45 protein-coding genes, 2 tRNA genes and 4 pseudogenes (1 of these 51 only partly in view) are annotated in these 50,939 nt (G+C 59.8%); 33 read left to right on the top strand and 18 right to left on the bottom strand.

Features of this window, described 5'->3' with window-relative positions:
- The 3 genes in view from K5E40_RS14785 to K5E40_RS14795 are tightly spaced (each overlapping or abutting the next) and all read left to right on the top strand, a layout consistent with a single transcriptional unit that may run on beyond the window.
- Positions 1 to 452, top strand: the 3' portion of a protein-coding gene (locus K5E40_RS14785; RefSeq protein WP_221731431.1) for a DUF692 domain-containing protein. It extends 436 nt beyond the left edge of the window; the window shows 452 of its 888 coding nt (coding positions 437-888); its start codon lies beyond the left edge, outside the window; it ends in the stop codon at positions 450 to 452.
- The gene (locus tag K5E40_RS14790) at positions 449 to 1,210 is read left to right on the top strand and encodes a DUF2063 domain-containing protein (protein ID WP_221731432.1); all 762 of its coding nucleotides are present in this window, start codon (positions 449 to 451) and stop codon (positions 1,208 to 1,210) included. The genes K5E40_RS14785 and K5E40_RS14790 overlap by 4 nt, the downstream gene beginning before the upstream one ends.
- A complete protein-coding gene (locus K5E40_RS14795) occupies positions 1,207 to 1,680 on the top strand; it encodes a DoxX family protein (RefSeq protein WP_221731433.1) in 474 nt (157 codons plus the stop codon). Before K5E40_RS14790 ends, K5E40_RS14795 begins: the two co-directional genes overlap by 4 nt.
- On the opposite strand, the pseudogene K5E40_RS14800 reads toward K5E40_RS14795, so the two are convergent.
- Positions 1,671 to 2,584, bottom strand: a pseudogene (locus K5E40_RS14800) (LysR family transcriptional regulator). The gene K5E40_RS14795 and the pseudogene K5E40_RS14800 overlap by 10 nt on opposite strands.
- A gap of 104 nt (positions 2,585 to 2,688) precedes the next feature.
- Here K5E40_RS14800 and K5E40_RS14805 point away from each other — a divergent pair.
- From K5E40_RS14805 to K5E40_RS14815, 3 genes are all read left to right on the top strand, one after another.
- Positions 2,689 to 3,288, top strand: coding sequence for a short chain dehydrogenase (locus tag K5E40_RS14805; RefSeq protein WP_221731434.1), 600 nt, complete (start codon positions 2,689 to 2,691; stop codon positions 3,286 to 3,288).
- 59 nt (positions 3,289 to 3,347) lie between these two features.
- Complete coding sequence (locus tag K5E40_RS14810) at positions 3,348 to 4,001, top strand: COG3650 family protein (RefSeq protein WP_221731435.1); 654 nt, start codon at positions 3,348 to 3,350, stop codon at positions 3,999 to 4,001.
- 97 nt (positions 4,002 to 4,098) lie between these two features.
- Entirely contained in the window at positions 4,099 to 5,712 is a 1,614-nt protein-coding gene (locus K5E40_RS14815; RefSeq protein WP_221731436.1) for an NAD(P)/FAD-dependent oxidoreductase, read from the top strand.
- 119 nt (positions 5,713 to 5,831) lie between these two features.
- On the opposite strand, the gene K5E40_RS14820 is transcribed toward K5E40_RS14815, so the two are convergent.
- Positions 5,832 to 6,926 (bottom strand): PLP-dependent cysteine synthase family protein, encoded by a 1,095-nt coding sequence (locus tag K5E40_RS14820; RefSeq protein WP_221731437.1) that lies wholly within the window; start codon positions 6,924 to 6,926, stop codon positions 5,832 to 5,834.
- Between the two features lie 251 nt (positions 6,927 to 7,177).
- Between K5E40_RS14820 and nhaA the strand changes: the two genes are divergently transcribed.
- The 3 genes and pseudogenes from nhaA to K5E40_RS35020 form a co-directional block, all read left to right on the top strand.
- Positions 7,178 to 8,368: a Na+/H+ antiporter NhaA gene (gene nhaA, locus K5E40_RS14825; protein WP_221731438.1), complete on the top strand. Its 1,191-nt coding sequence runs from the start codon at positions 7,178 to 7,180 to the stop codon at positions 8,366 to 8,368.
- Positions 8,369 to 8,547: 179 nt separating this feature from the next.
- A pseudogene (locus tag K5E40_RS14830) lies at positions 8,548 to 8,874 on the top strand (toxin); the annotation flags it as partial.
- Positions 8,875 to 8,929: 55 nt separating this feature from the next.
- A pseudogene (locus K5E40_RS35020) lies at positions 8,930 to 9,160 on the top strand (pyocin S6 family toxin immunity protein); the annotation flags it as partial.
- A gap of 86 nt (positions 9,161 to 9,246) precedes the next feature.
- Here the strand turns inward: K5E40_RS35020 and K5E40_RS14835 are convergent.
- From K5E40_RS14835 to dinG, 6 genes are all read right to left on the bottom strand, one after another.
- Positions 9,247 to 9,711 (bottom strand): glycine zipper 2TM domain-containing protein, encoded by a 465-nt coding sequence (locus K5E40_RS14835; protein ID WP_024776354.1) that lies wholly within the window; start codon positions 9,709 to 9,711, stop codon positions 9,247 to 9,249.
- Between the two features lie 227 nt (positions 9,712 to 9,938).
- Complete coding sequence (gene pdxH, locus K5E40_RS14840; RefSeq protein ID WP_221731439.1) at positions 9,939 to 10,586, bottom strand: pyridoxamine 5'-phosphate oxidase; 648 nt, start codon at positions 10,584 to 10,586, stop codon at positions 9,939 to 9,941.
- Between the two features lie 24 nt (positions 10,587 to 10,610).
- Positions 10,611 to 11,696, bottom strand: coding sequence for an OmpA family protein (locus tag K5E40_RS14845; protein WP_221731440.1), 1,086 nt, complete (start codon positions 11,694 to 11,696; stop codon positions 10,611 to 10,613).
- 113 nt (positions 11,697 to 11,809) lie between these two features.
- A complete protein-coding gene (locus K5E40_RS14850; protein WP_221731441.1) occupies positions 11,810 to 12,955 on the bottom strand; it encodes a serine hydrolase domain-containing protein in 1,146 nt (381 codons plus the stop codon).
- 202 nt (positions 12,956 to 13,157) lie between these two features.
- Entirely contained in the window at positions 13,158 to 15,635 is a 2,478-nt protein-coding gene (locus K5E40_RS14855) for a beta-galactosidase (protein ID WP_221731442.1), read from the bottom strand.
- A gap of 95 nt (positions 15,636 to 15,730) precedes the next feature.
- Positions 15,731 to 17,875 (bottom strand): ATP-dependent DNA helicase DinG, encoded by a 2,145-nt coding sequence (gene dinG / locus K5E40_RS14860; protein WP_221731443.1) that lies wholly within the window; start codon positions 17,873 to 17,875, stop codon positions 15,731 to 15,733.
- Positions 17,876 to 17,974: 99 nt separating this feature from the next.
- On the opposite strand from dinG, the gene K5E40_RS14865 reads away from it, so the two are divergent.
- Complete coding sequence (locus tag K5E40_RS14865) at positions 17,975 to 18,439, top strand: CopD family protein (protein ID WP_221731444.1); 465 nt, start codon at positions 17,975 to 17,977, stop codon at positions 18,437 to 18,439.
- 79 nt (positions 18,440 to 18,518) lie between these two features.
- Here K5E40_RS14865 and K5E40_RS14870 read toward each other — a convergent pair whose 3' ends face one another.
- From K5E40_RS14870 to K5E40_RS14885, 4 genes are all read right to left on the bottom strand, one after another.
- A complete protein-coding gene (locus tag K5E40_RS14870) occupies positions 18,519 to 19,277 on the bottom strand; it encodes a collagen-like protein (protein WP_221731445.1) in 759 nt (252 codons plus the stop codon).
- Entirely contained in the window at positions 19,270 to 19,551 is a 282-nt protein-coding gene (locus K5E40_RS14875) for a DUF1145 domain-containing protein (protein ID WP_221731446.1), read from the bottom strand. Before K5E40_RS14875 ends, K5E40_RS14870 begins: the two co-directional genes overlap by 8 nt.
- Positions 19,552 to 19,714: 163 nt before the next feature.
- Positions 19,715 to 20,437 (bottom strand): OmpA family protein, encoded by a 723-nt coding sequence (locus tag K5E40_RS14880; protein WP_221731447.1) that lies wholly within the window; start codon positions 20,435 to 20,437, stop codon positions 19,715 to 19,717.
- A gap of 89 nt (positions 20,438 to 20,526) precedes the next feature.
- Positions 20,527 to 21,222, bottom strand: coding sequence for an OmpA family protein (locus tag K5E40_RS14885; protein ID WP_221731448.1), 696 nt, complete (start codon positions 21,220 to 21,222; stop codon positions 20,527 to 20,529).
- Positions 21,223 to 21,421: 199 nt separating this feature from the next.
- Between K5E40_RS14885 and K5E40_RS14890 the strand changes: the two genes are divergently transcribed.
- From K5E40_RS14890 to K5E40_RS14905, 4 genes are read left to right on the top strand one after another with little or no spacing between them, the layout of a single operon-like run.
- Complete coding sequence (locus tag K5E40_RS14890) at positions 21,422 to 21,919, top strand: DUF6231 family protein (RefSeq protein ID WP_221731449.1); 498 nt, start codon at positions 21,422 to 21,424, stop codon at positions 21,917 to 21,919.
- Between the two features lie 2 nt (positions 21,920 to 21,921).
- Entirely contained in the window at positions 21,922 to 22,398 is a 477-nt protein-coding gene (locus K5E40_RS14895) for a YchJ family protein (RefSeq protein WP_221731450.1), read from the top strand.
- Between the two features lie 42 nt (positions 22,399 to 22,440).
- Positions 22,441 to 22,935 (top strand): LEA type 2 family protein, encoded by a 495-nt coding sequence (locus K5E40_RS14900; protein WP_221731451.1) that lies wholly within the window; start codon positions 22,441 to 22,443, stop codon positions 22,933 to 22,935.
- Positions 22,932 to 23,135 carry an SEC-C metal-binding domain-containing protein gene (locus tag K5E40_RS14905; RefSeq protein WP_003198420.1) on the top strand — a complete coding sequence of 68 codons (204 nt, stop codon included), beginning with the start codon at positions 22,932 to 22,934 and terminating at the stop codon, positions 23,133 to 23,135. The genes K5E40_RS14900 and K5E40_RS14905 overlap by 4 nt, the downstream gene beginning before the upstream one ends.
- A 139-nt stretch (positions 23,136 to 23,274) precedes the next feature.
- On the opposite strand, the gene K5E40_RS14910 is transcribed toward K5E40_RS14905, so the two are convergent.
- Positions 23,275 to 23,832: a cysteine hydrolase family protein gene (locus tag K5E40_RS14910; RefSeq protein WP_221731452.1), complete on the bottom strand. Its 558-nt coding sequence runs from the start codon at positions 23,830 to 23,832 to the stop codon at positions 23,275 to 23,277.
- Between the two features lie 212 nt (positions 23,833 to 24,044).
- On the opposite strand from K5E40_RS14910, the gene K5E40_RS14915 reads away from it, so the two are divergent.
- From K5E40_RS14915 to pdeM, 10 genes are all read left to right on the top strand, one after another.
- Positions 24,045 to 26,495 carry a penicillin acylase family protein gene (locus tag K5E40_RS14915; protein WP_221731453.1) on the top strand — a complete coding sequence of 817 codons (2,451 nt, stop codon included), beginning with the start codon at positions 24,045 to 24,047 and terminating at the stop codon, positions 26,493 to 26,495.
- Between the two features lie 186 nt (positions 26,496 to 26,681).
- Positions 26,682 to 27,716 carry a ligase-associated DNA damage response exonuclease gene (locus K5E40_RS14920; protein ID WP_221731454.1) on the top strand — a complete coding sequence of 345 codons (1,035 nt, stop codon included), beginning with the start codon at positions 26,682 to 26,684 and terminating at the stop codon, positions 27,714 to 27,716.
- Entirely contained in the window at positions 27,713 to 29,401 is a 1,689-nt protein-coding gene (locus K5E40_RS14925) for an ATP-dependent DNA ligase (protein WP_221731455.1), read from the top strand. Before K5E40_RS14920 ends, K5E40_RS14925 begins: the two co-directional genes overlap by 4 nt.
- A gap of 229 nt (positions 29,402 to 29,630) precedes the next feature.
- Positions 29,631 to 30,413 carry a transporter substrate-binding domain-containing protein gene (locus tag K5E40_RS14930; protein ID WP_221731456.1) on the top strand — a complete coding sequence of 261 codons (783 nt, stop codon included), beginning with the start codon at positions 29,631 to 29,633 and terminating at the stop codon, positions 30,411 to 30,413.
- A 57-nt stretch (positions 30,414 to 30,470) separates the two neighbouring features.
- Entirely contained in the window at positions 30,471 to 31,199 is a 729-nt protein-coding gene (locus tag K5E40_RS14935) for an ABC transporter permease (protein WP_221731457.1), read from the top strand.
- Positions 31,196 to 31,906, top strand: coding sequence for an ABC transporter permease (locus K5E40_RS14940; RefSeq protein WP_221731458.1), 711 nt, complete (start codon positions 31,196 to 31,198; stop codon positions 31,904 to 31,906). The genes K5E40_RS14935 and K5E40_RS14940 overlap by 4 nt, the downstream gene beginning before the upstream one ends.
- 12 nt (positions 31,907 to 31,918) lie before the next feature.
- On the top strand, positions 31,919 to 33,037 hold the full coding sequence (locus K5E40_RS14945) for a succinylglutamate desuccinylase/aspartoacylase family protein (RefSeq protein ID WP_221731459.1): 1,119 nt from the start codon (positions 31,919 to 31,921) through the stop codon (positions 33,035 to 33,037).
- 13 nt (positions 33,038 to 33,050) lie between these two features.
- Positions 33,051 to 33,815, top strand: coding sequence for an ABC transporter ATP-binding protein (locus K5E40_RS14950; RefSeq protein ID WP_221731460.1), 765 nt, complete (start codon positions 33,051 to 33,053; stop codon positions 33,813 to 33,815).
- Positions 33,816 to 34,007: 192 nt separating this feature from the next.
- Complete coding sequence (locus K5E40_RS14955; protein ID WP_221731461.1) at positions 34,008 to 36,494, top strand: ligase-associated DNA damage response DEXH box helicase; 2,487 nt, start codon at positions 34,008 to 34,010, stop codon at positions 36,492 to 36,494.
- A complete protein-coding gene (gene pdeM / locus K5E40_RS14960) occupies positions 36,494 to 37,150 on the top strand; it encodes a ligase-associated DNA damage response endonuclease PdeM (protein WP_221731462.1) in 657 nt (218 codons plus the stop codon). The genes K5E40_RS14955 and pdeM overlap by 1 nt, the downstream gene beginning before the upstream one ends.
- A gap of 40 nt (positions 37,151 to 37,190) precedes the next feature.
- On the opposite strand, the gene K5E40_RS14965 is transcribed toward pdeM, so the two are convergent.
- Both K5E40_RS14965 and dcd read right to left on the bottom strand, forming a co-directional pair.
- Positions 37,191 to 37,400, bottom strand: coding sequence for a hypothetical protein (locus K5E40_RS14965; protein WP_221731463.1), 210 nt, complete (start codon positions 37,398 to 37,400; stop codon positions 37,191 to 37,193).
- Positions 37,401 to 37,506: 106 nt separating this feature from the next.
- Positions 37,507 to 38,073 (bottom strand): dCTP deaminase, encoded by a 567-nt coding sequence (dcd, locus tag K5E40_RS14970; protein WP_085724551.1) that lies wholly within the window; start codon positions 38,071 to 38,073, stop codon positions 37,507 to 37,509.
- A gap of 353 nt (positions 38,074 to 38,426) precedes the next feature.
- On the opposite strand from dcd, the gene K5E40_RS14975 reads away from it, so the two are divergent.
- On the top strand, positions 38,427 to 38,636 hold the full coding sequence (locus tag K5E40_RS14975; protein ID WP_002554837.1) for a cold-shock protein: 210 nt from the start codon (positions 38,427 to 38,429) through the stop codon (positions 38,634 to 38,636).
- A 154-nt stretch (positions 38,637 to 38,790) separates the two neighbouring features.
- Here K5E40_RS14975 and K5E40_RS14980 read toward each other — a convergent pair whose 3' ends face one another.
- Positions 38,791 to 39,798: a DUF481 domain-containing protein gene (locus tag K5E40_RS14980; RefSeq protein ID WP_221731464.1), complete on the bottom strand. Its 1,008-nt coding sequence runs from the start codon at positions 39,796 to 39,798 to the stop codon at positions 38,791 to 38,793.
- Between the two features lie 163 nt (positions 39,799 to 39,961).
- Here K5E40_RS14980 and K5E40_RS14985 point away from each other — a divergent pair, with 163 nt between their 5' ends.
- From K5E40_RS14985 to K5E40_RS15000, 4 genes are all read left to right on the top strand, one after another.
- Complete coding sequence (locus K5E40_RS14985; protein ID WP_221731465.1) at positions 39,962 to 40,315, top strand: MGMT family protein; 354 nt, start codon at positions 39,962 to 39,964, stop codon at positions 40,313 to 40,315.
- 43 nt (positions 40,316 to 40,358) lie between these two features.
- The gene (locus K5E40_RS14990) at positions 40,359 to 41,918 is read left to right on the top strand and encodes an AmpG family muropeptide MFS transporter (protein WP_221731466.1); all 1,560 of its coding nucleotides are present in this window, start codon (positions 40,359 to 40,361) and stop codon (positions 41,916 to 41,918) included.
- A gap of 129 nt (positions 41,919 to 42,047) precedes the next feature.
- On the top strand, positions 42,048 to 43,763 hold the full coding sequence (locus K5E40_RS14995) for a proline--tRNA ligase (RefSeq protein ID WP_221731467.1): 1,716 nt from the start codon (positions 42,048 to 42,050) through the stop codon (positions 43,761 to 43,763).
- Positions 43,764 to 43,780: 17 nt separating this feature from the next.
- A complete protein-coding gene (locus tag K5E40_RS15000) occupies positions 43,781 to 44,734 on the top strand; it encodes a hypothetical protein (RefSeq protein WP_221731468.1) in 954 nt (317 codons plus the stop codon).
- 109 nt (positions 44,735 to 44,843) lie between these two features.
- Here the strand turns inward: K5E40_RS15000 and dinB are convergent, their stop codons facing one another.
- Positions 44,844 to 45,905 (bottom strand): DNA polymerase IV, encoded by a 1,062-nt coding sequence (gene dinB / locus K5E40_RS15005; protein WP_221731469.1) that lies wholly within the window; start codon positions 45,903 to 45,905, stop codon positions 44,844 to 44,846.
- Between the two features lie 280 nt (positions 45,906 to 46,185).
- On the opposite strand from dinB, the gene K5E40_RS15010 reads away from it, so the two are divergent.
- The 4 genes from K5E40_RS15010 (at position 46,186) to K5E40_RS15025 (ending at position 50,773) form a co-directional block, all read left to right on the top strand.
- Positions 46,186 to 46,262, top strand: a tRNA-Met gene (locus K5E40_RS15010).
- A 221-nt stretch (positions 46,263 to 46,483) separates the two neighbouring features.
- Positions 46,484 to 46,560, top strand: a tRNA-Met gene (locus K5E40_RS15015).
- 278 nt (positions 46,561 to 46,838) lie between these two features.
- The gene (mprF, locus tag K5E40_RS15020) at positions 46,839 to 49,478 is read left to right on the top strand and encodes a bifunctional lysylphosphatidylglycerol flippase/synthetase MprF (protein ID WP_221731470.1); all 2,640 of its coding nucleotides are present in this window, start codon (positions 46,839 to 46,841) and stop codon (positions 49,476 to 49,478) included.
- Positions 49,478 to 50,773, top strand: coding sequence for a virulence factor family protein (locus K5E40_RS15025; RefSeq protein WP_221731471.1), 1,296 nt, complete (start codon positions 49,478 to 49,480; stop codon positions 50,771 to 50,773). Before mprF ends, K5E40_RS15025 begins: the two co-directional genes overlap by 1 nt.
- Positions 50,774 to 50,857: 84 nt before the next feature.
- On the opposite strand, the pseudogene K5E40_RS35025 reads toward K5E40_RS15025, so the two are convergent.
- Positions 50,858 to 50,939: pseudogene (locus K5E40_RS35025) on the bottom strand (maturase); the annotation flags it as partial.

The following is a 50,939-nucleotide window of genomic DNA, read 5'->3' on the forward strand; positions in this document are numbered from 1 at the left end:
ACACCCTCAAACGCCCCATGTTGCTGGAGAACCCGGCGACCTATCTGGCGTTTCAGCGCTCAACCATCGACGAACCCGACTTCATCGCTGAAGTCATCCGCCGCAGCGGCTGCGGTCTGTTGCTGGACGTCAACAACATCTATGTGTCGTGTGTGAACCATCAGCGTGATCCGCTGACCTATCTCGATGCCCTGCCGCTGCACGTGGTTGGCGAGATTCATCTGGCCGGTTTCGCCGAAGATTGCGACAGCCTCGGCGACCGTTTGCTGATCGATGATCACGGCGCACCGATTGATCAAGCCGTCTGGGGTTTGTACCGGCAAGTGCTGGAGCGTATCGGCCCAGTGGCTACGTTGATCGAACGTGACAATCAGGTGCCGGCGTTCGATGTTTTGCTGGCCGAGGCGCAGCAGGCCGAGAACCTTTTGACGCACGCCGGGAGTCAGCCATGAGCACTCAAGCGGCGTTCAGCGCTGCGCTACTTGACCTACAGTTACCTTGCCCTGAGGGCCTGTGCAGCGCCAACGGCGCCGATCCGGCGAGTCGTTTTTCGGTATATCGCAACAATGTGCAAAGTTCATTGATCAACGCACTGGCTGACAGCTACCCGGTGGTTGCGCAATTGGTCGGTGAGGCGTTTTTCCGTGCCATGGCGGCCATTTTCATACAGCGCCAGCCGCCTGACAGTCCGCTGATGAGCCGCTATGGCGCAGGTCTGGCGGACTTCATCGCCACGTTTGGCCCGGCCACGAGCGTGCCCTATCTGGCCGATGTCGCACGGCTTGAACGCTTGCGCACCCTCGCCTATCACGCCGCCGACGCAGCCCCGTTGCAACATGATCAGATCAGCACCGCTCTCGCCAACCCGCAAGGTCTGGGCGAGCTGTGTTTCCAACTACATCCGTCACTGCACCTGTTCGATTCAGCCTATGCCGTGGTCGCGATCTGGGCCGCGCATCAACACGACGGGACGCTCGAAGGCATCAACATCAGCCAGGGACAACACGCCTTGGTGCTGCGCAACGGTCTCGACGTTGAAGTCTTTGCCCTTGAACACGGCGCCAGGGTGTTTATCGGCAATCTGATCGACGGCCATCCCCTACTGGCAGCCGTGGAAAACAGCCCCGCGTTCGACCTCAGCCAAATTCTGGCGCTGCTGATCGCCCACAACGCCATCAGCCATTTGCACAACAACAAGGAGTGCCCATGAACAACCTCATCGCTGCCGCCATCAGGCTGCTGGAAAAAATCCCCCACAGCCTGATTGCCTTCATTGCTCGCTTTTCGATTGCCGCGGTGTTCTGGAAATCAGGGCAGACCAAGGTCGAGGGGCTGGCCATCGACTTGATCGATGGCACCTTTGAACTTGGCTGGCCACGGCTGGCCGACTCGACGATCCCGTTGTTCAAGAGCGAATACCACGTACCGCTGCTGTCGCCGGAAATCGCCGCGCACATGGCCGCGTTCGCCGAGCACTTCTTTCCGATTCTGATTCTGATCGGCTTCGCCACACGGTTTTCGGCGCTGGCGCTGCTGGGCATGACCCTGACCATTCAGCTCTTTGTGTACCCGGATGCCTACCCGACTCACGGTACCTGGGCGGCAGTGTTGCTGTATCTGATGGCGACCGGGCCGGGGAAAATCTCGATTGATCATCTGATTGCCAAACGCTATCGCTGAAGCCGATCCAGCGCCTCACCGCTGCGTTTGAACCAGTCGATCAGATAATCGGCGAGCACTTGTGTGCGTTTGGGCAGCCCCCCTGATAGGGATGCACCAGGTACATCGGCATACGGCGGGTCTGATAGTCGCGCAGGAGCCAGCGCAATCGCCCGTCAGCCAATTCCGTTTGCAGCAGGTACGAAGGCAAACGGGCGATCCCGGCACCAGTGAGCGCGGCCTTCTTGAGCAAGTTGTAATGGTTGCTGGCGAACGGCCCCGACACCCGTACCCGCAGCAACTCGTGATGCTGATGATAGAGCCACTCCTCGCGCCCGCTGTAGTGGCTGTTGAGCAAACACCGATGCTCAGCGAGTGCCTGCGGCGTCGTAGGCTCGCCGAAACGTTCGAGGTAGGCGGGGCTGGCACAGGTCATTTCCTGCCAGGCCAGCAACGGTTTGGCCACCAGTCGTTCGTCATTGGCCACGTCGCTACGGACCGCCAGATCGAAACCGTCCCGGGACAAATCGCGATAGCTGTTGTTTAGCTCAAGCTCAATCTGCACTTCGGGATATTTGTGCGAGAACTCCAACAGAAGCCCCTCAAAGAAGGTTTCTCCCAGCGACACCGGAACGGTCATGCGCACCGGGCCGGCCATGTCATCCTTCAAGCGCGCCAATGCCTGACGCGCTCTTTCGACCTGGACGACTAACGCTTGGGCTTGCGGCAACAACGCCGCACCCGCCGCCGTCAGGCTCAAACGCCGAGTCGTGCGTTGCAGCAGCACTACGCAAAACTGCGCTTCCAACTGACTGATGCGCTTGGACAACTGCCCCTTGCTGCAGCCCAGTTGCTGCGCTGCGAGAGTGAAACTACCGGCCTCGATCAACACGGCAAACGCGGCCAGATCATCCATTTCGCTCATGGATTGTTTCCATTTGAAAACCAAAGGTTGCCCATTAGCACGCTTATCCGCAGAAAAAACCACTCTAGACTGAAACCTCGTTCAATTACTTGAGGCACAGTTCGATGAAAATTCTGTTGATAGGCGCTGGCGGCACCATCGGCTCAGCCGTAGACAAAGAACTCTCTCAGCGCCACGAAGTCATTCGTATCGGTCGAAACAGCGGTGATTTGCAAGTGGATATCAGCGACAGCGCGTCGATCCGCAACCTGTTCGAACAGACCGGAAAGTTCGATGCACTGGTCTGTGCTGCGGGCAATGTGACCTTTGCCCCGTTGGGTGAGATGACTGAAGACAGCTTCGCACTCGGCCTCAAGGACAAACTGATGGGCCAGGTCAACCTGCTACTGATCGGCCGTGAATTTGCCAATGACGGCGCTTCGTTCACCTTCACCACCGGCGTACTCAGCCACGATCCGATCCGCAGTGGCGCCTCGGCCGCACTGGTCAACGGCGCGCTGGACAGCTTCGTGCGTGCGGCGGCTATCGAATTGCCACGCGGTCTGCGCGTGAACTCGATCAGCCCGACCGTGTTGCTCGAAGCCATGGGCAGTTACGCCCCGTATTTCCGTGGTTACAAGCCGGTTCCCGCGGCGGATGTGGCGTTGGCCTACGCAAAAAGTGTCGAAGGCCTGCAAACCGGTCAGACGTTTCGCGTGGGCTAAACCCTTGTGATGAACGGTAAGCCTGCGTAACGTGGCGGCACTTGTCTGGAGAGCCGAAGATGCGTGTTGCCCGTTCGTTAGTCCTTGTTACCCTGCTGCCGTTGTTTGCCGCCTGCCAGTTGCTTGATGGCCCGCGACAAAGTGCCTCCCATGTCGGGCAGACGCGGATGCAGGGGCAACTGACTGCTGCCGACGGCAAACTGGTGTTCCAGTCGTGCCAGGATCAGCGCCAGTTCGTGGTCAACGACATTGGCGGCACCAGCATCCTGCAAGAGGCCGCAACCCTCGCCGACGAGCAAGGCAAGCTGTTCGCCGACGTACGCGGGAAAATTGCCGGCGACCGCCTCGACCTGGCCCAGCTCTATCGCGTCGAGCGTTCCGGCACAGCTTGTGATGATCCGAATTTCAAACTGCTGATCCTGCGCGCCGCCGGCCACGGCCCGGAATGGAACGTCAAGGTCAGCGGTCGAGGCATGGTCATCGACCGCGAAGGTCAACCGCCACTCGCCGTGCCTTATGTTGAGGAGCAATTGGGCGACGGCCGCTTCAATCTCAGCAGCGAAGCCAACAATCAACGCATCGAATTGTGGGTCGCGCCACAACGCTGCGTCGACAGCCATACAGGCAGCGTGCAACACATGAGTGCCGAGTTGCGTATCGATGGCAAAGTGCAGCGAGGCTGCGGGTATTTCGGCGGATCGCGCAACGACTGAGCGTTTTTGCCTCACCGGATCCGGCCTTTGCGGCTTATAATCGCGGCCTTCAAACGCCCTGGCGCAGTTGTGCGCCCCGCGAACCCGGATCCTCGCCATGTTACGAATCACTGAACTCAAGCTGCCAATCGATCATCCCGAAGAAGACCTGCGCGTCGCCATCGTGCAACGTCTGGGCATCGCCAGCGATGACTTGCTCGATTTCACCTTGTTCAAGCGCAGCTACGACGCGCGCAAAAAGTCCTCCGAACTGTGCTTCATCTACACCATCGACCTCAACGTACGCGACGAGGCCAAGGTGCTGGGCAGGTTCGCCGATGACCGTAACGTCAACGTGGCGCCGGATGTCAGCTACAAGTTCGTCGGCCAGGCGCCGAGCGATCTGAGTCAACGCCCAATCGTGGTCGGCTTCGGCCCGTGCGGCATATTCGCCGGCCTGCTGCTGGCGCAAATGGGCTTCAAGCCGATCATCCTCGAGCGCGGCACCGAAGTCCGCCAGCGCACCAAGGACACCTGGGGCCTGTGGCGTAAAAGCGTGCTCAACCCCGAGTCCAACGTGCAGTTCGGCGAAGGCGGCGCGGGCACGTTCTCCGACGGCAAGCTGTACAGCCAGATCAAGGACCCGAAGTTCCTTGGCCGTAAAGTGCTGCACGAGTTCGTCAAGGCCGGCGCACCGGAAGAAATCCTCTACGTCAGCAAACCGCACATCGGCACATTCCGTCTGACCGGTATGGTCGAGACCATGCGTGAAGAGATACGCGCCCTGGGGGGTGAGGTGCGCTTCCAGGAGCGCGTCAACGATGTCCTGATCGAAGACGGCCAAGTGGTCGGCGTCGAACTGGGCAGCGGCGAAACCTTGCATTCCAGGCACGTGGTTCTGGCTCTGGGCCACAGCGCCCGAGACACCTTCCGCATGCTCCACGGCCGCGGCGTGTTCATGGAAGCCAAGCCGTTTTCGGTGGGTTTCCGTATCGAACACCCGCAATCGCTGATCGACCGTGCGCGACTGGGCAAATACGCCGGCCACCCAAAACTCGGCGCCGCCGATTACAAACTGGTGCACCACGCCAAGAACGGTCGTTCGGTCTACAGCTTCTGCATGTGCCCGGGCGGCACCGTGGTAGCGGCGACTTCCGAGCCGAACCGTGTGGTCACCAACGGCATGAGCCAATACTCGCGTAACGAGCGCAACGCCAACTCCGGCATCGTCGTCGGCATCACCCCGGAAGTCGATTATCCGGGCGGACCGCTAGCCGGGATCGAACTGCAGGAACGCCTGGAATCTCACGCGTTCATTCTCGGCGGCAGCGACTACAAGGCCCCGGCGCAATTGGTGGGTGACTTCATCAATGGCACACCTTCGACCGAACTGGGTGAAGTTGAACCGTCCTATAAACCGGGCGTAGCGCTCGGCGATCTGGCGCTGGCTTTGCCGGAATTCGCCATTGAAGCGATTCGTGAAGCGTTGCCGGCGTTCGAGAAACAGATTCGCGGTTATTCGCTGCACGATGCGGTGCTGACCGGGATTGAAACCCGTACATCGTCGCCGTTGCGCATTACCCGCAACGAGTCGTTGCAGAGCATGAACGTCAAAGGCCTGTTCCCGGCCGGTGAAGGCGCGGGTTACGCGGGCGGGATTCTGTCGGCGGGTGTGGATGGCATTCGCATCGCCGAAGCTGTGGCTCGCGACATTCTCGGCCTGCAAGCTTGATCACTTAAACCTGTGGGAGCGGGCTGGCTCGCGAAGGCGGTGTGTCAGTCGACGACAATGGTGACTGACCCGACGCTTTCGCGAGCAAGCCCGCTCCCACATTGGTTGCTGCGTTTTATTCAGATATTGGCGCGCAACACTGAAGCTGGCAGCGCCTCACCGCGCTCGGCTGTCGCCGCCACCGCTGCAATCAACCCCTCCAACTCATAACCCTGCGCCTTGAGCCAGTCCTGATCGTAATAAGTGTCGGCATAGCGCTCGCCGCCGTCGCACAGAATCGCAACGATCGACCCCGACTCACCCGCTGCTTTCATCTGCTGCGCCGCCATCAGCGCACCGATCAGGTTGGTGCCGCTTGACCCTCCGACATGCCGGCCCAGACGCTGCGCCATATAATGCATGGCCGCCAGCGACAAGGCGTCCGGCACTTTGACCATCGCATCGATCACCTTGGGCAAGAACGAGGCTTCCACCCGAGGCCGGCCAATGCCTTCAATCCGCGAACCACAATCCAGACGCAGACTCGCATCACCGCTCTTGTAGTAATCGAAGAAAACCGAACGTTCGGCGTCGGCGCACAACACGCGGGTGCAGTGCTGGCGATAGCGCACGTAGCGGCCAAGGGTTGCTGTCGTGCCGCCAGTGCCGGGGCTGGAAATCAGCCAACTCGGTTCGGGGTGCTTCTCGTAGCGCATTTGCTGAAAAATCGACTCGGCGATGTTGTTGTTCGCTCGCCAGTCGGTGGCGCGCTCGGCATAGGTGAACTGGTCGATGAAGTGGCCACCGTGCTCACGGGCCAAACGTTCGGATTCAGCGTAAATCTGCGTCGGATCTTTCACCAGGTGGCTCTGGCCGCCATAGAAAGCGATCTGGGCAATCTTCTCCTTGGAGGTGGTCGCAGGCATCACCGCGATAAACGGCAAGCCCAGCATCCGTGCGAAATACGCCTCGGAAATCGCCGTCGACCCACTGGATGCCTCGATCACCGGGGCGCCGGGCTTGAGCCAGCCATTGCACAACGCGTAGAGAAACAGCGAACGCGCCAGCCGATGCTTGAGGCTGCCGGTGGGATGGCTGGACTCATCCTTGAAGTACAACTCAATGTCCGCAAAACCCGGCAGCGGCAAGGGGATCAGGTGGGTGTCGGCGCTGCGCTGGAAGTCCGCTTCAATGATTCGGATGGCTTCGCGGGCCCACTGTCGGTTGTCGCTCATGGTGAGGGTTCTCGTTGAATCTGGCAGGAAATCAGCCTCGTCAAAAGGCTCAACCGTTAGCTTAGGAAAAAACCTGCATCAGGCACAGGTACAGCTGAGTTTCAATATGTCTGGCAACTGCTAGGCTCAGCAGGGCCAGCGGTAAACCACTCTGTAACGACATATAACAAAAAAGAATATAACTTTTGTTTTAACAACCAACACTACGGGTTAGGGTGTTCCACCTTTTGACTATTCGATGGAGAGCGACCTTGCCTCTGCGTAGCACTTTCACGCGTTTCTTTCAGTTGGAAGCTGCCAGCGGTCTGTTATTGATCGCCGCGGCCATTCTGGCTCTGATTATCAACAACTCGCCACTGTCGTGGCTGTATACCGGGCTGCTCGATACGCCGGTGGTGGCGCAGATCGGTGCGTTGAAAATCGCCAAACCCATGTTGCTGTGGATCAACGACGGTCTGATGGCAATGTTTTTCCTGCTGATCGGTCTGGAAGTGAAGCGCGAAGTGCTTGACGGCCAATTGTCGAAACCCTCGCAGATTGTCCTGCCCGGTGCCGCGGCGATCGGCGGCATGGTCGTGCCAGCGCTGATCTACTGGTTCCTTAACCGTGACAACCCGCCGGCCCTCGACGGTTGGGCGATTCCAACCGCCACCGATATCGCCTTCGCCCTCGGCGTGCTGGCCCTGCTCGGCAAGCGCGTGCCGGTGTCGCTGAAACTGTTCCTGATGACCCTGGCAATCATCGATGACCTCGGTGCCATCGTGATTATTGCGATCTTCTACTCCGGCGAACTCTCGACCCTGTCACTGGGTCTGGCGGCAGCGTGCATTGCCGCGCTGGTGGCGATGAACCGCCTTGGGGTGGTCAAGCTCGGGCCGTACATGATCATCGGCCTGATCCTCTGGGTTTGCGTACTCAAGAGCGGCGTCCACGCAACGCTGGCCGGCGTGACGTTGGCCTTCTGCATTCCGCTACGGACAAAAAACGCCGAGCCTTCGCCGCTGTTGACCCTAGAACACGCACTGCACCCGTGGGTGGCCTACGGCATCCTGCCGCTGTTCGCCTTCGCCAACGCCGGCTTGTCGCTGAGCGGCGTCACCGTCGAAAGCTTCACCCACCACGTACCGATGGGTATCGCTGTGGGCCTGCTGCTGGGCAAGACCGTTGGCGTGTTCGGCCTGACCTGGCTGGCAGTCAAGATCGGCATCGCCACCCTGCCCCAAGGCGCGAATTGGGGTCAGGTGCTGGGCGTGGCGATTCTCTGCGGCATCGGCTTCACCATGAGCCTGTTCGTCGGCTCGCTGGCCTTTGAGCCAGGTGTCAGCGATTACGCCGGGATGGACCGGATGGGCATTCTGACCGGCTCGATTCTGGCGGCATTGATCGGGTATGCGGTGACGGCGGCGGCGAGCCGTCGAAACAACACTTTGCCTGCTACATAGAACACTTGTGGTGAGGGGATATCCCCTCACCACAAATCAACTTTCTAGCCATTCTCCCGCGACATAGCAAAAAAAACCCTCGTCTTTAAAGACGCGTCCTACAGCCACAAATTTCCTGCTTCGTTAACGTCGCGCCCCCCTTCCGTGGGACTGTCGATGGATGAACGAAAGGACGATCAGTGGCTCGCAACAAGGACATTCCCCGGGTTCCCAACCCACCACAAGGCGACGGGCATTACGTCACCTACCGCTATATGACGGCCAGTGAACTGGCTGCGCACGATGCCAGACAAAACGCTTACGACGCCATGCTGGCGCGGCAGGAAGCTTTCGAGCGCAACGGTGAAGTGGCTGCGACAAAACCCGAAATTCCGCGTGCGGGCAGCGTTTTTGCCAAATCCTGCAAGTTGCCGGACGCGATCATCGACTACGCCAACCCTTCGGGAATGGTGCCGACCGATAGTCTGAAGGATTACGGCGACCTGATCCTGCTCGGTGCCCGCGAAAGACGCACCACGACCAAGTGACAATTGAGTATTCGAGAATGATTTTTTAGCTCTTTCCGGGTTTTTCCCTGAACCGAATCCAGACAACTCACTGCAATATGACAAAAATGTGCCGCACACTTCAGAGCAGGCGGTTCTTAACGTCATGGGGTGGGAGTCTCTGAAAGATGTACCGATGGGTGAACATGATCTAACGGAAACTCAAGCCAGAGAAATCATGCAACTCGTCAACACGCCCTTCAGGGACGATTTGACTTACTGCATCGGGCTCTGTCGCGAGGACTAACAAACCTGACTCAGAGAAGCTGAAAAGCACCAAAAAAACCCCGACCAGTCACCTGATCGAGGTTTTCTTTTACCGCTCGCTCGCGCTTAGTGCGAAACGCGGCTGGTCCCGCCAACGGTGGAGATGCGCACGCGCTCGCCAACGCGGAACACTTCATTCTCCTGAACCTGCTGCACATAGGCACGCATGCTGCCGTCGTCTTCGCGTACGGTGATTTCCACACCTTGGGTACGGGTCAGGCCTTCTTCAGTCGCCGAACCGATCAGACCACCCGCCACCGCGCCGATGACCGCTGCGACGATGCTGCCGCGACCGCCACCGATGGCGCTGCCGCCAACGCCGCCGACCACTGCGCCAGCAGCGCCGCCGATCGGGGTTTTGGTGCCTTCGATTTTCACCGGGCGCAGGGATTCGATGGTGCCCATGCGAATCGTCTGCACGCGACGCGCTTCGTCACGGGAGTAGGAGTCACCGGTCAGGCTCGATTGGCAGCCGGTAAGCAACATCGCCATCGTGGAAAAGGAAGCAACCAGCAGAACAGACTTACGCATAGCATCAACTCCAAAGGACAGGTATTCATTAAACTCCGCAGCTTGACGCCTGTCACGGCGCCGCCCGGATAAAGTTGTTTTCATTCAGGCGCGGTACAGGCGCCCTGCGAACTCACCCAACAGTAGCGCCAATTTCCATTTCCTGCGCCGCTGACCCAAGGATTTTCTGGATTATTGCCCAAGTGGCTTGAGGCCGCTAAGGCAGGCTATCCGGCTCGATAGACTGCTTAAGGTGCCAGACGTTCAAGAATCCAGTCGGCGCCCTGCCAACGGTAGTTGAGGCGATCGTGCAGACGGCTCGGACGACCCTGCCAGAATTCGATGCGCTCGGGCAACAAACGGTAGCCACCCCAGTGTTCCGGGCAGTCTGGCTGGGTGTCGCTGAAGCGCTGCTCGGTAGACTTGAGCAGATCTTCCAGCTCGCCACGCCCGTTGATCACCCGGCTCTGCGGCGACGCCCAGGCACCGAGGCGGCTGCCCAGCGGACGCACCTGATAATACGCATCGGACTCCTCAGGCGTGACCTTCACCACCCGCCCTTCGATACGCACCTGGCGCTCAAGGGACGGCCAGAAGAAGGTCATGGCGGCAAACGGATTGGCCGCCAGATGCTGGCCCTTGGCACTGTCGTAGTTGGTGAAGAAGGTGAAACCCTGCTCATCCAAGCCCTTGAGCAGCAGAATGCGGCAATGCGGACGCCCGTGCGCATCAACCGTGGCCAGGGTCATGGCGTTGGCTTCCACCGGCGCCTGCTCGGTTTTCACCGCGTCAGCGAACCACTGGTGAAACAGCGCAAACGGCTCGCCCGGGGCTTGAGCCTCGGTCAAACCATCCCGAGTGTAATCACGACGCATATCAGCCAGAGCCTGGGTCATGGCGCATTCCTTTTCGTTAGCGGATCACTTCTTGGTGGCATCGGTCGCGGCGACTTTCTTGTCGGTCGCGGCGGCTTTGGCTGGAGCAGTTTTCTTCGCTGGAGCCTTGGCAGGGGCTTTTTTCGCCGGTGCCTTGGCAGCAGCTTTCTTGACCGGCGCCTTTTTAGTGGCCGGTGCCGCTGCTTTCTTCGCGGCTGGCGCCGGGGTCACCGGTTTGGCCGCTGGCTTGACGTCTTGCTTAGCGACCAGGGTCACTGGCCTCGGCGCCGGCATGTTGTATTTGCTCAGCAGTGCAACCATGGTGTTCTGCGGAGTAACCAGCAGTTCCACGCGACGGTTCAGGGCACGGCCTTCAACACTGTCATTGGCCGCACGCGGCGCTTCGGAGCCCATGCCGCGCAGCATCAGGCGATCACGTTGCAAGCCGCTGAGACGGAAAATCGCCGCAATGGCCTGGGCACGTTCCTGACTCAGTTTAACGTTGGCGGGCGCGGCGCCACTGGAGTCGCTGTGCCCCAGAACCAGCACGGCGGTTTTCGGATCAGCTTCGAGGATTTTCGCCACGCGGGTGAACGGGCCGAGGGTGACCGGCAGCAGCATGGCCGGACGATCCGGGTTGAACGAGCCTTCGACCGGCGCCGTTACGACCAGCACGTTGTCGCGACGTTCGAGTTGCAGATTGCTGTCCTTGACCGCTTCGCGCAGGCGTGGCTCGTAATCGTCGAGCCAAGCCTGGGTGACTTTCGGATCAGGCATCGGCACGATTTTGGCCGTGTTCTGATCCTTGCCACCGAACGGCCACCACCATTTGCCGCCCGCCTCGGCGTCAGCCTTGGCCACGGCGGCGGGTTTGGTTTCGGTTTTTACTTCAGTCTTGGTCGCCGAATCATCGGAACCGAACGGCCAGTACCAAGGGTTGCTACTCTCAGCTTTGGCAACCGGGGCAGTGGCGGCAGGCTTCAACGGGGCCGGGGCCGGCTCTTTGGCCGCCACCTTATCCGAAGATCCGAACGGCCACCAATGGCTGCCGTCCGCATCGTTTTTCGGGGTCTGTGCGCAACCGGTGATCGCAACACACAGGGCCAGGGCGAGCGTCTTTTTAGATGACATTGAAAATCCACAAAATGAAGTAATGAAAAATCAGAGCACTATCGCCCGGATAAACAGTCGCTTTGAATCGAAAATCGTGTCGAGGTTCCAGTCCAGGAACCTCTATTGACGCTTTACAGACAAGTGGCGAGCACCCGCGCGAGCTTTTGCGCGCGTGGATCCATCAAGACGTATGGCCCAAGGGTATTTGTCACAAAACCAAACGCGACATCATGCTCAGGGTCAGCAAAACCGATGGAGCCGCCCGCCCCCGGATGACCGAACGCCCGTGGGCCGAGGCCGTAGGTGGCATTGGGCACGTCCGGTTGATCGAGCATGCAGCCAAGGCCGAAACGGGTCCGGGTCAGCAGAGTCTTGTCTTCGCCGAGACTGTGTTCACGGGTCAGCTCTTCAAGCATGTCGCTTTCGAGCAGGCTGCCGTCGAGCAGTCCGGCGTAGAAACCGGCGAGACTGCGCGCATTGCCGTGGCCGTTGGCCGCCGGTTGCTGCATGCGTCGCCATTGCGGCTTATTGGTGCTGGTGAGCACCGACGGCGGATTGGTGAAGGCGCGGGTGGTCATGGCGGTGGGTTCGCGCAGGGTCACTTGCAGCAGACGTTGCGCGGCCGCATCGCCGGCATTGCCCTTGCCCCGAGCGATGTGCGCCACGCGGTGGAATTCTTCATCGGCCAGGCCAACGTGGAAATCCAGGCCCAGTGGCTTGGCGACACGGGCGACAATAGATTCACCGGGGCCGCGACCATCAGCACGACGCAGCAATTCGCCGATCAGCCAGCCGTAAGTGATCGCGGCGTACCCGTGACCGGTGCCCGGCGTCCACCACGGTGCTTCGGCCGCCAGGGCGTCGACCATGGTTTGCCAGTCGTAAAGGGCTTCGGGCGCCAACAACTCGCGCAGGGCCGGCAGACCGGCCTGATGGCAGAGCAAGTGGCGCAGGGTGACGGATTCTTTGCCGGCGGCGGCGAACTGCGGCCAATAGCGGGCCACCGGAACATCGAGCTGCAACTTGCCTTCAGCGACCAGTTGCAGTGCCGTGACAGCGGTGAAGGTTTTGGTGCAGGAGAACAGGTTGGCGATGGTATCGCTGTGCCAGGCCTCAGCGCCGTCCTTATCGGCGGTACCGGACCAAAGATCGAGAACAGTTTCTCCGCCGACCTGAATGCACAACGCTGCGCCGCGTTCCTGGGGATCGTCGAACAGTGCGGCGAAAGCTTCGCGCACGGCTTCGAATTGAAGCTCGTAATGTCCCTGAATCTGCACCCGCAACTCCCCCGCGAAAACGCTCTACAAAGTGGCCCGCATTGTTCCAGCCCTTGAGGGATTTGGAAACAGCTATGGGCTGGACGGTTGATGCTGTGGTGCAACAACCGAGGCCTTCGCGAGCAAGCTCGCTCCCACAAGGATTACGAATAACCTGTGGGAGCGGGCTTGCTCGCGAAGAGCGCTAACGCGAATGTAAATCCTAGTGACCGTTGCCGGAATGCCCACCCGCATGGCCTACGCCACGCCCCGGCCCTTTGCCGGCTTCAGCTTTTCGCCCACCTTCAGCCACATGACCCGCGGCGGCGGCGGCTTTTTCAGCCTCTTTGCCCAACTGATCAATCGCCTGCAAGTTACTTTTGCGCACCGTCTCGACGAAATCCTGATAGGGCAGATCCGTCACGCCTACCAAGCCAAAGTGGCCGTTCTCGCCATCGAGCAAGCGTCCGGTCACCGGTTGATCCAGATACTGGAACCAGTGCACGCCCACAATCGAGGGTTCGCTCAACGCCTGTTTGAGGAAGTTGGTGTAAGCCGGGCCGCGGTCTTCTTCCTTGGCCAATTGCGTCACACCGCCCCAGAACGGGCCGCGATCGGTGGAGCCAAAGTTGAATTCGGTGATCAGCACCGGTTTGTCCAAGGCGCCCAGGGCGGCGAAGTCATAACCGTCCTGCGGCTTGAGGGTGTACATGTTGAAGCTCAGCACGTCGCAATACTGCGCGCAGGACGCCACAGCCTCTGGGGTGCTGATGGCGAAGCGGCCGCCGAGCAGCAACTGGTTCGGCGCGTGCCATTTCAGCGAGTCGGAAATGGTCTTGAAATAGGTGTCGGCGAACACTTTCTGGAAGTATTTGAAGTCGGCCTCGATTTGCGGGTGTTCCGCGCTCGGCAACGGCGGCTCGAAGCCCGGGTCTTCCATCAATTCCCACGCGGGCAGATCAATGCCCCACGCCTTCGATAGCCCAGCCTGATTGCGGTACTTGTCGCGCAACTGCTTGAGGAACGCACGTTTGGCCGGCACGTCAGTGGTCATTTTCAAGGTGCCGTAAGCCAGCGCATAGCGGGATTTCGGATCGTCGCCAGGGCCGGCCCACGCCAACTCGTTGTCGGCGTAGTAGCCGATCAGCCATGGATCGTCGCGGTGATCGCGGGCAGCGATGGCCACGGCGCGCTCGGTAGCCATGGCAAAGCGCGGGTCGAACGGGTCCGGCATACCGCCCCACCAGTCACTGCCGGTGCTGATGCTGGTGTAATCGCCGACGATCGACAGCGGCAAGGTGTAAGGCACGCGAGCGGCATCGCCAAGCGGCGGCGCGCTCCAGTTGCCGACGGTGTTGAAACCCCAGGCTTGCAGGCGATCTAAGGTGTGGCTCACCCACTTCTGCTCATCGACCGAAGCGGTGCAAGGCACAGCAGCGGGCGGATTGGATGACGCCGACTTGGCTGCTTCAGCAACGCCAGCCTTGGGCTGCTCAGACGTAGCGAGCGGTTCTGCAGCGTTTGCTGCGCTTTGCTCAGCCGCACCCGCCTTGGCCGCCTCGGCGACCCCAGCCTTGGTGGCGCTGGCCGGCTTGCACGGTTCGCCATACAGGCGCTGCAGGTTGGCACCATAGAAGTCGTACCAACGCCCGCTGGCATAGCTGCGGCCCTGATCGGCGCCATTGCCGCCACGGTTGTCGCCCTCGCCAAAATGCCCGGCCAACGGTTCGTCAGGTTTGGGCAAGGCTTCAAACATGTTCTCGCGACCGGCAACGTAAGTCTGGTTGACCTCCGGGCTGACGGTGTTGACGCCAAGGGAATAGAACGGATGCCCTTCAGGCGTCACCAGATACCAGCGGCCGTTACGCTTTTCCGTGCGAAAGAAGCCGCTGGCCTTGAACGCCGGGCCTTTGTTCCAGCCGCCGAACGTGTCCAGCGATGATTTTTCGCGCTCGGCCAGCCAGGTTTTCAGCTGTTGCTGTTCTTTACCGGCGGCGGCTTTGAGCTGTTCATCATTACTGACCTTTTCCGGCCATTTGCTGCGGGTCGACTGCCCGTAAGCGTCGACCAGATTGCTGTACACCGCTCGCATGACCGCATCGCCGTCCTCCACGCCGAAACGCTCGAGCAACAGGCTCTGGGCAACTTTCGGCTGATCCATCGACAGGCTCACCGACACCACTTGGCTGCGATCAATTTCGCCGCTGCTGCTGGCCAGCAATATTCGCTGACCCTCGACCAGCATCGGCATCGGCGGCCCGGCTTTCATGCCCTGACTGAGCGGTGAAGTGGCGACCAGCGGCACCAACAGGGTTTGTGCCGGGCCGGCCGGCAAATCGACGCGGCTGGTCAGCGTCTGCCCGTTGTTGCTCTGGATCTGCACATAAACCGTCACGGCCCAGTTCATCGCGCTCTGCAAACGCAGGGTCATCATGCCCGATTGCGACCAGTCCCAAGCGCCGGTTTGTGGCGTCAGACGCAAGGTCGGGCGGGCCACCGGGTTGAACATCACACGACGCAGCACTTCACCTTCAGCCGTTTGCTCGGCATTGGCTTGCGGCAGGTCAGCGTTTTCGGTCGCGACTTTCACCACGTCAGCGGGACGGACAAAATTGAACAGGGTCTGCTGACCAGCAGGCGCCGCCAGCAACGGGGCAGCAAAGAGCAAGGCAAACACGGCAGGCAACGAACGGCGGATCATAAGAACGGAGTTCTCCCTAGCGACCAACAAAGGCCAATGGAAACGCGATGGCAGAGAGATAGACAACGCGGCGGGCAAAACGGCCCACCGATGTCTCAGGATATTTCACGACGGAAAGGCGGCAACGCATTGAGGATCGCCTTGCCGTAACGCTGGGTCACCAGTCGCCGATCCAGCAACGTGATGGTGCCGCGATCTTCTTCGGTACGCAGCAGACGGCCACAGGCCTGAACCAGCTTGAGCGAAGCGTCGGGCACGGAGATTTCCATGAACGGATTGCCGCCCCGGGCCTCGATCCACTCCGACAATGCAGCTTCCACAGGATCGTCCGGCACCGAGAACGGGATCTTGGCGATCACGACGTGTTCGCAGTAAGCCCCGGGTAAATCGACACCCTCCGCAAAACTGGCCAGACCGAACAACACGCTGGAGTCACCACCATCGACCCGCGCTTTGTGCTTGTTCAGGGTTTCCTGTTTCGACAGGTTGCCTTGAATGAACACTTGCTTGCGCCAGTCGCGGTCGAGGCCGTCGAACACGTCCTGCATCTGTTTGCGCGAGGAGAACAGCACCAGCGTACCGCGCGAGCCTTCGACCAGATCAGGCAAATCACGGATGATTGCGGCGGTATGGGCAGCGGCGTCGCGTGGGTCGGCTTTCAGATCCGGCACCCGCAGCACGCCAGCGTCGGCGTGATGGAACGGGCTCGGCACCACGGCGGTGACGGCTTTTTTCGGCAGGCCGGCGCGCATGCGGAAGCGGTCGAAAGTGCCAAGCGCGGTCAGGGTTGCCGAGGTCACCAGGCAACCATAAGCCACGTTCCACAGGCTGCGGCGCAAGGTTTCCGCCGCCAGGATCGGGCTGGCGTTGACCTCGATGTCGAACAGCGAACCGCTTTCAGCCAGTGTCAGCCAACGCGCCATTGGCGGGCTGTCTTCCGGATCTTCGGCGGTGAACGCCGTCCACAGTTCCCAGTTGCCCGATGCACGGGACAACAGGCTGCCGAACAGCGGATACCACTCTTCGGCCTGATTGCTGGCGATGCCTATGTTGACCTCGCCATCCATACCTTCCTTGAGCAGGTCGGTAAGGCGGGTGAACAGATCATTGAGACGGGAATAGCCCTTTTTCAGCTCGATGCCCATTTCGCGCATGTGCTCGGGAATCACCCCGCCGACGAAACGATGACGCGGGCGCTCACGGCCCTCGACATCCTCACCGGGTTTGAAATCGGCAATCTGCTCGCAGGCGCTGAACATGAACTGCTGCTGAGCCTTGATCTCCCGCGCCAGCTCCGGCACCTGTTCGATCAACTTGCCAAGATCGCCCGGCAGCGGATGCTGAGCCAGCAGTTTGGTGAGGTTCTTGGCAGTGGTTTCCAGCCAGTCGGCGGTAGAGCGCAGACGTGTGTAGTGAGCGAAATGGCCGATCGCCTTGTCTGGCAGGTGATGGCCTTCGTCGAACACATAGAGGGTGTCGCGCGGGTCGGGCAGCACCGCACCGCCGCCCAAGGCCAGGTCGGCCAGCACCATGTCGTGGTTGGTGACAATCACGTCGACCTTGCCCATGCCTTCGCGGGCCTTGTAGAAGGCGCACTGGCCGAAGTTCGGGCAATGACGGTTGGTGCACTGGCTGTGATCGGTGGTCAGGCGCGCCCAATCGGCGTCTTCCAGGGCATTGGGCCAACTGTCGCGGTCGCCGTCCCATTTATTGCCGGCGAGTTTCTCGATCATGCTGGTGAACAGCTTCTGACTGGCCTCATCGACCTCGATCTTGAAGCCTTCTTCTTCGAAAAGCTGGGCGGTGGCCGTCTGTGCGTGACCTTCCTGCAGCAGCATGTCGAGCTTGGACAGGCACATGTAGCGGCCACGGCCCTTCGCCAACGCGAAGCTGAAGTTCAGTCCGCTGTTGCGCATCAGGTCGGGCAAATCCTTATAGACGATCTGCTCTTGCAGGGCCACGGTCGCCGTGGCGATCACCAGACGTTTGCCGGCCAGTTTGGCCGTAGGGATCGCTGCCAGGCTGTAGGCCACGGTTTTGCCGGTACCGGTGCCGGCTTCCACCGCGACAATCGCGGGGTCGCCACTGCGCCGGCCTTCGTCGTCGGTGTCGATATCCCCGAGAACCTTGGCGATTTCAGCGATCATCAGGCGCTGGCCGTAACGCGGCTTGAGGCTCTTGGCTTCAAGAAAACGCGAGTAGGCGCCCTGGATCGTGGTTTTGAGTTCAGTGCTGATCATGGATTGTCGGGCGCAAAAAACGCTGGATAAATTTTCAGTGGTTTCAGATGGCGGCTATCATACCCCGCTAATTAATCCCGCGCAGAACGGAGTGCCCCAATGACACCTTTTAGCCTCGTTTATCCGCTGCATGTCCTGTCCGCTCTGGTGTGGGTCGGCGGTATGTTTTTCGCCTGGATGATCTTGCGTCCTGCGGCTGTGAAGGCTCTGGACGGGCCAAATCGGCTGACGCTGTGGGTGGAAGTGTTTCAAGGTTTTTTCCGCTGGGTCTGGGTCGCGGTGATCGTGTTGCCGATCAGCGGCGTGGGCATGTTGCATCTTCAGCAGGTCGGGTTTGAGACCGCACCGAAATATGTGCAGGTGATGATCGGGTTGTATGTGGTGATGACGGCGCTGTTTATCCGGATTCAGGGCTTGATGCTGCCTGAGTTGCGCAAAGCGGTTGAGGCCAAGGACTGGCCGGCAGGTGCGGCGGTGCTGGGGCGAATTCGCCGGGTGGTGGGGATTAATCTGCTGGTCGGGTTGGTGCTGGTGGCCGTTGCGGCGGCGCGACCGATGTTTTGATCGGTACCCATCATTTGCGCTGGATACTGTTGTGGCGGGGGTGCTTGCGCCCTCGCCACATCACTGCTGGGGTTGATCTTTAGAGGCGCTGAACAGTCACCGAGCCAGCGGCTCCAACAGGCCCAGCCTGGCCATCCGCCCCGGCCTTGCCACTCTTGCCGCCATCGGCGCGATACACCAGACAGCCCTTGGACTTGCCGCCTTTGCCGGCCTTGCCGCCAACGCCCGCTGGCCCACCAGCACCGCCTGCGACGTTGACTTTGATCAGTTCGGTCGGGAATTCACGCGGCACTTGCAGGCGCACCAACCCACCCGGTGCACCCGGCTGACCGTCGCTGCCATCGCTACCGTCGGCACCGTGTCCGGCCTGACCCCAGGTGCAGCCCGGATCTTCACCGTTGCCGCCATCAAGACCGACAAAACCTGGTGTCCCACGGCCGCCACGAGCGTCGACCAACAGTTGCGGCGCATCCAGTGCCTTGAATTGCAGATTCAGATTGCGCCCCGCACGCGCAGCTTTTTCGTAAGTCCCCGGCGCACCGCGTGCAGTGATCTGGCTGCCATCACTCAGTTCAGCGCGAACGACTTTCATGTCCAAAGCCTGTTCACCCGGGACGATAGCGATACGTGCGTCATGACCGAGGCGCAATTCACCCACGCTGAGTTCAGTCACATTCGGTGGAATCAGCAGCGTGCCGTAATCGGCCACTTCTAGTTTGTCCAACTGCAAGGTACTGGCAGTGTTGGGCAGACGCATCAGGGAGTTGGCTTCGACGCTGACCACTTGGGCACAGGCCAAAGGACTGATGAATGCAGCGAGCAGGCAGAGTTTACGCATGGGAAGAAGCCTCCGGAGCGGCCGGGGCCGGGATGGTTTGCAGGTGAAAGATGCCGAACAGCAGGATGCGGCCACGGTCGCGCCAAGGGTGCGGGCGCCCCTTGAGGCTGCGGTTGCACAGCAGCACTTCAAGCACATGGATCAGCAACAGCAGACCGCCGGCCAGATTGACCAGCAGGTGCAACGGATGTACGAACGGCATGAGCTGATTAACCAGCACCACGCAGCAGAACAGCAGGGTCAATAACCGCCCCAGCCCCCAAAACACTTTCATACGCTCCCCCGTATTGCGAATTATTCTTTGCACGCACAGTAACGGCTTCTGCGGGGGATAAGCCAGAGGGTTAAATGAAAAAAACTCGCTTGGCCGCCAAATGGCTGCCGGGTCGACGAAGATCGTCGACCGACAGCTCTAGCTAGCGGACTTCAGCGCCATGCTAACGATTGATGTGCAACTCCACTCGACGGTTTTTCGCGCGACCCTCGTCGGTGGCGTTATCGGCCACAGGCTCGCTCTCGCCACGCCCCTCACTGGTGAGTTTGTTCGGGGCCAGGCCCTGACTCAGCAGGTACGCCGCCACACTGCTGGCGCGTCGTTCCGACAATGCCTGGTTGTAGGCATCCGAACCTTTGCTGTCGGTATGACCGATCACCTTGATGCTCACCACATCAGCATTGCGCAGTTTATCCATCAGCGTATCGAGCTGGGATTTGGCCGCTGGAGTCAGATCGGACTTGTCGAAATCGAACAGTACATCGCCAGCATCGCTCAGGGTGATGACTTCAGTCTGAGGCGCAGGCTCCGGTACTTTTTCAGTCACCGGATATTGCGGCAGTGGGCAACCCCGGTGATCGACCGGCGTATTGGCCGGTGTATCGGGGCAACGGTCGCGGCGATCGAACACGCCATCGCCGTCTTCATCGCCATCCTGGGCATAACAGATCAATCCGCCGGTCAGGATCCCCAGCGCTGCGCCGCCACCGGCCCAGCCACCACTTTCGATGGCGCCTAGACCGCCACCGACCAGCCCGCCAATAAGGCTGCAGATCGGCCAAGTACGTTGATTGAGGGGGGCAGTGCCATCGCTGTGAGTAGCGCAACCGGTAAGCAAGCTGCCCAGCATCAGTACCGGCAAGACGGACCTTGAGAAAACAGTCATTTTGAAAGCTCCTGTGTCACCGGCCCATACCGGTTACACAGGAGTAAAGACCCGCATCCGCGACTGCACAAGCCGAGGATGCGAGAGGTCTAGCGGACGATTTTGATTTCGGTACGGCGGTTTTGCGCGCGGCCGTCAGCGGTTTTGTTGTCGGCGACAGGTTGCATCTCACCCATACCGGACACCGAAACGAAGCTGGCACGCGGCACACCTTGCTGGATCAGGTATTCCACCACCGAGTGCGCACGACGGTCCGACAACTTCTGGTTGTAGGCATCGCTGCCCACGCTGTCGGTGTGACCGGTCACAGTCAGTTGCGCTGTAGAGGACTCCTGCTTCAGACGTGTGGCGACCTTGTCGAGCACTTGTTTATCAGAGCCCGTGAGCGTGGCTTTGTCGAACTGGAAGTGAACATCGCGAATGACGATGGTTTCCTCCTTGACCACTACAGCTTCTTCGACCATAGGCATCGGTGCAGGTGGAGGGCAGCCGTCAGCATCGACCTGTACGCCTTTAGGCGTGCCCGGGCACTTGTCGCGACTGTCCGGCACACCATCGCCGTCCTCATCGCCATCACCATGAACCCAGCAATAGGCCGCCGCCATGCCTCCGACGATCAGTGCACCACCTCCCGCCCACGAGGAACTCTCGGTGGCACCAAGACCGGCACCGACGACGCCACCGACCGCCGCACAGGTCGGCCAGTCGGTTTTCTGCAAACCTGCACAACCAGTCAACACACTGGTTAACAGAATCAAGGGTAACGCTGTCCGAACTATGCTCATCTGGTTTTCTCCTGAGGGATCGGCTTAGAACCGATTCAGGGAGTAAAGACCGGAGTTTTAATCTCCGCCAGCAATAGGCCATGGCTGTTTGCGACCGAGTTCACAGGACTTTGGCGCATTGGCCGCAAACCGGCGGCACACCACGCTTTGCCGCCGCCGTCAGGCAGGCTAGTCTTGGCGGTCTGATTGAGGAGCCTCGATGAACGTCGCCATTTCTTCCCGCACGCCGCAGCAGGCGTTGGCCGCTTTGCTGGATCGCTACGCCCCGACGCGCTTGCTGCTGATCGGCGCCAGCGAGTTTCCGGCGCTGGCCGCTTTCAAACAAGCGCACCCGGACTGCTGCGTCGCCCACGCCGAACCCGGCACCTTGCCTGCCGAACTGGCGGCACAGCGCTTCGACCTGGCACTGGTGGTCGATTGCCTGGAACATTTGCCCAAGCGTGACGGCCTGAATCTTCTGGGCGGGATTCGCAACCTCAACGCCAGCCGCATCGCGGTACTGGCGGATCTGTCGGCCAGTGGCTGGCAGGAGACTGATTTCTATTCACTGGCACTGCAAGCCAGTGAGCGCTTCCAGCGTGACAATCAAGTGTTGACCCTGTTCACCTACGACCTGCTTGACTACAAACAAGTCCCCGATTGGCTTAATTCTCGGTTCTGGGCCAATCCGGAAAACTTCGGGAAATACTGGTGGTAACAATGAGTACAGCTATTTGCCCTTGCGGCAGCGGCAATCTACTGGATGCCTGCTGCGGTCACTATCACGCCGGCCTCCCGGCGCCGTGCGCCGAAGCCTTGATGCGCTCGCGTTACAGCGCCTATGTGCTGGGGCTGATCGACTATCTGGTGGCGACCACCCTGCCCGCCCAGCAATCGGGCCTTAATCGTCAGTCGATCAGCACCTGGAGCGCACAAAGCACCTGGCTGGGTCTCGACGTCGAAAACTCGGAAGTCTTCGGCGGCCAGCCGGAACATGCCTTCGTCACCTTCACCGCACGCTGGCACGACAGCCAGGGCGAACACAGTCACCGCGAGCGCTCCTCGTTTGTGCAGAACGCCGGGCGCTGGTACTTCATCGACCCGACCGTGCAATTGAAGCTGGGCCGTAATGACAGTTGCCCATGCGCCAGCGGGCAAAAGTTTAAAAAGTGCTGCGCGGGGTATTTCGGCGCGTAAATCCGCCGGCGGCTAGACTGAGGTGAAAGGGAGTTTTACGCGATGCTCAGTCAATGGCGCACATTTCAGGCTTTTTCTCTGATGCTGATCCTGAACCTGGGCGGTTGCGCCTCGTGGTTCAGTGATGTCAGCGTCGACCCCGCCGTGCATCTGGTCAAAGTCGAAGTGGTGCGCGCCAAGTTGCTTGAGCAGAAATTCATCCTGCACTTTCGCATCGACAACCCCAACAGCAGTGACTTGACCGTGCGCGGCCTGGAATACCGCATCCATTTGGCTGACATGCTGCTGACCGAGGGTGCGTATGAACGCTGGATCACTGTCGGGCCCAAACGCAGCGCTTTCTACAAAGTGCCGATTCGCACCAACTTGTGGCCACAAGTCAAAGAGGTGGTGAAAATGCTGAAAAGGCCGAACCAGCAGATTCCTTATCGATTGCAGGGCGACATGGAAACCGGCTTATTCATCGCCCACTACGTGCACCTTGAGCGTAATGGCGTGATAATCCCCGCCGATTTAATTCCGGAGCAACACCGATGACTCAGCAACCTCATGTCCATGGCCCTGACTGCAACCACGACCATGACCATCACCACGATCACGACCATGGCCATGTCCACGGCCCGAACTGCGGCCACGCCCACCAGGAACCGGTGCGCAACGCCCTGAAAGACGTCGGCCGCAACGACCCTTGCCCATGCGGCAACGGCAAGAAATTCAAGAAGTGCCACGGCGCTTGATGCCTCAGGTGCAGATCTTCTTTGCCTGAAAGTCGCCATCGCGAGCAGGCTCACGCCTACAGGTTAATCAACGTCAGTCGCCATTTTTGTTTGCATCGCGATCCTTGTGGGAGCGGGCTTGCCAGCTCCCACAGGTCTCTCAGGCGATGGCCAGAATCCGGCCTGAGCTGACCACCGTCGCATACTCCCCATCCAGATTCCCCAGCGACATCCCGTGTACCTCCTGGGCTGAACGCGGCGTACCGAAATAATCGACCTTGTCGAAGGTGAAACACGCATCCTCCGCGACCCACGCCTCGAACCCCAGATTGCCCGCCGAGCGCGCAGTCGATTCCACCGAATTGTTGGTCGCCACACCCACGATGATCAATTGTCCGATCCGCGCTTCACGCAACCGCGCCTCAAGCCCCGTGCCACAAAATGCATCCGGGACCTGTTTCTGAATCAGCCACTCGCCATCCTGCGGCACAAACCTTGCCTGAAACTCCACTCCGGACTGCTCGGGCCAGAACACTGATTCCGGCGAGCGCGACAAGTGCTGCACATGAATCACCGGTCGCCCACTGCTACGCCAAATGCCCAACAAATCAAGGATTCGCGCTTCAGCGTCAGGATTATTGCGCCGCCCCAAGCGCGGATGCAGGATGCCTTTTTGCTGGTCGATGATGATCAGTGCGGCGTTGGCCTGAAGTTCCATGGCGATTTTTCTCACGCGGTTCATTGAATAATGCGCACTTGAGCATCCCCCCCTTCCTCAAAGCAAGCTATTGAACGCCCACGGGATGACCTGATGCCGGGGTTTGCCGTCCGCCATAAATCTCGAAATAACCCCCGCCCCCGCTTGCGCGGCATCCTCCTGCTCACTAACGTAGCGCCTTTACTGACGCTACCCCCCGCAGGAGCTTTGCCATGGCCTCGCCAGCCCTTACACATTTTCTTCCCCGGTTCGGCGTTGCCGCAACAGTGGCCAGTGTTTTGGGCCTGTCCGGTTGCCAGACCTGGAACGCTCAGGACAGCCTCCCGCCCACCTCCGGCGTGCAACCGCTCAAGGGTCTGGCGCAGAACGTTTCGGTGCGGCGCAATGCCATGGGCATGCCGTTGATCGAAAGCAACAGTTTCCACGACGCGCTGTTCAGCCTCGGCTATGTGCATGCCAGCGATCGCATCAACCAAATGGTCACGCTGCGTCTGTTGGCTCAGGGCCGTCTGGCGGAAATGTCCGGCGCCTCGATGCTGGATGCCGACCGCTACATGCGCGCCGTCAACCTGAAGAAAAGTGCCGGCGAGTTGTATAAAGCCTCGTCGCCACGGCTCAAGCGCTTCTTCGAAGTCTATGCCCGGGGCGTCAACGCCTACCTGTTCCGCTACGCCGACAAATTGCCGGGGGATCTCGCCTCCAGCGGTTACAAGCCTGAATACTGGAAACCGGAAGATTCGGCGCTGATTTTTGCGCTGCTGAATTTCAGCCAGTCGGCCAACCTGCCGCAAGAGATCTCGTCGCTGGTCCTGGCGCAAACCGTGACCAGCGACAAACTTGCCTGGCTGACCCCCTCCGCACCGGACGAGAACCTGCCGCTGGCTGAAGCCGACAAGCTCAAAGGGCTCAAGCTCAACGGGCAAATACCGGGACTGACCGAACTGAGTAACACCAGTCAGCAGCTATCGGCACTGAACCTGCTCGGCGCCACCTCTTCGAACAACTGGGCAATGGCCCCGCAACGCAGCCGCAGCGGCAAAAGCCTGCTGGCCAGCGACAGCCATGGGCCGCTGGCTGCGCCGTCGCTGTGGACCTTTGTACAAATCCGCGCGCCGAAATATCAGGCCGCAGGCGTCACCGTCGCCGGTTTGCCGATGGTCCTCGGTGGCTTCAACGGCAAAGTGGCGTGGAGCCTGAGCAGCGTGCTCGGCGACAACCAAGACCTGTTTCTGGAAAAGATCCGTCGTCAGGGCAGTAGCCTGACCTACGAGGTCAACGGCAAATGGCAGCCGCTGGGCGTGCGCAACGAAACCTACTTCGTCAAAGGCCAGCGGCCGATTCGCGAAGCGGTGTACGAAACCCGTCACGGCGCCTTGCTCAATAGCGCCCAGGCGGCGGCACAAGGCAACGGTTTTGGCCTGGCCTTGCAGACGCCGAGTTTTACCGACGACAAATCCCTGGACGCGTTTTTTGACCTGAGCCGTGCGCAAAATGTTGAGCGCGCCTCGGACGCGAGCCGGGAAATCCGCGCGATCGCGCTGAATCTGGTGTTCGCCGACGCCAGCAACATCGGCTGGCAAGTCACCGGGCGTTTCCCCAACCGTCGTGAAGGCGAAGGCCTGCTGCCATCGCCGGGCTGGGAAGGCCGTTACGATTGGGACGGTTACGCCGACCCCATGCTACATCCCTACGATCAGGATCCGGCGCAGGGCTGGCTTGGCACCGCCAACCAACGTGTCATCCCCCACGGTTACGGCATGCAGTTGTCCAACTCCTGGGCCGCGCCGGAGCGTGGCGAACGCTTGGCCGAACTGGCCGGCAGCGGCAAACACGACAGTCGCAGCGTGATTGCGATGCAATACGACCAGACCACCACGTTCGCCGCCAAACTGAAAAAGGTGTTCGAAGCACCGGGTATGAAACAACCGCTGAAACAAGCCATCGACGCCTTGCCGCCAATCGAACGCGGCAAGGCCCGTGAAGCCTTTAGCCGGCTGATGGCGTTCGACGGCAAGCTCAGCCCGACGTCCGCCGACGCGGCGATCTACGAACTGTTCCTGCAAGAAAGCATGAAACAGATCTTCCTCGACGAACTCGGTCCCGAGTCCAGCCCGGCGTGGAAAGCGTTTATTGCCAATGGCAACTTATCCTACGCAGCCCAAGCGGATCATCTGCTGGGACGCGAGGACAGTCCGTTCTGGGATGACATCCGCACGGCGCAGAAAGAGGATAAAGCGGTGATTCTCGCCCGCAGCCTGGCCGCAGCGATTACCGCCGGCGACAGTCAGTTGGGTGGCGATCACAAGGCTTGGCAGTGGGGCAAATTGCACAGCTACGCGTGGAAGAATGCCAATGGCCAGACCGTTCGTGGGCCGCTGGCGGCGGGCGGCGATCACACGACGTTGAACACGGCGGCGTTTACCTGGGGTCAGGACTTCAGCACCACCCGTGCGCCGTCGATGCGGTTTATCGTCGACTTCGGCCAGGCCGAACCGCTGATGGGGCAAAACGGTACGGGCCAGTCGGGCAATCCGGTCAGCCCGAGTTACCTCAACGGGATTGATGCATGGCTCAAGGGCCAGTACATCGGTTTGCCGATGCAACCGCAGAACTTTGAGCGGGTTTACGGCAAGACGCGCTTGACCCTCACGCCCGGCAAATAAAACGCCGTCCCCTGTGGGAGTGGGCTTGCTCGCGAAAGCACTGTGTCAGTACGAAATATCTCGACTGACACGACACCCTCGCGAGCAAGCCCACAATGGCTTTGTGCACCACGCACTAAAAAATCCATAGAACTTCTGACCACGCCCAAACCTCATAGCTAACAAGCCCTCCATTCTGGTAACGACATGGATCTTGTTATTGCCCGCCCTGAAGGTTTGTACTGCCCCGCCGGGGATTTTTACATCGACCCGTGGCGGCCGGTCGAACGCTCGGTGATCACCCATGCCCATGGCGATCACGCTCGCACCGGCAACCAGCATTACCTGGCCAGCAGCGCCAGCGAAGGCATCCTGCGCGCCCGCCTCGGCCAGGACATCCACCTGCAAACCCTCGAATACGGTCAGCGTCTGACCCACCACGGCGTCACCCTGAGCTTTCATCCTGCCGGCCACGTACTCGGCTCGGCTCAAATACGCCTGGAATACGGCGGCGAAGTCTGGGTCGCGTCGGGCGATTACAAGATCGAGCCGGACGGCACCTGCCAGCCGTTCGAACCGGTGCGCTGCCACACGTTCATCACCGAATCGACCTTCGGCCTGCCGATCTACCGCTGGCAACCGCAGGCGCAGGTGTTCAGCGAGATCAATCAATGGTGGTCGGCCAACATCGCCGCCGGCAAAGCCAGCGTGTTGTTTTGTTACTCATTCGGCAAAGCCCAACGGATTCTCCATGGCATCGATGAAACACTCGGCCCGATCCTCAGCCACGGCGCTGTGGAGCCACTGAACCGGGTTTACCGCGACGCTGGCGTGTACCTGCCGCCGACGATCTATGCCGGTGACCTGAAAAAGAACGACCCGATCATGCGTCAGGCCTTGGTCATTGCTCCGCCCTCGGCCGGTGGCAGCAGTTGGATGCGGCGTTTCGGTGAATTCAGCGACGGTTTCGCCAGCGGCTGGATGCGTCTGCGCGGCACCCGCCGACGGCGCGGGGTCGATCGCGGTTTCGTGCTGTCCGATCACGCCGACTGGCCCGGCCTGCTCTGGGCGATCAATCAGACCGGCGCCGAACGGGTGATGGTTACCCACGGCTCGATTGGCGTCCTGGTGCGCCATCTGCGTGAACAAGGTCTGGATGCTCAAGGCTTCAACACCGAATACGGCGATGACGAAGAAGAAAACATCACCGCCGAACCGACCATTGCCGAGACGTCTGCATGAAAGCCTTCGCCGAGTTGTACGCCCAACTCGACGCAACCACGTCGAGCAACGCCAAACTGGCGGCGATGCAAGCCTACTTCGCCCAGGCAACACCGCAAGATGCGGCGTGGGCGGTGTACTTTCTGTCCGGCGGACGCCCTCGGCAACTGGTCCCGGTGCGCATTCTGCGTGAACGCGCGGTCGGGGTGTCCGGCCTGGAACCCTGGCTGTTCGAGGAAAGCTATCAATCGGTAGGCGATCTGGCGGAAACCATTTCGCTGGTGCTTCCGGAAAATCCACACAGCTCCGATGCCGGACTCGCTGAATGGATCGAGGACAAATTGCTGCCGCTGCGCGGTGAAACCCCGGACTACCTGACCCGGCAACTGCCGGCGCTGTGGGGGCAACTGGATCGACCGAGCCTGATGTTGTGCATCAAGTTGATCACCGGCAGTTTGCGCGTCGGCGTGTCGAAATTATTGGTGACACGGGCGTTGGCCTCAATGGCCGGCCTGGACAGCAAGCGCATAGCGCAACGACTGGTCGGTTACACCGACCAGTCCAACCGACCGAACGCCGCCAGCTATCTGAAATTGATCGCGCCAGAATCTGCCGATGAACATGCTCAGCGCGGCGGTCAGCCGTACCCGTTTTTCCTTGCTCATGCTTTGTCGCAACCGGTTGAAGCGTTTGAGGGGCAGATCGGGCCTGCCAGTCATTGGCAAGTGGAATGGAAGTGGGACGGCATTCGTGCGCAAGTGATCAAGCGTGACAGCCGCTTGTGGGTCTGGTCGCGGGGCGAAGAGTTGGTGACTGAGCGCTTCCCCGAACTTGATGCGCTGGTACACGGCCTGCCCGATGGCACGGTGATCGATGGCGAAATCGTGGTGTGGAAAAGCCCCCATCCGAGCACTGAAGACGCCTTCGATCCGCAATCGCCAGAGCCGCCAGCGGTGCAACCGTTCGCCCTGCTGCAACAGCGGATTGGCCGCAAAACCCTTGACCGGAAAATTCTCCAAGAGGTGCCGGTGGTGGTGCTTGCCTACGACCTTTTGGAATGGCAGGGCGAAGACTGGCGCAACCAGCCGCAAGCCAAGCGCCGCGCCCAATTGGAAGAGGTCATTGCGCGCTGCAACAGCCCGGTGTTGCTGGCCTCGCCGGTGTTGACCGGCACCGATTGGTCTGACCTCGCCCGCCAGCGCGAAGCCTCCCGCCGATTAGGCGTCGAGGGCATGATGCTCAAGGCACGCGACGGCTTGTATGGCGTCGGCCGCACCAAGGAGATGGGCGTTTGGTGGAAGTGGAAGGTCGATCCGTTCAGTGTCGATGCGGTGTTGATCTATGCGCAGCGCGGTCATGGGCGGCGCGCCAGCCTCTACAGCGATTACACCTTTGCCGTGTGGGACGGGCCGCCGGAGTCGAGTCAACGGGCGTTAGTGCCGTTCGCCAAGGCCTATTCCGGGCTGACCGACGCAGAAATGCGCGAAGTCGACAGCATCGTACGCAAGACCACCGTGGAGAAATTCGGCCCGGTCAGCAGCGTCAAACCGAGTCTGGTATTTGAACTGGGTTTCGAAGGGATCGCCCTGTCACGCCGGCATAAAAGCGGGATTGCGGTGCGGTTCCCAAGGATGCTGCGCTGGCGCCAGGACAAAACCGTAGAAGAAGCGGACAGTCTGGCAACGCTGCAAGACTTGCTAGCCTGACTGGATCAGTACCACGCCGCGCGTAAACGCCATTTGAACTGATTTGGTGCAAGGTATTCACGGTGCCCGTTTCTGTGCACCAATCACTCTCTCCTCTCCCTTCCCCAACCTTTTAAAACACTTGTTCGGGACTGTGGTTCGGAAATTGCTACTTTTAATGGGTCGTACGCGTTCCAGTAACAATAATTCTGCGCCACAAGCGCTCATATTGGTTCTTAGGGATTGAATAATGAAAAAAGCATTGCTGACCCTTTCTGCACTGGCGTTGTGCATGGCCGCCGGCTCCGCGCTGGCCAAGGAATACAAAGAGTTGCGCTTTGGCGTTGACCCTTCGTACGCACCGTTTGAGTCGAAAGCGGCCGACGGCAGCCTGGTGGGCTTCGACATCGACCTGGGCAACGCGATCTGCGCCGAACTGAAGGTCAAGTGCAAGTGGGTCGAAAGTGACTTCGACGGCATGATTCCGGGCCTCAAGGCCAATAAATTCGACGGTGTGATCTCGTCGATGACCGTGACCCCGGCCCGTGAAAAAGTCATCGACTTCTCCAGCGAACTGTTCTCCGGTCCGACCGCTTATGTGTTCAAGAAAGGTTCTGGCGTCACAGCAGACGTTGCGTCCCTGAAGGGCAAAACCGTGGGCTACGAGCAAGGCACCATTCAGGAAGCCTATGCCAAAGCCGTTCTGGACAAGGCAGGCGTGAAAACCCAGGCCTATCAGAACCAGGATCAGGTGTATTCCGACCTGACGTCCGGCCGTCTCGACGCCGGCATCCAGGACATGCTGCAAGCCGAACTGGGCTTTTTGAAGTCGCCACAGGGCGCCGATTATGACGTCAGCAAGCCAGTGGACAGCGAATTGCTGCCAGCCAAAACCGCTGTCGGTATTAAGAAAGGTAACACTGCGCTGAAGGCACTTTTGGATAAAGGTATCAAAGCGTTACACGATGATGGCACCTACGCCACCATCCAGAAGAAACACTTTGGCGATCTGAATCTGTACAGCGGCAAATAACACCCCGGCGCCCATCACTCGATGGGCGCCTTTTCCACCCGCTCAGGTTGCTGATTTATGTTTGAAACCCTCCTACAAAATCTGGGGCTCTCTGCCTTCAGCCTCAAGGGCTTCGGTCCTTTGCTGTTGGAAGGCACCTGGATGACCATCAAATTATCGGCGATGTCGCTGCTGGTGGCCGTGTTGCTCGGCCTGATCGGCGCCAGTGCCAAGCTGTCAAAAGTCAAACTGGTGCGCCTGCCCGCCCAGATCTACACCACGCTGATTCGCGGGGTGCCCGACCTGGTGCTGATGCTGCTGATTTTCTATAGCCTGCAAACCTGGCTGACGTTGCTCACCGATTATCTGGAATGGGACTACATCGAGATTGACCCGTTCAGCGCCGGGGTCCTGACCTTGGGCTTCATTTATGGCGCGTATTTCACTGAGACCTTCCGTGGCGCAATCCTCGCAGTGCCACGCGGCCAGGTTGAAGCAGCCACCGCCTATGGCCTCAAACGCGGCCAGCGTTTTCGCCTGGTGGTGTTCCCGCAGATGATGCGCTTCGCCCTCCCCGGGATCGGCAACAACTGGATGGTGATGCTCAAGGCCACCGCGCTGGTGTCGATCATCGGCTTGGCCGATTTGGTCAAAGCCGCGCAGGACGCCGGCAAAAGCACCTATCAACTGTTCTACTTTCTGGTACTCGCCGCGTTGATCTATCTGCTGATCACCAGCGCCTCGAACTTCATCCTGCGCTGGCTCGAACGCCGTTATGCCGCCGGCTCCCGGGAGGCCGTACGATGATCGAACTTCTACAGCAATACTGGAAACCCTTCCTTTATACCGACGGCAACAACATCACCGGGCTGGCGATGACGATGTGGCTGCTCAGCGCCTCGATCTTCATCGGATTCTTCGCATCCATTCCGCTGTCGATCGCTCGGGTCTCCACGCACTTCTACATCCGCTGGCCAGTGCAGTTCTACACCTACCTGTTCCGGGGCACGCCGCTGTATATCCAGTTGCTGATTTGCTACACCGGCATCTACAGCCTGGCCGCCGTACGCGCGCAGCCCATTCTCGACAGCTTCTTTCGCGATGCGATGAACTGCACGATTCTAGCCTTTGCCCTGAACACTTGTGCCTACACCACGGAGATTTTCGCCGGGGCGATTCGCAGCATGAACCACGGCGAAGTCGAAGCGGCCAAAGCTTACGGTCTGACAGGGTGGAAGCTGTATGCCTACGTGATCATGCCCTCGGCGCTACGCCGCTCGTTGCCTTATTACAGCAACGAAGTGATCCTGATGCTGCACTCGACCACCGTGGCCTTCACCGCGACCGTCCCTGACATTTTGAAAGTGGCCCGGGACGCCAACTCGGCGACCTTCCTGACGTTTCAGTCGTTCGGCATCGCCGCGCTGATCTACCTGACCATTACTTTCGCGCTGGTCGGCCTGTTCCGCCTCGCCGAACGCCGATGGCTGGCCTTCCTCGGGCCGACCCACTAGGACTTAGCTCAAATGCGCCACCAGATACATGACTTGCTGGCCCCGCTGCCGGGGACCGCACGACAGATTCACAGTTTTCACTTCGGCCCGGAGCAGGCCAAAGGCAAGGTCTACATCCAGTCTTCGCTGCACGCCGACGAACTGCCTGGGATGCTCGTGGCCTGGCACCTCAAGCAGCGCCTGAAGGAGCTCGAAGCCGCCGGGCGCCTGCGCAGCGAAATCGTGCTGGTGCCGGTGGCCAACCCGGTTGGCCTCGAACAAGTGCTGATGGACGTGCCGCTGGGCCGCTACGAACTGGAGAGCGGGCAGAACTTCAACCGCTGGTTCGTCGACCTGAGCGAAGAAATCGGCAACGACATCGAGGCCAGGCTGAGCGACGACCCGCAGCGCAACCTCGAGCTGATCCGCGCCAGCCTGCGCAGCGCCCTCGCCCGCCAGACCGCCAGCACGCAACTGCAATCCCAGCGCCTGATCCTGCAACGACTGGCTTGCGATGCGGACATGGTGCTCGACCTGCATTGCGACTTCGAATCGGTGGTTCACCTCTACACCACGCCCGAAGCGTGGCCGCAGGTCGAGCCTCTGGCGCGTTACATCGAATCCCAGGCCAGTCTGTTGGCCACCGATTCCGGCGGTCAGTCGTTCGATGAATGCTTCACCCTGCTCTGGTGGCAACTCAAAGAACGTTTCGGCGAACACTTCGAGATTCCGCTGGGCAGTTTCTCGGTGACCGTGGAGTTGCGCGGCCAGGGCGATGTCAATCACCCGATGGCCAGCCGCGACTGCCAGGCGCTGCTCGATTATCTGGTGCAGTTCGATGCGATCGTTGGCGAAACCAAGCCGCAGCCGCCACTGCCGTTCCCCGCCACGCCACTGGCCGGGGTGGAACCAGTGACCACGCCAGTCGGCGGCCTGTTGGTGTATTGCGCCACCGCAGGGCAATACCTGGAGGCCGGCCAGCAGATCGCCGAAATCATTGACCCGATCAACGACCGGATCACCCCCATTCATTGCACCACTGCCGGCCTGATGTACGCCCGCTCACTGCGGCGCATGGCCACCGCCGGCATGGTGATCGCCCACGTCGCGGGCGCCGAAGCCTATCGCAGCGGCTACCTACTTTCGCCTTGAGGATGTCTGTCCCATGTACAAACTGACCGTTGAAAACCTGCACAAAAGCTATGGCGACCATCAGGTGCTCAAAGGCGTTTCGCTCAAGGCCAAGACTGGCGACGTGATCAGCCTGATCGGCGCCAGCGGCTCGGGCAAAAGTACCTTTTTGCGCTGTATCAATTTTCTCGAACAACCCAATCAAGTCGCGATGAGTCTCGACGACCAAGCGATTCGCATGGTCACCGACCACCATGGCATGCATGTGGCTGATGCCGATGAACTGCAACGCCTGCGCACGCGCCTGGCGATGGTGTTCCAGCATTTCAACCTGTGGAGCCACATGACCGTGCTGGAAAACATCACCATGGCCCCGCGCCGGGTGCTGGGCTGCAGCAAACAGGAAGCCGAAGACCGTGCCCGACGTTATCTGGACAAGGTCGGCCTGCCAGCGCGGGTGGCGGATCAGTACCCGGCGTTTCTGTCGGGCGGCCAGCAACAGCGTGTGGCGATTGCCCGCGCGCTGGCGATGGAGCCGGAAGTCATGCTGTTCGATGAACCGACTTCGGCACTGGATCCGGAGTTGGTGGGCGAGGTACTGAAGGTGATTCAGGGGCTGGCTGAAGAAGGCCGGACCATGATCATGGTGACCCACGAAATGAGCTTCGCCCGCAAAGTCTCCAGTCAGGTCCTGTTTTTGCACCAAGGACTGGTCGAAGAGGAAGGCGCGCCTGAAGACGTGCTGGGCAATCCGAAAAGCGAGCGCCTCCAACAATTCCTCAGCGGCAACCTCAAATAACCTGCACACATAAAACCGGTGGGAGCGAGCCTGCTCGCGAAAGCGATCTGTCAGTCAACGATGATGTTGAATGTGACGACGTCTTCGCGAGCAGGCTCGCTGCCACAAGGGTATTCATCTACTGACGAAATTAAACTTGTTAGCGGGCACCGCGGTCACTGGAATAACCCCTCCAGAGTGCGCGCAGCCCGCATGGCGAAATCCCCCGACCTCGCAAAAACCTGGTTCAGCGCCCGAAACTGGAAGCCCTTCGCGTTCCAGAAACAGGTGTGGGCCGCTGTCAAAAACGGCGAATCCGGTTTGCTCCATGCCAGCACCGGCGCCGGTAAAACCTATGCCGTGTGGTTTGCGGCACTCAATCGTTTCGCCAGATCCGCGCCAACCGTCGAAACATCGCGCAAACGCAAACCGCTGGCCGAACCGCTGACCGTGCTGTGGATCACGCCGATGCGCGCCCTCGCCGCCGACACCGCGCGCGCCTTGCAAATGCCTGTCGATGATTTACACATTCCCTGGAGCATCGGCCTGCGCACAGGCGACACCGCCAGCAGCGAACGTGCCCGTCAGAGTCGACGCCTGCCCACCACGCTGATCACCACGCCGGAGAGTCTGACGCTGCTGCTCGCCCGCGCTGACGCACAAACTGCGCTCTCAACCCTGCGTATGGTGGTTGTCGATGAATGGCACGAACTACTCGGTAACAAACGCGGCGTGCAATTGCAATTGGCCCTCGCCCGCCTGCGCCACTGGCAAGCCGACCTGATCGTCTGGGGCGTCTCCGCCACGCTGGGTAATCAATCCCACGCAGGACAAGTGCTGATCCCACAGGGCGGTGGCGTGAGTATTCAGGGCCAGAGCGAAAAATCCCTGACAGTCGACACCCTCCTCCCCCCGACCATCGAACCTTTTCCATGGGCAGGGCATATCGGTCTGAAGATGCTGCCGCAGGTGGTCGCCGAACTCGATGCCTGCGCCAGCAGCCTGGTGTTCACCAACACCCGGGCGCAGTCGGAAATCTGGTATCAGGCGTTGCTTGAGGCGCGCCCGGACTGGGCCGGGTTGATCGCTTTGCACCATAGCTCGCTGTCCCGCGACACCCGCGATTGGGTTGAGCAGGCGCTGAAGGACGGGCAACTCAAAGCCGTGGTGTGTACGTCAAGCCTGGATCTGGGCGTGGACTTCCTGCCGGTAGAGCGCGTGCTGCAAATCGGCTCAGCCAAGGGCGTGGCACGTCTGATGCAGCGCGCCGGGCGATCTGGCCACGCACCGGGGCGCACTTCACGGGTAACGCTGGTGCCGACGCACAGCCTTGAACTGATCGAGGCCGCCGCCGCTCGCGATGCCGTGGAACAAAGACAAATTGAACCGCGATGGTCGCCGCATCAACCGCTGGATGTGCTGGTGCAGCATGTGGTCAGCATGGCACTGGGGGGCGGATTTATACCCGAAGCGTTGTACGAAGAAGTCCGTGGCGCTTGGGCTTATCGCGACCTCACACCCGTCGAATGGGCCTGGGCGCTGGCTTTCGTACGCCATGGAGGCATGTCTCTGACGGCTTATCCGGATTACCGCCGGGTCGAACCGGATGAGCATGGCGTCTGGCGCGTGCCCGATGCGCGACTGGCGCGGCGGCACCGCATGAGCATCGGCACCATCGTCAGCGACGCGAGCATTCAGTTGAACTTCTGGAGCAAGGGCGGCGGTGGCAAGCCATTGGGCAGCGTCGAAGAAGGCTTCATTGCCCGCCTTAAACCGGGTGATGGTTTTCTGTTCGCCGGACGCTTGCTGGAACTGGTGCGCGTGGAAAACATGACCGCTTACGTCAAACGCAGCGCCGCTAAAAAAGCCGCCGTACCACGCTGGAACGGCGGACGCATGCCGCTTTCCAGTGAACTGGCGCAAGCGGTGGTGACGCGCTTGAGCGCCGCCGCGCAAGGTGAGTTTGCCGGCCCGGAGATGCAGGCACTGCGCCCCCTGCTGGAAACGCAGGCGCGCGCCTCTGGCTTGCCCACGACCCGCCACCTGCTGACCGAAGCGCTGAAATCCCGTGAAGGCTGGCACCTGTTTCTCTACCCGTTCGCCGGAAGACAAGTGCATCTGGGGCTTGCAAGCCTGCTCGCCTGGCGCGTCAGTCAGCGTCAGCCGCTGACATTCTCGATTGCCGTCAATGACTACGGGCTGGAATTGCTCAGCGCTACGCCGATCGATTGGGCAGAACACCTGAACGTCGAGTTATTCAATTGCGATCATCTGTTAGCCGACGTTCTGGCCAGTCTCAACGCCGGAGAACTGGCCTTGCGGCGCTTTCGGGAAATCGCCCGGATCGCCGGACTGGTGTTCGCCGGTTATCCAGGCGCACCGAAAAGTACCCGCCAAGTGCAAGCCTCCAGCGGATTATTCTTCGAAGTGTTCAAACAATATGACGCCGACAACCTGCTGCTGGCGCAAGCCGGGGAAGAAGTCCTACGTGAAGAACTGGATATTCGCAGGCTGGAACAGACGCTGGAGCGCCTCCAAGGAATGAAACTGGACATGCACCGGATTAAACGCCCTACGCCCCTGGGGTTTCCCCTCTTGGTGGAACGTATGCGCGAGCGCATGAGTTCGGAAAAACTCGCTGACCGTATCAGACGGATGGTCGGCGACCTGGAGCAATCTACCGACACGGGCAAACGCTGATGAGTACGCTCTACCCTGTGCATCTGGCCGGTGAAGAACTCTGGCTATTGCCGGAAAAAGCCCTGTATTGGCCGGCACAACAGGCGCTGCTCATCGCCGATATCCATTTTGGCAAGGCTGCCGCCTATCGCAGCCTCGGGCAGCCCGTTCCGCAGGGCACGACGGCGAGCAATATCGCGATGCTCGATCGACTGCTGAGCCAGCATCCCTGTCGGCAACTCATTTTTCTGGGTGATTTCCTTCATGGTCCGGGGTCTCATTCGCCCGGCACATTGAACGCGCTGGCGCAATGGCGAGCACGCCACGCTGATCTGCCGATGACGCTGATCCGTGGCAATCACGACAAACGTGCGGGCGATCCACCAGCGGCGCTTAACATCAGAGTGGTTGCAGAACCGATGCTACTCGGGCCGTTTGCCTTGCAGCATGAACCGATTCCTCATCACGAAAGACATGTGCTGGCCGGTCATGTGCACCCGGTTTATCGGCTGCATGGCAAGGGCCGGCAGAGTTTGCGTTTGGCGTGTTTCAGCGTGGGCGAACGCGTCAGCTTGATGCCGGCGTTCGGCGCGTTCACCGGCGGTTATCCGATCAAACGAGATGACAACTGCAGGATATTTGTCATCGGCGATAACGAAATATGGCCCGTCAGTTGAAGCCTTCGTGGACTTCAAATGACTGGCCACCGCATGTGAGTCAAGCAACTGGCGCCGGAGGTGGCTCGTCGGGAAGCGTCGGCTCACCCGGCTCGGTCGGTTGTTCGTTGGGGGTATCAGGATCGGGCTGACCGGGAATTCCGCCCGCCATGCTCAGTGTAGGGTGTGCCAACAAGGACCAGGCTAAAACGCCAACCTGATTGGGCTCAAGCCTTGCCAGTTCGGCAGTGATATGCGGATCGATCTTCATGGAACACTCCTCAGCGAAGGCCCGTTTTGCCAGAAACAAAAACGGGCAGTACACCCCATAGAGTGTCTGCCCGCCAAAGAATTCCCGACATCCGCCGGATGGACGATCAGGTACGCGGCAGAGTGACGCCACGCTGGCCCTGATACTTGCCGCCGCGGTCCTTATAGGACACTTCACATTCCTCGTCGGACTCAAGGAACAGCATCTGCGCCACGCCTTCGTTGGCGTAGATTTTTGCCGGCAGGTTAGTGGTGTTGGAAAACTCCAACGTCACGTGGCCCTCCCACTCCGGCTCAAGCGGCGTGACGTTGACGATGATGCCGCAGCGCGCGTAGGTGCTTTTACCCAAGCAGATGGTCAATACGTTGCGCGGAATGCGGAAGTATTCGACCGTGCTGGCCAGCGCGAAGGAGTTCGGTGGAATGATGCAGACATCGCTGTGGATATCGACGAAGCTGCCAGCGTCGAAGTTTTTCGGGTCGACGATGGCGGAATTGATGTTGGTGAACACCTTGAAGTGGCTGGTGCAACGCACATCGTAGCCGTAGCTCGACACACCGTAGGAGATCACCCGGCTGTCGTCGCTGCCGCGCATCTGGCGTTCGACGAACGGTTCGATCATGCCGTGTTCCTGCGCCATGCGGCGAATCCACTTGTCCGATTTGATGCTCATGGCGGGTGTCCTGAATAGCGAGGTGGAAAAATTCTGTCCGGCATCTTACCGGGCGCGCCGCCGGGTTCAAAGTGCGCGCTGCAATTCTCGCCGAACACGCTGAAAATAAGGGTTCTGGCGACGAACTGTCGCACCGCCGATCCTTAAAACAGAGAAACCTTCGCAAGAAGCATTGGCACGTTCGGCAAAAAGGGTTAAGGTGGCGCCACTGTGCTGCTTGTGTCACTGAGAATCTCTACACGATATGTTGAATTTCGATCCAACCATCTACAAGAATTTTTCCTGCTCTTTGCACTCAGTCTCGGCCAGGGTTCTTCCTGCGTCGCAGTTATCTTTGTTCAAGGAGTTACACCATGTCTAATCGCCAAACCGGTACCGTTAAGTGGTTCAACGATGAAAAAGGCTTCGGCTTCATCACTCCACAATCCGGTGACGACCTGTTCGTTCACTTCAAAGCTATCCAATCCGACGGCTTCAAAAGCCTGAAAGAAGGCCAACAGGTTTCTTTCATCGCTACCCGCGGTCAGAAAGGCATGCAAGCTGAAGAAGTACAAGTTATCTAACTTGTAGCTTCTTTAGAAAAGAGCCCCGCCCTTAAAAGCGGGGCTTTTTTGTGGGCGCTTGTTTTTCAGGCGCAAAAAAAGATCGCAGTCTGCGGCAACTCCTACGTTGATTCTTTGTAGGCGCCGCCGCAGGCTGCGATCTTTTGCTTTTACCCTACCAGGCCACGCCAAAGCCTGCGGTGTAACGTGTCTTGCTCAAATCGGCATCATCGGTACCGCTGATGATGTCGCGCTCAGCCTTGAGATTCAGCGAAGCCCAGTCGGTAACCTTGTAGCGCAGCCCCATTTCGGCATCCAGCGCGTAATCCGCCACACCGGACAACGGCTTGCCGACCTCACCGTTAGTGAAGAACTCGACCTTCTTGCCTATCAGGTAGCGGTTGTAGTCCCACTTCATCGCGACGGAGTAAAAGTTGTCCTTGCTGCCATCGCTGTATTCATAGTCCGTTCGGTTCAACAGCGAGCCGAGCGAGAACGCACCCAATTCGTCATCCCAGAACTGGTAGCCGGGGCCGGTACCCACGACTCGCTGACGTGACAACTCCTCAACGTGATCGCGTTTGTAGTTCAGGCGCCCCTGCCAGAACCACTGATCGGTCAAGAACCGGTCGAGTGCATACTCGGCGCGCCAGTTGTCGGTGGTGGTCACGTCATTCTGCACTTCGCGGTTGTATTCGCCTTCAGCGGTATGACGCCAGCGCCCATGACGCGCAGAGGTCTTGAAGCCGATGTCGTAATCATCAGTGTCCTTTTCGGCGCGCTGATAATCGAGTGCCAGGTCGACATTACCCTTCCACACCAGATCCTCAACCACCGGCTTGGGCTTGAGAATTTGCTGAATGCTCGCCAGCTCCACGGTTTTCGGCGCTTCGCCGTTAGCCAACGTGACCTTTCCGTCGCCTGCAGCGGTCAGCGATTTGGCTTTCTCACCGTTATAGGCGTCCTGTTTGACCAGCAACTCCTGGTCACTTTCCAGGGTCTTGACCTCTTTCCAGTTGATCGAGACCGCGCCAGCGTACTGGGTCTGAACCAACAGCTTACCGCCATCGAACAGGGTGATTTTACCGCTCAACTTGTCGCCGTTCTTCATCCAGACGGTGTCGGCAAGCAGGGGCGTGGACGCACTGAAAACAGCAAGGCACAGCAAGGTTCTGGAAAACATAAGCGAATCGAAGGCTCAAGTTTGCGAAAAAGTTCGGCATTATCCGTAGGAATAAGACCCTGACAAGGACTGACCGGACTATTTCTATTGAGTTCATTTCTCAACTGCACGGTCTGCGTTTACCCTTGAAAATATCGAACGAACACATTCAGGAACCGCGTACGTGACAGACCTGATTCACGAAAACGAGAGCGAAGCGCAAATCCGACGCACGGCGCTCTACTCGACCCTCGCCCAAGTGCCCGAGGGCAAGGTCGTCACCTATGGTCAATTGGCTGACCTTGCCGGGCTGGGGCGTGCCGCGCGCTGGGTCGGACGCACCCTGAGTCAATTGCCCGGCGACACCAAACTGCCCTGGCACCGCGTATTGGGCGCCGGCGGTCGGATCAGCCTGCCGGCAGGCAGCCCATCGGGCGATGAACAACGTGCGCGTTTGCGTATGGAAGGCATCACCATCCTGAACAATCGTGTGGATATTCAGCGCCATGGCTGGCGTCCGGTAGAGCACAGCGGTTAGAGTGCGCGCTTTGTTTTCGCAATCTTGAGGCAGACTTCAGCCCATGCCCCGTAAAACCTGGCGCGCCGCGCTCGCCGCCTATGCCAGTCCTTCGACACTCGTGCTGTTGCTGCTGGGTTTCGCCGCCGGCCTGCCGTACATGCTGGTGTTTTCAACGCTTTCCGTCTGGCTGCGTGAGGCCGGTGTGGCCCGTGAAACCATTGGTTACGCGAGCCTGATCGGCCTGGCCTATGCGTTCAAATGGGTCTGGTCACCGCTGCTCGACCAATGGCGCCTGCCCTTGCTGGGCAAGCTTGGCCGTCGCCGTTCGTGGCTCGTGCTCTCGCAAGTGCTGGTGATTCTGGGCCTGATCGGCATGGGTTTCTGCGATCCGCAGAAGCATCTGTCCTGGCTGATCGCCATCGCCGTTGTTGTCGCCTTCGCCTCCGCCACCCAAGACATCGCGGTGGATGCCTATCGCCTGGAAATCGCCGACGACAGCCGCCAGGCCGCACTGGCCGCCAGTTATATGTCTGGCTATCGCGTCGCCGCCCTGCTGGCGACCGCTGGCGCATTGTTTTTCGCCGAAGGCTTTGGCTCCACCGGTTTCAACTACAAACATTCGGCATGGGCTGGCACGTATGCGCTGTTCGGCGCGCTGATGATTCCCGCGCTGCTCACGACCCTGTTCATGCGCGAGCCGCCAGTGCCGCTGCGCACCCAATTGCAGGCCGGCCGCTACACCTTCATGCACCAATTGATGTCGGTATTCGTACTGATCATCTTGTTGGTGTCCGTGCCGGCGATGTTCACTCAGTTGTACAACACCGATTTCGCCAGCGTGCTGTTTGAAGGCGCCAGCCCGCTGGACCTGCTGCTCGAAGACCGCGCTTTCCTGCGCGCCATTCTCTACACCTTGCTCACCTGGATGTGCCTGTCGGCCATGGGGCGCCGTGGGCTTGCGCCCGTACTGACGCCAGTCAACGACTTCATTCTGCGCTACCGCTGGCAAGCCCTGTTGTTGCTCGGACTGATCGCTACCTATCGGATGTCCGACACGGTCATGGGCGTGATGGCCAACGTGTTCTACATCGACCAGGGTTTCACCAAAGATCAAATCGCCAGCGTCAGCAAGATTTTCGGCCTGATCATGACCCTCGTGGGTGCGGGCATGGGCGGCCTGCTGATCGTACGCTTCGGGATTCTGCCGATCCTGTTTATCGGTGGCGCGGCCTCGGCGGGCACCAACCTGCTGTTCCTGATGCTGGCCGACATGGGCCCGAACCTGAAGATGCTGGTGGTGACCATTTCCCTCGACAACTTCAGCTCGGGCCTTGCAACTTCGGCGTTTGTTGCGTACCTGTCGAGCCTGACCAACCTGAAGTTTTCCGCAACGCAATACGCCCTGCTCAGCTCAATCATGCTCCTGTTGCCGCGCCTCATTGGTGGTTATTCCGGGGTCATGGTGGAGAAGTTCGGTTATCACAACTTCTTCCTCATCACCGCACTGCTCGGCGTACCGACACTGGTGCTGATCGCCCTGCACTGGTTTCAGGAAAGCCGCCGCGAAGGCCCGACACCTACGCCGGAGCCCGTACCGACGCCGGTTGCGGAAGAATCGTAAGGCGTTTCGCCAACGGCGGGAGGAATCCGGCCGTTACCCCAGTGCGCTGACCACACTTCTGTACGTCAGCAAAACTCGCCGGTACACTGCTCCGTCATTTCCAGTCATAGCAACCGACAACGGCCAACCATGCGCACCAGTCAATTTTTGCTCGCCACACAGAAAGAAACGCCTTCCGATGCGGTTGTGATCAGCCATCAGCTGATGCTGCGCGCCGGCATGATCCGCAAACTCGCCTCGGGCCTGTACACCTGGCTGCCCATGGGCCTGCGGGTTATGCGCAAGGTTGAAGCCATCGTTCGCGAAGAAATGAACGCTGCCGGCTCTCTGGAAGTGTTGATGCCGAGCACCCAACCGGCCGAGCTGTGGCAGGAATCGGGGCGCTGGGAAGAATACGGCCCTGAGTTGCTGCGCATCAAAGACCGCCACGGTCGCGACTTCTGCGCGGGCCCGACCCACGAAGAAGTGATCACCGATCTGATGCGCAACGAGCTGAGCAGCTACAAACAGCTGCCCATCAACCTATACCAGATCCAGACCAAATTCCGTGACGAAATCCGCCCACGCTTCGGTATGATGCGCAGCCGCGAATTCATCATGAAAGACGCCTACTCGTTCCACGCCGATCAGGCTTCGCTGCAGGTCACTTATGACCGCATGCATCAGGCGTACTGCAACGTGTTCACGCGTCTGGGCCTGAAGTTCCGCCCTGTTGAGGCTGACAACGGCTCGATCGGCGGCGCCGGTTCCCACGAGTTCCACGTACTGGCCGAGTCCGGCGAAGACGACATCGCCTTCAGCAATGGCTCCGACTATGCGGCGAACATCGAGAAAGCCGAAGCGGTGCCACGGGAAACTTCCCGCCCTGCACCGGCTGAAGAGCTGCGCTTGGTGGACACCCCGGACACCAAGACCATTGCTGCACTGGTGGAAAAATTCAATCTGCCGATTGAAAAGACCATCAAAACCCTGATCGTGCGCGCTGAAGAAGAAGGCAAGCTGATCGCACTGGTGATTCGTGGCGACCACGAACTCAACGAGATCAAAGCCGCCCAGCAACCTGGCGTTGCCAGCCCGCTGGTCATGGCGACCGACTCCGAACTGCGTGACGCCATTGGCGCCGGCGCCGGTTCCCTCGGCCCGTTGAACCTGCCGCTGCCAATCATCATCGACCGCTCGGTCGAACTGATGAGCGACTTCGGTATCGGCGCGAACATCGACGACAAGCACTACTTCGGCGTGAACTGGGAGCGTGACCTGCCGGTTCCGACCGTGGCTGACCTGCGCAACGTGGTGGCCGGCGACCCGAGCCCGGACGGCAAAGGCACGCTGGAAATCATGCGCGGCATCGAAGTCGGACACATCTTCCAGCTGGGCAACAAGTACAGCAAAGCGATGAAGTGCGAAGTGCTGGGCGAAAACGGCAAGCCAGTGACCCTGGAAATGGGTTGCTACGGCATTGGCGTGTCCCGCGTGGTGGCTGCTGCCATCGAGCAGAACAACGATGCAAACGGCATCATCTGGAGCGACACCCTGGCGCCGTTCCAGATCGCGCTGGTGCCGCTGCGTTATGAAACCGAACAGGTTCGCGAAGCCACCGACAAGCTGTACGCGGAACTGACTGCGGCCGGTTTCGAAGTGCTGCTGGACGATCGCGACAAGAAAACCAGCCCGGGCATCAAGTTCGCGGACATGGAACTGATCGGCATTCCACACCGCATCGTGGTCAGCGACCGCGGCCTCGCCGAAGGCAACCTGGAATACAAGAGCCGTACCGAAGGCGAGGCGCAAGCGCTGCCGGTGGCTGACGTATTGTCCTTCCTTCAGGCCCGTATCCGCCGCTGAAACCAGATAGAGACGTCATGTTCAAGCGAAACACCTTAGGCCTCGGTGGCACCGCCCTGTGCGGTGCCCTGCTGGTCAGCGGCTGTGCCAATCACATGTCACAACGCAGCGAGCACGAAGAGCGGGTCGAGCGCAAATTGCTCGATCACAGCCTGCAGATCGATGTCGGTGAGCCTAAGGTGCTTGAGCTGCCGCAGCGACGCGTGAAGATCAACGAGCAGAAAACGTTCGAAGTCACCGAGTTCGACGTCACCCGTCGTTACGATCGCTATACGCCTTACCAGCCCTGGCGGGAAATCTACGAGATCCCGTTGGGGGCAGTGGCGGTGGTCGGTGGCGTCGGCGCGAACGTGGTCAACGTATTCGCGCTCGGTAACTTGCCAGACAGCGTGACCAAGGACTGGCTCAGCTACGGCTTCGCCGGGCTCAACCCGTTCATGAACGTGCAGTCCAACGGTCGTGCGCAACAGAACCTGGCCGGCATCGATGAAGTCCAACGTGACAAACGTACGGAGTATTCGAGCCTGCCGTGGAGCGAGCGCTCGGTACAAGTCAAGGCTGGCAAACAGACTTTCGACATGACCACCGACCGCAACGGCGTGCTGCGTCTCAACCTGCTGGACAGTCCGTTTGCCGAAAATGACCTCAATCATGTCGGCAAATTGCAGATCAGCGTCGAAGACGCCAAGGATGACGTGCACTCTGACTCATCCCTGGTGATCAGCAGCCACCTGCGTGGCAAGTTGCTGGAAGCGCACGGGCTGATTTACGACGACCTTGAAGATGACGAAGTGAGCCAGTGGGTGCACCGAGTCAAACGTCTGTCGGAACTGGGCCTGGAAGAAGAAGCCAGCGAACTGGAACAAAGCCTGATCGAACTGACGCGTAACGATCCCGAGTTGCAGGCTGAGTTTCTCAAGTCCTTGACCAAGGATGCGGGACGCCTGGTGGCGGATCCAGGAGCCAATTAAAAGCTGAAAGCCTCGCGGGCAAGCCCGCCCCCACATTGGATCTGTGTCTTGCACAAATCCCCTGTGGGAGGGGGTTGCCCGCGAAGGCCGACCGATATTCATCGCAAAACTACCGCTCAAACAACTCCATCTGCTCAAACCCGCCACGCAAATCCTCAAGCCTCACGCCAACCCCCAGCAAACGTACCGGTTTGCCACCCCGATTGAACGCCTGCGTGAGCATCAACTGATAACTGCCAAGATCCCGCCCTGCACCGGCCTGCTCCAGCGTGGTCTGGGTAAAGTCGTGGAATTTCACTTTGACGAACGGTTTGCCCGGCCGATAACTGCTATCGATTCGCGCCATGCGGGTTTTCAGGGTTTCCAGAAGCTCTGGCAGCTTGTCAAGGCAACTGCGCAGATCCGGCAGGTCAACATCGTAGGTATTTTCCACGCTGATCGACTGACGGCGACTGTCATTGTGGACCAGTCGGTCATCGATCCCACGGGCAAGACTCCAAAGTCGCTCGCCAAAACTGCCGAACTCGCGCACCAGCGCCAGCTTGTCCCACTCGCGCAACTGCATACAGTCGACGATGCCGAACTTGCCCAGCTTGTCGGCGGTGACCTTGCCGACACCGTGCAATTTGCTTACAGGCAAGCCGCTGACAAAATCTTCGACCTGATCCGGCGTAATCACAAACAACCCGTTGGGCTTTTTCCAGTCACTGGCGATCTTCGCCAGAAACTTGTTCGGCGCCACGCCTGCTGAAACAGTGATGTGCAATTGATTGGAGACGCGGCGGCGAATGTCTTGGGCAATGCGCGTGGCACTGCCGCCCAAATGCGCACTGTCCGACACATCAAGGTAGGCCTCATCCAGAGACAGCGGCTCGATCAGGTCGGTGTAATCGGCAAAGATTGTGTGAATTTCCTTTGAAGCTTCTCGATAGGCGTCCATACGCGGCTTGACGATGGTCAGGTCCGGGCACAGCTTCAGGGCATGCCCCGAGGACATGGCCGAGCGCACACCATAGGCACGCGCCTCGTAATTACAGGTGGCAATCACCCCACGCCGATCTGCCGACCCGCCCACCGCCAACGGTTTGCCGGCCAAGCGCGGGTCATCGCGCATCTCGATGGCAGCGTAGAAACAGTCACAGTCGACGTGGATGATTTTTCGCTGAGTCATGTCAGAAAAGGAAACGTGGCGAGCCGGATCGGCAGTATCTCACTGAGAACTGTATATAGCACCAGTGGTCTGAATGTTCTTTTCCATCTGTAGGAAAAGCCCTATGAATTTATTTTCTCAATCGAAAATAGACAACCAATAGAGCCGAAAGCCTTGCCCCACCTGACCTGTAGCGTGTTCAAACAACCAAAAAAAACGCTAACCAATTGAACCTCAACAGTTTTTATCCGGATTGAAGGTTGACAGCCCAGCGATCCTCTGTAGAATGCCGACACACAGACGCGGGATGGAGCAGTCTGGTAGCTCGTCGGGCTCATAACCCGAAGGTCGTCGGTTCAAATCCGGCTCCCGCAACCAAACATCAAAAAAGGCTACTCGAAAGAGTGGCCTTTTTTGTGCGCGTGTGTTTTTCAGCTTCAGCCCTCGCAGCCATGACAATCGTCAAACAGGAATTCGTTTCATTTCCGAAACTTAACGCGCCACCTGCGACCGTTTGGCGCGATTTCACACTTATTTGACCCTTTACGGAATTAGCGGTTGACACCTCGCCGTTCGCCTGTAGAATGCCGCCACACAGACGCGGGATGGAGCAGTCTGGTAGCTCGTCGGGCTCATAACCCGAAGGTCGTCGGTTCAAATCCGGCTCCCGCAACCAAACATCAAAAAAGGCTACTCGAAAGAGTGGCCTTTTTTGTATCTGTGGAAAAAGTCCTTTCGCAACAATGATCTGTCACAGTGCAGTGAATCGTCCAGGATCATCAGGCCCACCGAGTTGCGACTATGCTTGAGTCGCGAACAAGACGTCTGCCATCCATGACTGCCCTCGCCGATACCCGGTGAGAGGCGTAGTATTTTGTGATTATTTTTTTCTACAGGGATTGGTAACTTGGCTGGATACCTCCATCCTGTCGCGCACAATCCAAGAGGTGATTGATGCGCGCCAACTCGTCTGATCCACAAGACACCGTCACAGCGGAACACCCGATCAAACCTGAGCGTTTGCGCTTGCTGGATCGGTTAAGCAAATACCGGCAACCGATTGGCCTGGCGGTCACGTTGCTGTTGTTTACCATTGCGCTGATTGCCTGTCGTCATCTGCTCGCCGAGCTCGATCTCGATGCCTTGCATGACTCGATTCTTGCCGTGCCCACACCCGCCCTCCTCGGTGCATTCGCCGCGACCGTGGTCGGCTTTATTATTCTGCTGGGTTACGAGTGGTCGGCCAGTCGCTATGCCGGCGTGACATTGCCACCGCGCACACTGGCGCTCGGCGGTTTCACCGCGTTTGCGATTGGCAATGCCATCGGCCTGTCGATGCTGTCCGGCGGTTCGGTTCGCTATCGTTTATATGCACGACTGGGCCTGGGGGCGTCGGAAGTCGCGCACATGACCTTGTTCGCCAGCCTGTCGCTCGGCTGCGCCCTGCCCCCGCTGGCGGCTCTGGCGACCCTGAGCGATCTGCCCGCCGCCTCTCAGGCACTGGGCTTGTCCGAGGGACTGCTTGGTACGATCGCTGTGACTGTGCTGCTGCTCGGCGCAATCCTGATGATCGGCATCTATCGCCGGCGCCTGCCGGAACAACCTTATCGTGACAACCTGCTGGTCAAGGCCGGGCGCCGCACCTTGCGCCTGCCGGGTCGCCGCCTGACTTTCCTGCAACTGGTGATCACCGCCCTCGACGTCGCCGCTGCAGCGACTGTCCTGTATCTGTTACTGCCCGAAAGCCCGCCGTTTGGCGCGTTCCTGCTGGTGTACCTGCTGGCGCTGGCCGCTGGCGTACTCAGCCATGTGCCAGGCGGTGTCGGCGTGTTCGAAGCGATCCTGCTCGCCGCGTTTGCCGACAAACTCGGTGCCGCGCCACTGGCCGCTGCGTTGCTGCTCTATCGCCTGATCTACGTGGTGTTGCCGCTGCTGGTCGCCTGCGTATTGCTGTTGATCAATGAAGGCCAGCGCCTGTTCCAGACCCAGACCATGCGCGCGGCGTCCGGTCTGGCGGCGCCGATTCTGGCGGTGCTGGTGTTTCTGTCCGGCGTGGTGCTGCTGTTCTCCGGTGCCACACCCGAGATCGACACACGCCTGGAGCACATCGGTTTCCTGATCCCCCATCGTTTGGTCGACGCTTCGCACTTCGGCGCCAGCCTGATCGGCGTGCTCTGTCTGATGCTGGCTCAGGGCCTGCGCCGTCGCCTCTCAGCCGCGTGGATGCTGACCACCATTCTGTTGCTTGTCGGTGCCCTGCTCTCGCTGCTCAAAGGCTTCGACTGGGAAGAAGCCACGCTGATGACACTCACTGCCGCGTTGCTGGGTGTGTTCCGTCGCTCGTTCTATCGCCCAAGCCGCCTGACCGAACTGCCGTTCTCGCCGCTGTATCTGGTGGCCAGCCTCTGTGTGCTGGGCGCGTCGACCTGGCTGCTGTTGTTCGCCTATCAAGACGTACCGTACAGCCATCAACTGTGGTGGCAGTTCACCCTCGACGCCGACGCACCACGCGGCCTGCGCTCGCTGCTCGGCGCGGCGGTGCTGTTGCTGGTGATCGCACTGACCTGGCTGCTGCGCACCGCGCGCCCGGTGATTAACCTACCAACGCCCGACGAGATCGATCGTGCGGCGAAGATTCTGATGGCGTCCTCGCAACCTGATGGCGGCCTCGCGCTGACCGGTGACAAGGCGTTGTTGTTCCACCCCAACGACGAAGCGTTCCTCATGTATGCCCGCCGTGGCCGCAGCCTCGTGGCGTTGTACGACCCCATCGGCCCCGGCCAGCAACGTGCCGAGATGATCTGGCAGTTCCGCGACCTGTGCGACATCCATCACGCCCGTCCTGTGTTCTATCAAGTGCGCGCGGAGAACCTGCCGTACTACATGGACATCGGCCTGACCGCGATCAAGCTTGGCGAAGAAGCCCGGGTCGACCTGCATCGCTTTGACCTCGAAGCCAAGGGCAAAGAGATGAAGGATCTGCGCTACACCTGGAACCGTGGCACCCGCGACGGTCTGTCGCTGGAAATCCACGAGCCGGGGCAAGCGCCGATGGATGAGCTCAAGGCGATTTCCGATGCCTGGCTGACCGGCAAGAATGTGCGCGAGAAAGGTTTCTCCCTCGGCCGTTTCAGCGACGATTATCTGAAGCATTTCCGCATTGCGGTGATTCGCTTCGAAGGTCGTCCGGTGGCGTTCGCCAATCTGCTTGAGACCTACAGCCATGACTTGGCCAGTCTCGACCTGATGCGCGCGCACCCGGAGGCCCCCAAGCTGACCATGGAATTCATGATGGTCGGCCTGATTCAACATTATAAGAGTCACGGATACGCGCGCTTCAGCCTGGGCATGGTGCCGTTGTCGGGGTTGCAACCTCGACGGGGTGCACCGCTGACCCAACGTCTGGGCTCGATGGTTTTCCGCCGTGGTGAGCAGTTGTACAACTTCCAAGGTTTGCGCCGCTTCAAAGACAAGTTCCAGCCTGACTGGGAACCCCGTTATATGGCCGTGCCCGCCGGACTCGATCCGCTGGTGGCGCTGGCTGATACTGCCGCCCTGATCGCGGGCGGCTTGACTGGATTGGTGAAACGCTGATGATTCAACGCTCCCTGAAGTACATCCTGGCCGCACTGATTGTGCTGGCCGTGATTGCCGGCGGCGGTTACTGGTACCTCAAACGTCCGGCACCGGAACCGACCCTCGAACAACTCACGCCCGCCGATGGCCCGGCCATGACCCGTGTGATTCCCGGCACCAAGCCGAAAGCTCAGGTGTTGTTGGCAGTCAATGACGACCAGAAGCTCAGTGAAAAGCAACTGACCACCCTGAGCCGCAGCGCTTCGGCGCAGATCGTTCAGGTGGTTCTGCCCCAGGACTGCCTGCTGCAAAGCCGCGCCCTGCAGACGGGTCTGCGCGAACTGAACGGCCCGGCCACTCTGGTCAGCGGCATCGGCCCTGGTGCGGTGCTGGCGTGGCGCTGGTTGTCCGAGCAGAAGGACGACAAGGCCCAAGCCGTATCGGTTGGACTGGCGCTGGAAAAATCCGGCTGCACCCACCTGCTGCCAAAATCCGCTGCCCACGGCCACTGGCTGGTGGCATGGAACGACAACCCGGACGACACCAGCGCCGGTTTCGTGCGCGATCAACCGAACGCCGAAACCAGTATCAGCGACTACGACATCAACCTGCCGCAAGTGCTGAACAACGAACTGCGCAAAATCCTCGTCGGCGGCGACAAGGCCAACGGTGGTCTGGCGATCCCGGTGGTTGAAGTCCCGGCCGGCCAGGCCAAAGACACCGTCACCCTCTTCCTCTCCGGTGACGGCGGCTGGCGCGACCTTGACCGCGACGTAGCGGGTGAAATGGCCAAGATCGGCTACCCGGTGGTCGGCATCGACACCCTGCGCTACTACTGGCAGCACAAGAGCCCGGAGCAAAGCGCGCTGGACCTGACCGAACTGATGCAGCATTACCGGCAGAAATGGGGCACCAAACGCTTCATCCTCACCGGTTACTCGTTCGGTGCCGATGTCTTGCCGGCCATCTACAACCGCCTGCCTGAAACCGAGCAGCAGCGCGTCGATGCAATCATCCTGCTGGCCTTCGCCCGCACCGGCAGCTTCGAGATCGAAGTCGAAGGCTGGCTCGGCAACGCCGGCAAAGAAGCCGCCACCGGCCCGGAAATGGCCAAGCTGCCAGCGGCCAAGGTTGTGTGCATCTACGGTGAAGAAGAGGCCGACGAAAGCGGCTGCACCGACAAGACAGCCGTCGGTGAAGCGGTGAAACTGCCGGGTGGTCATCACTTCGACGAGAACTACCCGGCACTGGCCAAGCGTTTGGTGGATCTGATCGAGAAGCGTCAGAGCAAGGACTCGGTCGCCGAAGAGTAATCTGAGCCGCGCCATCGAGTAGGAGGCGGATTCACATCCGCCGTCCTCTCACACCACCGTACGTACGGTTCCGTATACGGCGGTTCAGGTTATACGGTTAAGTCGGTTTATCGTGTCCAGTATCGAGACCAGGCCGAGGTTGTCCCATCGTTTCTTCGCCAGCGCC

Origin of the sequence: Pseudomonas baetica, assembly GCF_019733355.1 — a bacterium.
Lineage (GTDB): Bacteria > Pseudomonadota > Gammaproteobacteria > Pseudomonadales > Pseudomonadaceae > Aquipseudomonas > Aquipseudomonas baetica_A.

Coding starts and splice junctions, on each gene's coding strand:
- K5E40_RS14790 (WP_221731432.1), top strand. CDS start 449: ATGAGCACTCAAGCGGCGTTCAGCGCTGCGCTACTTGACCTACAGTTA.
- K5E40_RS14795 (WP_221731433.1), top strand. CDS start 1,207: ATGAACAACCTCATCGCTGCCGCCATCAGGCTGCTGGAAAAAATCCCC.
- K5E40_RS14805 (WP_221731434.1), top strand. CDS start 2,689: ATGAAAATTCTGTTGATAGGCGCTGGCGGCACCATCGGCTCAGCCGTA.
- K5E40_RS14810 (WP_221731435.1), top strand. CDS start 3,348: ATGCGTGTTGCCCGTTCGTTAGTCCTTGTTACCCTGCTGCCGTTGTTT.
- K5E40_RS14815 (WP_221731436.1), top strand. CDS start 4,099: ATGTTACGAATCACTGAACTCAAGCTGCCAATCGATCATCCCGAAGAA.
- K5E40_RS14820 (WP_221731437.1), bottom strand. CDS start 6,926: ATGAGCGACAACCGACAGTGGGCCCGCGAAGCCATCCGAATCATTGAA.
- K5E40_RS14835 (WP_024776354.1), bottom strand. CDS start 9,711: ATGCGTAAGTCTGTTCTGCTGGTTGCTTCCTTTTCCACGATGGCGATG.
- pdxH (WP_221731439.1), bottom strand. CDS start 10,586: ATGACCCAGGCTCTGGCTGATATGCGTCGTGATTACACTCGGGATGGT.
- K5E40_RS14845 (WP_221731440.1), bottom strand. CDS start 11,696: ATGTCATCTAAAAAGACGCTCGCCCTGGCCCTGTGTGTTGCGATCACC.
- K5E40_RS14855 (WP_221731442.1), bottom strand. CDS start 15,635: ATGATCCGCCGTTCGTTGCCTGCCGTGTTTGCCTTGCTCTTTGCTGCC.
- dinG (WP_221731443.1), bottom strand. CDS start 17,875: ATGATCAGCACTGAACTCAAAACCACGATCCAGGGCGCCTACTCGCGT.
- K5E40_RS14865 (WP_221731444.1), top strand. CDS start 17,975: ATGACACCTTTTAGCCTCGTTTATCCGCTGCATGTCCTGTCCGCTCTG.
- K5E40_RS14870 (WP_221731445.1), bottom strand. CDS start 19,277: ATGCGTAAACTCTGCCTGCTCGCTGCATTCATCAGTCCTTTGGCCTGT.
- K5E40_RS14875 (WP_221731446.1), bottom strand. CDS start 19,551: ATGAAAGTGTTTTGGGGGCTGGGGCGGTTATTGACCCTGCTGTTCTGC.
- K5E40_RS14880 (WP_221731447.1), bottom strand. CDS start 20,437: ATGACTGTTTTCTCAAGGTCCGTCTTGCCGGTACTGATGCTGGGCAGC.
- K5E40_RS14885 (WP_221731448.1), bottom strand. CDS start 21,222: ATGAGCATAGTTCGGACAGCGTTACCCTTGATTCTGTTAACCAGTGTG.
- K5E40_RS14890 (WP_221731449.1), top strand. CDS start 21,422: ATGAACGTCGCCATTTCTTCCCGCACGCCGCAGCAGGCGTTGGCCGCT.
- K5E40_RS14895 (WP_221731450.1), top strand. CDS start 21,922: ATGAGTACAGCTATTTGCCCTTGCGGCAGCGGCAATCTACTGGATGCC.
- K5E40_RS14900 (WP_221731451.1), top strand. CDS start 22,441: ATGCTCAGTCAATGGCGCACATTTCAGGCTTTTTCTCTGATGCTGATC.
- K5E40_RS14905 (WP_003198420.1), top strand. CDS start 22,932: ATGACTCAGCAACCTCATGTCCATGGCCCTGACTGCAACCACGACCAT.
- K5E40_RS14910 (WP_221731452.1), bottom strand. CDS start 23,832: ATGGAACTTCAGGCCAACGCCGCACTGATCATCATCGACCAGCAAAAA.
- K5E40_RS14915 (WP_221731453.1), top strand. CDS start 24,045: ATGGCCTCGCCAGCCCTTACACATTTTCTTCCCCGGTTCGGCGTTGCC.
- K5E40_RS14920 (WP_221731454.1), top strand. CDS start 26,682: ATGGATCTTGTTATTGCCCGCCCTGAAGGTTTGTACTGCCCCGCCGGG.
- K5E40_RS14925 (WP_221731455.1), top strand. CDS start 27,713: ATGAAAGCCTTCGCCGAGTTGTACGCCCAACTCGACGCAACCACGTCG.
- K5E40_RS14930 (WP_221731456.1), top strand. CDS start 29,631: ATGAAAAAAGCATTGCTGACCCTTTCTGCACTGGCGTTGTGCATGGCC.
- K5E40_RS14935 (WP_221731457.1), top strand. CDS start 30,471: ATGTTTGAAACCCTCCTACAAAATCTGGGGCTCTCTGCCTTCAGCCTC.
- K5E40_RS14940 (WP_221731458.1), top strand. CDS start 31,196: ATGATCGAACTTCTACAGCAATACTGGAAACCCTTCCTTTATACCGAC.
- K5E40_RS14945 (WP_221731459.1), top strand. CDS start 31,919: ATGCGCCACCAGATACATGACTTGCTGGCCCCGCTGCCGGGGACCGCA.
- K5E40_RS14950 (WP_221731460.1), top strand. CDS start 33,051: ATGTACAAACTGACCGTTGAAAACCTGCACAAAAGCTATGGCGACCAT.
- K5E40_RS14955 (WP_221731461.1), top strand. CDS start 34,008: ATGGCGAAATCCCCCGACCTCGCAAAAACCTGGTTCAGCGCCCGAAAC.
- pdeM (WP_221731462.1), top strand. CDS start 36,494: ATGAGTACGCTCTACCCTGTGCATCTGGCCGGTGAAGAACTCTGGCTA.
- K5E40_RS14965 (WP_221731463.1), bottom strand. CDS start 37,400: ATGAAGATCGATCCGCATATCACTGCCGAACTGGCAAGGCTTGAGCCC.
- dcd (WP_085724551.1), bottom strand. CDS start 38,073: ATGAGCATCAAATCGGACAAGTGGATTCGCCGCATGGCGCAGGAACAC.
- K5E40_RS14975 (WP_002554837.1), top strand. CDS start 38,427: ATGTCTAATCGCCAAACCGGTACCGTTAAGTGGTTCAACGATGAAAAA.
- K5E40_RS14980 (WP_221731464.1), bottom strand. CDS start 39,798: ATGTTTTCCAGAACCTTGCTGTGCCTTGCTGTTTTCAGTGCGTCCACG.
- K5E40_RS14990 (WP_221731466.1), top strand. CDS start 40,359: ATGCCCCGTAAAACCTGGCGCGCCGCGCTCGCCGCCTATGCCAGTCCT.
- K5E40_RS14995 (WP_221731467.1), top strand. CDS start 42,048: ATGCGCACCAGTCAATTTTTGCTCGCCACACAGAAAGAAACGCCTTCC.
- K5E40_RS15000 (WP_221731468.1), top strand. CDS start 43,781: ATGTTCAAGCGAAACACCTTAGGCCTCGGTGGCACCGCCCTGTGCGGT.
- dinB (WP_221731469.1), bottom strand. CDS start 45,905: ATGACTCAGCGAAAAATCATCCACGTCGACTGTGACTGTTTCTACGCT.
- mprF (WP_221731470.1), top strand. CDS start 46,839: ATGCGCGCCAACTCGTCTGATCCACAAGACACCGTCACAGCGGAACAC.
- K5E40_RS15025 (WP_221731471.1), top strand. CDS start 49,478: ATGATTCAACGCTCCCTGAAGTACATCCTGGCCGCACTGATTGTGCTG.